The sequence below is a fragment of the Nocardioides sp. NPDC101246 genome (genome assembly GCF_044767415.1).
In the GTDB taxonomy this organism is placed as follows: domain Bacteria; phylum Actinomycetota; class Actinomycetes; order Propionibacteriales; family Nocardioidaceae; genus Nocardioides.
In genome coordinates, this window is the sequence record NZ_JBIWNX010000002.1 from 206,667 (window position 1) to 263,587 (window position 56,921).

A 56,921-nucleotide genomic window follows, 5' to 3' on the forward strand; every position below is an offset into this window, starting at 1 on the left:
CGCCGGCCCCCCCCCGCCCCCCCCCCCCCCCCCCCCCCCCCCCCCCCCCGCCCCCCCCCCCCCCCCCCCCGGCGGCGGGGGCCCCCCCCCCCCCCCCCCCCCCCCGACCGGGCTGACGTCTCGGCCGACCGGGCTGACGTCTCGGCGTCAGAGGCTCTCGGCGGGCATCTGAAAGATGACGGTCGCCGACGGTTCGTCGGAGCCGCCCATGGGTTCCATGGTGACCATGAGATCCCCGTCCTCGACGGGTACGGCGACGGACATCTCCTCCTCGAGGACGCCGGCGGACGCCATGCCGGCCTCGGTGTGCCACCAGACCTGGTAGGTCATCCCGGCGGGGCGGTCGAGGTCGGCGGTGTCGACGGCGACCATGCGCATCTCGTGGGACATCGCGACCATCAGCTCGCCGTCGGAGGTCTCCTCCTTGTGCATCCGCGCGTCGGGGGCCGACATCACCTCCGCGGCGGTCATCGCCGGCGGGTCGTCCTCCCCAACGACCACGCCGACCGTCACGCCGACACCGATGACCAGGGCCGCGACCGCGGCGATCACCCCCGCGATCCGGCGACGACGGGGGCGGCCCGCGGCGACGGTCGGCGGGAGCTGCGGCGTCTCCGAGGCCGTACGCATCACCCGGGCGCGCAGCGATGCCGGCGGCGTCTCGGCCACCTGACCGGCGAGCGAGGCGGTCGCCGACCGCAGCGAGTCGACCTCCTCCCGGCAGTCGGGGCAGGCGGCCAGGTGCGCCTCGACCTCCGCGCGCTCCTCGTCCTCCAACGAGTTGAGCAGGTAGGCCCCGACCAGGCCGTGCACGTCAGGCGCCATCGCGCACCTCCAGGCAGTCTCGAAGACGGATCAGCCCGTCCCGCATCCGCGACTTGACCGTCGGCAGCGGCCGGCCGAGCATCTCGGCGACCTGCGGATAGGTGAAGCCCTGGTAGTACGCCAGCCGCACGGCCTGGGACTGCAGGGGCGTGAGGGAGTCCAGGCAGCGCCGTACGCCCTCGTGCTCCGAGGCCGTGACGACGGCGTCCTCCGGGCCGGCGACGTCGGTCGGCTCACGCCGGGCGACGTGCTCCTCCCGAGCCCGCGAGGCCTGCGTGGAACGCACGGTGTCGACCGCGCGACGGTGCGCGATCGTCAGCACCCAGGTCCGCACGGACCCGCGCGAGGGGTCGAAGCGGGCCGCCTGGCGCCACATCTCGGTGAACACCTCCTGGGTGACCTCCTCCGCCCGCGAGGGGTCGCGAACGACCCGGCGAGCGACGCCGAAGACGAGCGGAGCCAGGTCGTCGTAGAGCCGGCCGAAGGCATCGAGGTCGCCACCGGCGACCGCGGCGAGCACCGCCGCCGGGTCCAGGTCGTCATCGGGGCCCGGCGACGACTCCTCGCCCACGACCCGCAGCGCTCTGCGCATACGCACCCCTTTTCGACAGATGACCGATCTCATCCCGGGTTCGCAGCCGAAGAGTGGGAGGATTGGTCCCATCCGACCATCGATCGGCCACGAACCCACAGCATGACATCCCGCAATGTCCTCGGACGCCTTCCCTACGGCCCCCTCGCGGGGATCGCCGCCGGCGTGCTCGGCCTCGGCGTCGCAGAGCTCATCGCAGCCCTCGCCGGTGGCGCCTCGCCCCTGCTCGCGCTCGGGGACCGGGTCATCGATATCACCCCGCGCTGGCTCAAGGAGGCGGCGGTCGCCACCTTCGGCACCGCCGACAAGCCGATCCTGCTCGCCTGCGTCGGACTGGTCACGCTGGTCCTGCTCGGGGTCGCCGGCGCCCTGGCCGTACGCCGCCCGGCTCTCGGCGTGGGCATGCTGCTGCTCCTCGGGGCCATCGACATCGCCGCCCTCCTGGCCGATCGGGCCGACAACGGGAGGACCGGGATCATCGCGCTGGTGATCGGCCTCGCGGTCGGCATCACCGCACTTATCCTCCTCACCCGGCCGCTGCGCGAGACCGACAGCCCGGCCACCGAGGCTGAGGCACCCGACGGCTTCGACCGTCGCAGGTTCCTGGTCGCCGCGGCTGCCGTGACCGCGGTGGGTGCGGCCGGCGGTGTCGGCGCCAAGGTGGTCACCGGACGCCGGCTCCCGGTGACGAACGTGGCCATCCCGGCAGCCGTCTCCCCCGCCGCGCCCCTCCCGGCGGGCGCGGAGCTCCGGATCGACGGGCTGACGCCCCACCTGACCCCCGTCGATGACTTCTACCGCATCGACATCGCCCTGCTCACCCCACGCGTCGACGTCACCGACTACCGCCTCAAGATCCACGGCCTGGTCGACAGACCGGTCGAGCTCACCTACGAGGACCTGCTCGCGATGCCGCTCTACGAGCGCCGTGTGACGATCTGCTGCGTCTCCAACGAGGTCGGTGGCGACCTGATCGGCAACGCGACGTGGACCGGCGTACGCATCCGCGACGTCCTCAAGCGCGCCGGCCTCTCCCCCGACGCCGACGCGGTGAAGTCCACCGGTGCCGACGGCATCACCATCGGCACCCCGCTCGAGGCGCTCACCGACGGCCGCGACGCCCTGCTCGCGATCGCCCAGGACGGCGAGCCGCTGACCCCGGACCACGGCTTCCCCGTCCGCATGGTCGTCCCCGGCCTCTACGGCTACGTCTCGGCGACCAAGTGGCTCACCGATCTCGAGGTCACCCGCTTCGACGACTTCCGCGCCTACTGGACCGACCGCGGCTGGTCCGCCGAGGGTCCGATCAAGACCGAGTCCCGCATCGACCTGCCCGGCGAGGACACGATGCCCGGCGAGGTGACCGTCGCCGGCGTCGCGTGGGCGCAGCACCGCGGCGTGAGCAAGGTGGAGGTACGCATCGACGACGGCCCCTGGCAGCCCGCCACGCTCGCCGCCGAGGACAGCATCGACACCTGGCGCCAGTGGACCTACCGCTGGGACGCGACCGAGGGCGAGCACCGGATCCAGGCGAGGGCGTACGACCGCACCGGCACGCCGCAGACCGCCGACGAGGCGCCGCCCGCTCCCGACGGAGCCTCCGGCTACCCCACCCGCACGGTCAACGTCGGGTGATCAGCCCAGGTCGGTCAGGTCGGTGTCCGGACCGTCCCCGCGCAGCAGCACGGTGAACGCCGGCCGGCTCTCGGAGATCTCCGCCGACCGGTCCTGGAGCACCCGGACGATCTTGTCGAAGCCGGCACGATCCGCGTACGCAGCGCACCCCCACGTCTCCCACAGCAGCACCGTGGGCGCGGCGAGGTCGCGCAGTGAGTCCCAGAGCGCGTCGAGGTTGCGACCGAAGTGGGCCGGGAACCCCAGCGCGGCGCCGATGGCGCCGAGCACCTCGTCCTTGGTCTCAACCACGTCGGCGATCTGCGCCAGCGACCAGCCGGCGCCGGTCACCGACTCGGAGAGGTCGGCCGCGGCCAGCTCGGTGTGCCAGCGATACACGCCGGGATCGACCTTGCCGGCCAGAAGCCCTGCCAGTCCGCTCATGTCTCCATCACCCCCGGTCGATCCGTGAGAACGACTCGTAGTGGTCCTCGGTGAAGTAGAACTCCCCACCCTCGCCTGTGACGATACGCCGCGCGCCCCGGTCATCGGAGCCGGGCGTCGGCACGGTGTACTCCGCGTAGTAGCCCGAAGCCTCCTGCGGCAGGATCCCTTCGCGGTTGCCGAAGGTGCTGCCGTCCTTGCCCGGGTAGGGGAACGGACCGCCGGCGTCGATCAGCTCGAGCGTCTCCACGCCCTCGGGCGGCAGGTCGGACTCCGCGATCCAGGCGAGCCCGCTCTCGGGATCGGTGCCGGTCTTCCCGCCCTCACCCGAACCGGAGTCGCCTGCCGAGGCACCTCCGCATCCGGCGACCAGCGCCATCAGGACGGCGAGCAGCAGACCAACCAGGGCAGACTTCGACCTCACGAGGTTCCTCCGAGACGTACGGAACGAGCGGCCTTCAGAGTGCCATGGCCTGGGCCCGGCGCTTGACCTCCGACCCGCGGTTCTCCCGAAGCGCGTCGATCGGGCGGCCGGGAAGGTCGTCGTCGAGGAAGAGCCAGGCGATGATCTCGCGGTCGTCGTAGCGTCCGTCGTGGAGCACGTGCAGCAGCCCGCTCAGGCCCTTGACAGGCAGACCGTCCTGGATGAACAGGGCCGGGATGTGCTGGCCCTTCACCCCCGGAGGCACCGCCGCGGCGAGCTCGTGCTCGCGGATCATGGTGCGCACCTTCCCCACCGTCACACCGAGCTGCGACGCGGCCGTGGCCCAGTCGATCCACTCCTCCACCAGAACCCCGAGATCCTGCTCAGCCAGCCGCACATCGCTCATAACGATCACATTACCGGCCCGGGTAGCCGGTCCGGAAAGTAGTGAGTGGGACCCGCTGGTCCGTACCATTGCCCGGTCCGGAATACTTCTCCAACCGGAGACAGGAGGATCGCGTGGCTAGTGAGGCGGACCCCCGTGACGACGTCATCGGGCGCCACGGCGGAGGCTCGGCTACCGCATCCGACCCCCTTCTGGGCAAGGTCTTGGGGATGCGTTACCGGATCGTCGAGAAGGTCGCGAAGGGCGGCATGGCGACGGTCTACGTCGCCCACGACATGCGGCTGGACCGCATCGTCGCGGTCAAGGTCATGCACCAGGACCTCGACGAGGAGGGCAACTTCGCCGAGCGGTTCGTACGCGAGGGCAGGTCGGCCGCGAAGCTGTCCCACCCCAACGTGGTCGCCGTCTACGACCAGGACGAGGACGACGGCGTCGCCTTCCTCGCGATGGAGTACATCGAGGGCCACACCCTGCGCGACACCATCGCCTCGCAGGCTCCGCTGGGCGCGGCGAAGGCGCTGGCCTACATCGAGCCGATCCTGAGCGCGATGACCGCGGCCCATGCGATCGGGATCGTGCACCGCGACATCAAGCCCGAGAACGTGCTCATCACCACCGGTGCCGCCTCGATCTCGCAGCGGGTCAAGGTCGCCGACTTCGGCCTGGCCCGGGTGATGAACAACAACTCCAACGACGCCACCACCGGCAACCTGGTCGGCACCGTCTCCTATCTCGCGCCCGAGCTGGTCACCGAGTCCAGGTCCGGGCCGCGCACCGACGTCTACGCCGCCGGTGTCGTCCTCTACGAGCTGCTCACCGGCCGCAAGCCGCACAGCGGCCCCTCGCCCGTCGAGGTCGCCTACAAGCACGTCCACGAGGACGTCCCGCCGCCGTCGAAGGCCGCCCCCGGCATCCCGCGCTACGTCGACGCCCTGGTCGCCCGCGCGACCGCCCGTGACCCCGAGCTGCGCCCGGCCGACGCGGGCGTGCTGCTGCGCATGGTCAACCGCGTCATGGCCACTCTGTCCGCGGGCATCTTCGACGACCCCGACCTCACCGCCGACCTGGCCCTCCCCCGGGCCGGCGCACCCGACCAGGGCGCCCAAGCCGCCGGCACCGACTCCCCCGCACGCTCCCACGACGAGTCCGGCTCGGAGACGACCGCGGTTCTGCCCGCGCTCGGCCTCGGCCCGTCGGGACCCTCAGGGCCCGCCGGACCGTCCGGTCCGCCGCCCGGTCGTCCCCCGGGCCCGCAGGGACCGCCCCCGGGCGTCGGACTCCCCGCGGGCGCTCGGCTCTCGCTGAGCGAGCCCGAGGAGAACGTACGCATCGCCCCGACCCCCACGCAGCCGAAGCAGCGCTGGAGCATGCCGGCGACGTGGAAGGGCCCGATCGCGATCGGCGCCGCCGTGGTGGCCGTGGCGCTGGTCGCGGGCGGGCTGTGGTGGTTCATCGACGGCCGTTACGAGCGGGTGCCATCGGTGGCGGGCCTGAGCAAGGCCGCCGCGACCACACAGCTGCAGGACGCCGGCTTCGAGGTCTCGGCCAACACCGAGTTCTCCGACACCGTCGAGAAGGGCGTGGTGATCGACTCCGACCCCGGCCGCGACGACAAGGCGCTGCCCGGATCGACGGTCGAGATCAGCGTGAGCAGGGGCGTGGAGGAATACTCGGTGCCCAAGGTCAAGGGCATGCTCGCCGACGACGCCCAAGACGAGATCCGCGACATGGGCCTCAGCATCGGCGACCCGATCGAGAAGTTCAACGACAACGTCCCCGAGGGCCACGTCATCAACTCCCAGCCGCGCCCCGGCACCCTGGTGCGGCCCGGCAAGGCGATCGTGCTCGTGATCAGCAAGGGCCCGGCCCCGGTCGCCATCGTCGACTGGACCGGCCGCAGCGCCGATCGCGCCAAGAAGTCGCTGGAGGCCGACGGTCTCAAGGTCGAGATCGAGGAGGAGGAGAGCCCGGAGATCCAGCCGGGCACCGTGCTCAGCCAGAGCCCCAACTCCGGCACCCTCCCCCGCGGCGAGACCGTGACCCTCGTGGTCGCCAAGGGCCCCGACTCCGTCCCGGTTCCCAACGTCGTCGGCAGCCACAAGGACGCCGCGAAGCAGGCCCTCGAGGCCGCCGGGTTCAAGGTCAAGGAGGAGCAGGAGGATCTCTCGCTCGGCCTCGGCTACGTGACCCGTCAGGAGCCCGCCGAGGGCGAGGCGCCGTACGGCTCCGAGATCACGATCTGGCTGAACTGACCTTGACCCCTGCCACACGCAATCCGATCGGCACCCACGTACAGGTCGGCAAGGGCCTGGTCGCCGGTGCCCTCGCCAACACCGACGCGGTCGGCGGCGAGACCCTGCAGATCTTCGTCGGCAACCCACGCGGCTGGGCGCTCTCGGCCGGGAAGCCAGCCGAGGACAAGGCGTTCAGGGCGGAGATCGAGCGACGCGGCATGCGTGCCTTCGTCCACGCTCCCTACCTGGTCAACCTCGGCTCGCCGACCCCGGCGACCTACGAGAAGTCGGCTGCCCTGGTCGCGCACAACCTCCGCCGCGCCGCCGACATCGGCGCCGAGGGGGTCGTCGTCCACACCGGCTCGTTCGTCTCGCCCGACGGCGATGCGAGCGAGAAGTACGCCACCGCGATGAAGCAGGTGCGCGAGGCGCTGCTGCCCGTGCTCGACGACATCGAGGCCGAGACAGCGCCGTGGCTGCTGCTGGAGCCGACCGCCGGCCAGGGGCGCTCGCTGTGTGCGGGCGTCGAGGACCTGCCGGCCTACCTGGCGGCCGTCGACTTCCACCCCAAGGCCGGGATCTGCCTGGACACCTGCCATGTCTTCGCCGCCGGGGCCCCGCTGGACGAGCCCGGTGGCGCCACCGCGTGCGTCGACCGGATCGTCGAGATCGGCGGCCCCGGCCGGCTCCGGCTGATCCACGCCAACGACTCCAAGGACGTACGCGGCAAGCACCTCGACCGCCATGAGCAGATCGGCCGCGGCCACATCGGCACGGCGGCTTTCGAGGAGCTCTTCGCGCATCCGGCGACCGACGGAGTCCCCTTCATCCTGGAGACTCCCGGCTCTCGCGACGCCGACAACCCCGATATCCCCCTCCTCCGTGATCTGCGGGCATCAGCCCAAGGTCAAGGGCGGGTGACCTAGGCTTGGGAACGCACGGGAGTGATCTTCGACGCCATGGGGGTGGCATGAGCAGCTGCGCACAGTGTGGACACCGACTGTCCGATGAGGCGGCGTGCCCGATGTGTGGTCTCGAGGTTGTTGCCACGGAGCCGAACCAAACAGCCGAGGCTGACTCCGCCGATGTAGAGGAAAGGACGCCACCCGTGTCCGCTGCTGAAGACGAGCCCAACGAGGCCACCGTGATCCGCAAGCCCGTCGAGTCGATCGCCCCGGAGGCCGTCGAGGACGTGCCTGACGCGGAGCAGACCTCTCTGAGCCTGCCTCGGATCAGCGCCTACGGCGACGACGACTTGCCGGGCCCGGCATCGTCGGCGGCCTCTACGGCTCCGAACGACGAGCCCACCGAGCGCACCTCGCGGCGCCAGGCGCCCTCCGTCGAGGAGAAGCTCGACACCGATGACGAGCCCGACGGGACCACCGCGGTCCGCCCGGCGTACGCACCGCCGAGCACCCCGCCGCCGACCACTCCCCCGCCGGCGCACGAGCCGGCCGCCGCGGAGCAGGCCGTGATCCCCGACCCCGAGCCCTCGCCCGTCCCGGACCCCTCGCCCTTCCCGGAGCCGACCCCGGTCCCGGAGCCGACCCCGGTCCCGGAGCCCGAGCCGGTCCCCGACCCGACCCCGGAGCCGGGTCCCCTTCCCGGGCCCGAGCCCGTCCCCGAGCCCGAGCCGGTCTCCGACGCCACGGCCGAGGCGGCGGCGTACCAGCCCTTCGTCCAGCCCTCCGGGATGCTCGTCCAGGAGTCGCCCAACGGGCAGGCCCGCCACTGGGCCCCGCCCCAGGAGCAGGAGACCGTGGGTGGCCAGGTCCGCGAGACCGAGCCCGCCTACGCGACCGGCTATGCGGAGGAGGCCTACGCAGGCGAGGACGCCGGCGACTGGCAGACCGGTTACGGCTACGTCGGCGAGCAGGAGCCGATCGAGCAGGACTTCGGCGACTACGGCGCGCAGCAGGAGTACGTCTCCTCGCTGATGGCCAACGAGGCCGAGGACAACCCCTCGACCTGGATCGTGCTGCTGTGGGTGGGCGCGATCTTCATGATCGTGATGCTCGTGCTCGGCATCTGGCTGATGACGCTGTAGCCGCCTAGATGCCGAGAATCATCGTCGCCGAGATCAACAGCGACGAGCAGCGCGCTCTTGCGCTCGACGTGTGGCAGGCAGCCAACGCCGCCCGCCGACGCACCGCCACCGAGGCCCGGATCCGCCGGGTCCGCGAGAAGCTGGACGCCGCCGAGCTGGCGCTGCTCGCCCACTACGGCACCCGTCCGGCGGGGATGCTGGTGGCCGAGACCTACCTCGTCGAGGGCGTACCTCTGCCGGGCTACGGTCACATCTCGATGGTCTTCGTCGACCCCGCCGTCTGGGGCTCCCACGTCGGCACCGAGATGATCCGCGACCTCCAGTCACGCGGCTGGGAGGGCCTCAGCGTCTGGACCCGCACCGACAACCGGCGCGCCCGACGACTCTACGAGCGCACCGGCTTCACCGACACCAGCAACCGCAGCACCCTCCACGACGGCGACGAGATCATGCAGCTCGCCTGGGCACGGGGCTGAGCGCCGGGCAAGAATTAATTTGTTGAGCGAATTTACGAAAACCCTGTCGAGGGGTCGGCGCGTCACTACGCTCGCCTGGAGCAGCACAACTTCTTGATACTCGCCGCGTCGCCGCGGCAGAGAGGAATGTTGAATGTCTCGCTCGATACTCGCCGCAGCTGCCGCTCTGAGCCTCGCCGGCTGTCTGGTCGCCATGGCCCCGGTGGCCACCGCATCCACCCCCACCTCCGCCCCCGACTCCCCCGTCCCCGGCCTGGTCCCGCTCCCGGTGCAGGTCGACGAGCAGTCCGGCCCCGACTTCGTCCTCACCCCCGGCACGCGCATCGTCGCCCGCGGGGAGGCCGCAGCGGTCGGGCGCCTGCTCGCCACCACCCTCCGTACCTCGACCGGCTATGCCCTGCCGGTCGTCTCCACGCGCCCGAAGCCCACCGATCTGCAGCTGGTCATCGACCCCGGCGCCGACTACGGCCAGGTGGAGGGCAACCCCGAGGCGTACGCCCTCTCCTCCGGCCGCTCGGGCCTGCGGATCAGCGGGGCGACCCGGCACGGGCTCTTCAACGGCACCCAGACGCTGCGCCAGCTGCTCCCGGCCTTCGCGAGCTCGCCCGTACGCGTGCACCAGACGTGGAGCGTGCCGGCCGTGAAGATCCTCGACGCGCCCCGGTTCGGCTACCGCGGGATCATGATCGACGTCGCCCGGTCGTTCCAGACCGTCGACGAGGTCAAGCAGATCATCGACGCCGCCGCCTCCGCGAAGCTGTCGGTGCTGCACATCCACCTGGCCGATGACCAGGGTTGGCGCATCCAGATCACCAACGACGGGCGCGCGGCCGGCGACGACATCGACTACACGGCGCTGACACGGGAGTCGGGCGGCACGGCGGTCACCTCCAACCCCTACCAGGCCCTGGACGGCCACACCGGCTACTACACCCAGTCCCAGTACCGCGACCTGGTCGCCTACGCCGCCGAGCGCGAGATCGAGATGGTCCCCGAGGTCGACATCCCGGGCCACACCAACGCGGCGCTGCACGCGATCCCGCAGCTCAACACCGCGGGCTCGAGCCACACCGGCACGGCCGCGGAGCCGGTGGCGCCGGTCAACAGCACGATCGACGTCGGCTACTCCTACCTCGACCCGTACGCCGAGGTCAGCTACACCTTCGTCCAGCACGTCTTCGCGCAACTGGCCGAGATGACTCCCGGCGACTACCTGCACATCGGTGGCGACGAGTCGCATGCCATGACCGCCCGCTACGGCCACCAGGGCTATGTCGACTTCGAGAAGCGGGCCGTGGAGATCGTGCACGACCTCGGGAAGAAGACGCTGGGCTGGAACGAGTACTCGGAGACGACCCTCACGCCCGGCGACGGGGTGCAGTACTGGGCCGGCTCGACCGACTTCGCCAAGCGCGCCATCACCGAGGACGGCGCCAAGCTGCTGGTCTCACCGGGCAACAAGTCGTACCTCGACATGAAGTACAACCCCAAGACGCCGATCGGGCTGTCCTGGGCGTGCTCGGGCTCGTGCGACTTCCCGGACTACTACGCCTGGAGCCCCGAGAACGTCATCCCGGGGGTCGGCGACGACGACATCCTGGGCACCGAGGCGCCGCTGTGGTCGGAGACCGTCCGGGGCGTGAGCAACGCGGAGTTCATGATGTTCCCGCGCGCCCTCGCGCACGGGGAGGTCGGCTGGACCCAGGAGTCGCTGCGCGACGGGGCCGACTTCGCCCGCCGAGTCGCCGACGTCGGCACCCGGCTCAACACCGCCGGCACCAACTTCTACGACGGCCCCCACGCCGCCTGGTCCACCGCCGTGACCGGCACCGATGCGGTCGTACGCCACGGCTCCCCGGCCACGATCGCGGCAGGTCTGCTCGCCGCACCGGGCACGAAGACGGACGGATCCACGGTCGCCGTCGACGCGGTCGACGACGCCGACGGCCTGGGCGGCTCCGCGCTCACGGGCGCGCTCGACGCGACGGTCCGCTTCGGTGACGGCACCGCCGGCGTACCCGCGGCCTTCACCACGACCGCCCCGCGCGACGGGCTCCATGCCGCGGGCGTCTACCGGATCAGCGCGTCGCACCGCTACGCGCGACCGGGCACCTATCGCGGCACGGTGACGACCTCGGACGGTCGCACGGCCACCTTCACGGTCAGGGTCCGCTGACCGATCCCCGCAGCCGGCGCGTCCTGTCTCGCAGGACGCGCCGGCTCGGCGTGCGACGGGGCTACTTGTTGCGGAGCATCTCCGCGACCTGGAACGCCATCTCGAGCGACTGGACGCGGTTGAGGCGCGGGTCGACGACGGACTCGTAGCGGTGCACGAGGCCGGCCTCGTCGAGCTCCTCGCCGCCGCCGATGATCTCGGTGACGTCGTCGCCGGTGTTCTCGACCAGGATGCCGCCGGGGACGGTGCCGAGGGCGTGGTGGACGTCGAAGAAGCCCTGGACCTCGTCGAGGACGTCCTCGAAGCGGCGGGTCTTGTAGCCGTTGGAGGTGGAGAAGGTGTTGCCGTGCATCGGGTCGGAGATCCAGGTGACGTTGACGCCTTCGGCGGTGATCTTCTCGACCAGCCCGGGCAGCCCGTCGCGCACCTTCCCCGCACCGAAGCGGGTGATGAAGGTGAGCCGGCCCTCCTCGTTCTTCGGGTTGAGCTTGGCGGCCAGCGCGAGCGCGTCGTCGGGGGTCGCGGTGGGGCCGAGCTTGCAGCCGATCGGGTTGTTGAGGTGGCGGAAGTACTCCACGTGGGCACCGTCGAGCTGACGGGTGCGCTCACCGATCCAGACGAAGTGGCCCGAGACGTTGTAGGGCGTCTCGGTGCGGGAGTCGATGCGGGTCATGGCGTGCTCATACTCGAGCAGCAGCGCCTCGTGGGAGGAGTAGAAGTCGACCCGGTGGAACTCCTCCGGGTCGGCGCCGATGGCCTCCATGAACGCGATCGCGCGCTCGATCTCGGAGCCCATCGCCTCGTACTTCGCGCCGACGGGCGAGTTGCGCACGAACTCGGAGTTCCAGGTGTGCACCTGGCGCAGGTCGGCGTAGCCACCGGTGGTGAAGGCGCGCACGAGGTTCAGCGTCGAGGAGGAGGCGTGGTAGACGTCCAGCAGCCGCTGGGGGTCGGGGATGCGGGACTCCTCGGTGAACTCGAAGCCGTTGACGGCATCCCCGCGGTAGGCCGGCAGGGTCACGCCGTCGCGGGTCTCCATGTCGGAGGAGCGCGGCTTGGCGTACTGCCCCGCGAGCCGGCCGATCTTCACGACCGGGACCGAGGCGGCGTACGTCAGGACGACGGCCATCTGCAGCAGCACGCGCAGCTTGTTGCGGGTGTTGTCGGCGGTCGCCTCGGCGAAGACCTCGGCGCAGTCGCCGCCCTGCAGGATGAACGCCTCACCACGGCCGGCGGCGGCGATCGAGCTCTTGAGCTGGTCGCACTCCCCCGCAAAGACGAGCGGCGGCTGGTTCCTCAGCTTCTCGACCGCCGCGGCCAGCGCGGCCGGGTCGGAATAGGTCGGCTGCTGAAGGGCTCCGATGGCGTGCAGCTGCTCGAGGGAGGGGAAGGCGTCGTTCACGAGCCTCAGAGTACGCGGCTCACCCGGTTGTTACGAAGTCATCTCAGACATGACAGGGCCGGCGTACGTCCTCAGCAGAACGTAGGCCGGCCCTGATCGAAGTCACCCGGTTACTTGTCGTCCTCCGGGTTGACGTCCATGTGCTCGATGTCGCTGAAGTGCGGCGGCTCGTCGTCCTTGTTGGCGAACTTGTTGACGAGCCACGTGATCGCCCACAGGATCACGCCGATGACCATCAGGCCGCCGGCGATCTCGTAGACGATCCCGTCGCGGTCGACCCACGGGCCGGCCAGGTAGATGCACAGGATCGCCGCGATGGGCGGCAAGTACCTCGGCGCGGTGAAGAACACCTTGTCGGTGTCGGCCCGCTGGTTGCGCAGGACCACGCAGGCGATGTTGACGATCGCGAAGACGCACAGCAGGAGCAGCGCGGTCGTCGAGCCGAGGTTGGAGACGATGTTGCTGTCCGGGTCGCTGGAGACGTACCAGATCAGGCCGAGTGCCAGCAGCGTGGTGAAGATGATGGCGATGTAGGGCGTGCGGCGGCCGGGCAGGACCGCGCCCAGCTGCTTGGGCAGCACCCGCTGCTTGGCCATGCCGTAGACCAGGCGGCTGGCCATCAGCATGTTGATCAGCGCCGTGTTGGCGACGGCGAAGACCGCCAGGAACGGGAACACCTTGTCGATCGGGAAGTCGGGAGCACCCTTGGCGACCACCTCGAGCAGCGCCCGGCCCTCGGACTCCCGGATCGTCTCGAGCTCGCCCGGCGTCAGCACGCTGACGACCGAGACCGCGACCAGGATGTAGAGGATCGCTGCGGCACCCAGACCCATGAACATGGTGCGCGGGAAGATCCGCTCGGGCTCCTTGGTCTCCTCGACCATGTTGACGGCGTCCTCGAAGCCGACCATCGCGAAGAAGGCGACCGAGGTGGCGGCGGTGACCGCGAAGACGACGCCCATGTTGTTGTAGTCGTCGAAGGAGATCAGCTCGGCCATGTCGGCCTCGCCCTGGGCGATCACGTAGAAGCCGACGCCGATGACGATGCACAGGGCGACCATCTCGACGAGGGTGAGGACGATGTTGAACTTCACGCTCTCGCCCACGCCACGCAGGTTGATCAGCGCGAGCAGGACCATGAAGCCCAACGCGACCAGAGTGACGACGCCCTCGCTGGGCGCGTCCATCCAGCCGTTGATCTCCAGACCACCGAAGAAGTTCTGGGCCAGCGTGTTCGCCGAGGTGGACGCGCTGGTGATGCCCGAGCAGGCGACCGCGAAGGTCACCATGAAGGTGAGGAAGTGGAAGCCGAACGCCTTGTGCGTGTAGAGCGCGGCGCCTGCCGCGCTGGGGTACTTGGTCACCAGCTCCAGGTAGGAGTACGCCGTCATGGTGGCCACCACGAAGGCGAGCAGGAACGGCAGCCACAGGATGCCGCCCACGTAGCCGGCCATGGTCCCGGTGACGGCGTAGACGCCGGCTCCCAGGATGTCACCGACGATGAAGAGCAGAAGGAGCCAGGGCCCCATCACTCTCTTCAGCTCGGGTGCTTCTTCTTTCGCCAGGGTTGTCATGACGTCCTTCCTGGTCACGTTCGAAACTCAGTTCCGAAATTGGGATGAAGAGATCCCTCAATCAAAGCCCAACGTCGCCGTTAGGTGTACGACAATTCGTAAACACGCCGTAACCAGCCGAAATTTCGTGGATAGGGTCGCTGCCATGACCTTCTCCATCGTCGCCAGAGCAGTTGATCCAGGCACCGGGGAGCCCACCTGGGGTGTGGCCGTCGCTTCGAAGTTCCTCGCCGTCGGATCGGCCGTCCCGGCCGCTGTCGCGGGGGTCGGAGCCATCGCCACCCAGGCCGAGGCCAACGTCGCCTACAAGGGTCTCGCGCTCGCCCACCTCGACGAGGGTGCGACCGCTTCGGTCGCCCTCGAGAGGCTGCTGGAGGAGGACGAGCGACGGGACCACCGTCAGGTCGGCATCGTCGACGTCGACGGCAACGCCGCGTCCCACACCGGATCGTCCTGCTTCGACTGGGCGGGCGGTCGGACCGGCTCCACCGAGGACGGGGCGTACGCGATCCAGGGCAACATCCTCACCGGCCCCGAGGTGGTCGAGGCGATGGAGGCCGCCTGGCTGGCCTCCTCCCCCGAGGAGCCGCTGCAGCACCGGCTGCTGGCGGCCCTGGCCGCGGGCGACGAGGCGGGCGGCGACAGCCGCGGGCGGCAGAGCGCGGCTCTCCTGGTGGTGCGCGAGGAGGCCGGCTACGGCGGCAACGACGACATCGCGGCCGACCTCCGGGTCGACGACCACGCGGCGCCGATCACCGAGCTGAAGCGGCTCCTGGACCTCAGCGACTTCTACCTGACCGCGTCGACCGAGGCCGAGAAGGTGCAGGTCACCCCCGAGATCGAGGCCGAGGTGGAGACGTACGCCGCGGCGAACGGCGCCTCGGGCTTCCTCGCCTGGGTCGCCACCGAGAACTACGAGATGCGGGTGGCGGAGGACCTGTCCTGGATCGACCGGCGCATCCTCGACATCGTCAGGACGCCGAAGTGAGCGCGATCCTCGCCATCGACGCCGGCACCACCGGTGTCACCGCCCTGATCGTGACCGAGAAGGGCGAGGTCGCGGCCCGGGGCTATGAGGAGTTCGACCAGCTCTTCCCCAGCCCGGGCCGGGTCGAGCACGTGCCCGAGGGGATCTGGCAGGCGACCCTGGAGGCGTGCCGTACGGTCCTCGCGGCCCACGGCAAGGACGACCTCGTCGGCATCGGGATCACCAACCAGCGCGAGACGGTCGTGCTGTGGGACCGGGAGACGCTCGGCTCGCCGCGGCGGGCGATCGTGTGGCAGGACCGGCGCACCACCGCGATGTGCTCCTCGATGGCGGACCACGACGCCCGTGTCCGGGAGCTGACCGGGCTCCGCCTGGACCCCTACTTCAGCGCGACGAAGCTGGCCTGGATCCGTGAGAACGAGCCGCACACCTGGACGCACGTGGAGTCGGGGCGCTACGCGATCGGCACCGTCGACTCCTACCTGATCGCCCGGATGACCCGCGGCCTGCACCGCGTCACCGACGTCTCGAACGCGTCGCGGACGCTGCTGTTCGACATCGGCGCCAACGACTGGTCCGACGAGCTGTGCGACCTGTTCGGGGTGCCGCGCGACGCGCTGCCCGAGATCGGCCCCAACTGGGGCGAGGGCGTGGTCACCGACCCACGCTCCTTCCTGGATATCTCGCTGCCGATCGCCGGGGTCGCCGGGGACCAGCAGGCGGCGCTGTTCGGGCAGGCAGCGTTCGAGGTGGGCGACTCCAAGTGCACCTACGGCACCGGCTCGTTCGTGCTGACCAACACCGGCACCACGCCGCAGCGATCGGACTCCGGCCTGCTCACCTCGCCGGGTTGGATGTCGCCGTCCGGTGAGGTGACCTACGTCCTGGAAGGCTCGATCTTCGTGACCGGCGCCGCGGTGCAGTGGCTGCGCGACGGCCTGCAGATCATCGGGTCGGCCGCGGAGACCGAGGCCCTGGCGCGCACCGTCACCTCGTCCGAGGGCGTCGTGTTCGTGCCCGCGCTGACCGGTCTGGGCGCTCCGCACTGGGACCCCGACGCCCGCGGCACGATCATCGGCATCACCCGCGGCACCACCCGGGCCCACGTCGTGCGGGCGACCCTGGAGGCGATCACCTTCGAGGTACGCGACGTGATGGCCACCATGCCGACTCCCGTCGCCTCGCTCAACGTCGACGGGGGTGCGGCCGCCAACGACCTGCTGTGCCAGCTGCAGGCCGACCAGCTCGGCGTCGACGTCTCCCGGCCCCGCTACGTCGAGACCACCGGTCTGGGCGCAGCCTTCCTCGCCGGCCTCGGGGTCGGCGTGTGGTCCTCCTTCGACGAGATCCGCGAGACCTGGGCCCTGGACCGCACCTTCTCTCCCGACGCCTCGCGTCGCGAGGCGGCCGATGAGGCGTACGCCTCCTGGACCAGGGCCGTCGAGCGCTCCAAGCAGTGGGCATGAGCACCTCACGGCGCACGCTCCCGTGGTGGGGGTGGGCGCTCGTGGCGGTCGCCGTGTTCGTGGTGATCACGGTGATCGGACTCATCGGACTCGTCGGGCTGCTCGCCACGTTCGACTCGGACGTCCGCTCCTCGGCCGAGCCGACGAAGGCCGACTGCGCCGATCTCGCCCAGTCGGTCGGTCAGTCCGGCCTGCCGACCGGCGCATCGGCCGCGACCTGCACCTACCTCGGCTTCCAGGACTGGCGGATCGAGGGCACGATGACCGTCTCCCGCGCCGATCTCGACGCCTGGCTCTCGCAGCTTCCCGGCGCCCCGGTCCTGGGCGAGACCGGCTGCACCGACGCGGTCGCCTGCGTCCAGGTCGACCTCACCCAGGTCGGGGACGAGGTGGACGCCCACTACCTCGATGTCGCCGTCGTGAGCGAGACCGACGGCGTCGCCGAGGTCCGCATAGCAGCCTTCACCACGTGACCCGGATCCTTCATCTCTCCGACACCCATGTCTCCGCGAGCGGCGTCGACATGGACGGTGTCGACGCCGTCGCCGCTCTCGAGGCCATCCTGCGCGACGCCCGCCACGTGCCCGGCCTGGACGCCGTCGTCGTCAGCGGCGACATCGCCGACGACGGCTCGGCAGCCGGATGCGGCGCGGTGCTCGAGCGGGTGGGCGCGTTCGCGGCCGAGCGCGGCATCCCGCACCTCTACTCGACGGGCAACCACGATGCCCGCGGCCCGTTCCGCGAGGTGCTCGGCAGCGGACACCGGGACCCGGACGGGAGCGACCGCGGTCGCCTGCTGGATCCGGACTCGGACCTGTGCGCGGCGGTCAGCTTCCTGGGTGAGCTGCGGGTCATCACCATCGACAGCCTGGTCCCCGGCAAGACCCACGGCTTCCTGGACGAGCACCAGCTGACCTGCCTCGCGAACGAGCTGGCGACGCCGACTCGCGACGGAACCGTCCTCGTCCTCCACCATCCGCCCCTCCATCTCGCCTCGCTCCCCTACGTCGCCGACGTAGTGCTCCAGAACATCTCCGCCCTCGGCCGCGTGGTGCGCAGCAGCGACGTACGCGCCATCCTCACCGGACACCTGCACTTCCAGGTCAGCGGATTCCTCGCCGGCGTACCCGTCTGGGTGACCCCCGGCATCGTCACCCGCATCGACACCACCGCTCCCCCACACCTCGTACGCGGCGTGCTCGGCGCCGGCGCGACCGTCGTCGACCTCGCCGACCCGGCCTCCCCCACCTTCCACGTGCTCTCCGCGCGCGACCCCCGTGCGGGTGAGCAGGTCTACCTCTACGACCCCGCCTCCGGAGAGGACGTCGTCGAGGAGGTCTGAGCGCTCGCTCAGGCCGCGTCCATGTAGTCGAGCAGCACATCGCGCAGCCCGAACTCGGCTCGTGACCAGGTCGGTGGGGATTGTGCCCAGGTGTCGGGTGGTGGGCTCGTGTAGGTGTGGCCCGTGGGTGTGATGGTGGTGATGCTGCCGTCGGGTCCTGGTCGGGCTTGCCAGCCGATGGCTTCCTTGGCCTGGTTGCACCTTTCGCACAACCCCTGGAGATTCTGAGCGCTGGTTTCGCCGCCGTCGGCATGCCGTTCGACGTGGTCGATGTTGCGGATCGGGGCATCACAGCCGTTGGTGCGACAAACCCCGCCGTCGCGGGTGGTGATGAACTCGGCCAGCCCGTCGGGTGCCCTGCGCGAGCGGGACTCCATCGCGACCAGTTGCCCGGCCGGGTCGGTGAACAGCCGCCGGACGAAGACCTCCGCATCGGTGAGTGCGTCGCGGGCCCAGGCTGCGGGGACGGGTCCGTAGCCCTCGACCATCGCGGGCTGGTCGGCGTCGTTGGTGAGGGAGTCGGCGGTCATCACGATCTTGACCTCGATCCGGGGCTTGGCACCAGCGGTGCTGCGGCCGGTGACCCGGTCGACCAGGGTGTCGGCCATGACCTGACCCCGCGTCCGCTCATCACCCGCCGCATGGGCAGCCTTCGCTGCCTGATCGAGGGCGGCGAAGACGGCGACGCCGTCCTTGACCGGCAACAGCGCACCGAGCCAGGTCATGGTGTCGGGTGCGGGCCGCAGACTGACCCGACGGTCCTTGACGGCGTTCGCGGCCCGGGCCACGACGGAGGCCTGGTCGAGGGTGATGGCGAGCTTCTTGGCGGCGTTCTCGAGCTGCCGCAGCCCCATCACCACCACCTGCGGCGCCTCACCGTCGGGCCCGAGGGCGCAGAGCCGATGGTCGATGACCCGACGGTCCTCGACCGACAGGCACGCGGTCTCACGCGCCAGGATGGTGGCCTGCCATTGCGAGAACAACCCCGCCTTCATGAGCGCGAAGGTGTGCGGCATCTCGGCGATCAGGATCTTCGCCAGGCCGAGCAGCTTGGCGCCCTTCTCGGGTGAGACCCGTCGCGCCAACGCGACCTGGGAGGCGACCCCTTCGCCGAGCTTCCGGGCGGGAACTCCCGCCTCGGCCTGGCGCGCCCGGACGGCTTCCTCGAGACGTACCGCCGCCTGTACCTGCACAGCCTCAGCGGTGCACTTCACCGCTTCGAGACGACTGATCCAGTCGACCAACTCACCCTCGGACGCACCCGGAGGTGGCCCGTCGAGGAGGTGGTCGATGGCCTCGTACATGGGCGTTATTATATGCGATCGTCCAGTATCGCGCGACTTATTTGTGCTGGTCAGATGACAGTTACGCAGTCCGCGAACAAGTCACGTGAACTCCGCGCCACTCTCTCGCCGCCGCCCCGATAATGGCGAAATCTTTCTCGATCGGGTGTCGAGTCAAGGACCGCGAAGCGGCCGGCGAAGCCGGCGCCCGCAGGGCGTCCTTGACGCGGCGCCCGATCGAGAAACACTCAAAGACCGGGTCGGCGGCGAACCCTGAAACGAAGAACAGTCGCTAAGCGAGCCTTCCCTGGCAAGCGAACCGTGTTGGTCTCGACACGCCTCCGCCTAGCGGCTCCGGCGGCTCGACCAGCGAGGAGACGGCCCGACCACCGAGATGGCAGGCTCACCCCGTGCCCTTCACCCACCGCGTAGCCACCGTAGAAGACATCCCAACCTTGACAGAGATCATGGACAAGTCGATCGCAGACCTCCAGAAGGGCTTCCTGACACAAGCCCAGATCACCTCGAGCAGAACAGTGATGGGCATCGACACCCAGCTGATCGAAGACAAGACCTATTTTGTGGTCGAAGAGGCCGACGAGATCGCCGGCTGCGGCGGCTGGAGCAGGCGCGCGACGCTCTACGGCGGCGACCACACCCCCGGGCGAGAACCGGCTCTCCTGAACCCGACGCACGACGCAGCCCGGGTGCGGGCGATGTACACCAACCCGGCGTTCGCCAGACGCGGCGTAGGCAGGCTGATCCTGGAGCTGTGCGAACGAGCAGCGGCAGCGGAGGGCTTCACGACCCTGGAACTGATGGGCACGCTGTCCGGCGAGCCGCTCTACCGGGCGTACGGCTTCGAACCGGTCGAGCGGATCACCGACGACCGCGGCGGCGCCCCGGTCCCACTGGTCCGGATGCGGAAGGTCATCTGAGTCAGCGGCCGGCGAACCCGAGCCGCTCGAGCTGCGCCCGGAGCCGGTGTCGGCCGGCCATGCTGGCGGGACCGACGAGCCGGGCGAGGACGCGCTCGGACCAGCCGCCGCCGAGACCGTAGGTGGCGTTGTAGCTGCCGAGACGGGCGTCGTACGCGGCGAGGTCGTCGGCGGCCGGGGGCGAGTAGGTCTCGTGGTGCAGCACCACGGACTGAGGCAGCCGGGGCTTGACCGCGGCCGGCTCCGCCGGGTCCGGCACCCCGACGGCGAGCCCGAAGACCACGAACGCGCCGGACGGCAGGCCGAGCTCGGCGGCGATCTCCTCGGGGTGGTTGCGGGCGCCGCCGACGCAGACGGTGCCGAGGCCGAGCGAGGAGGCGGCGACGATGGCGTTCTGAGCAGCGAGGGTGGCGTCGATGACGCCGAGCAGGGTCGACTCCAGGTAGTCGGTCGCCTCGACCCGCGTCCCGGCAGCGACCGCGAGCCCCCGCGCTCGGCTGAGGTCGGCGATCCAGAGCAGGAAGAGCGGCGCGGCCGCGATGAAGGCCTGGTCACCGGCCAGCTCGGCCAGCCGCGCCTTGCGGGCCGGCTCGCGTACGGCGACCACGCTCCAGGTCTGCAGGTTGGACGAGGTCGGCGCCGAGGAGGCAGCCGCCACGATCGCAGTGAGCTGCTCGTCGGCGACCGGATCAGCCAGGAAGGATCGCACCGAGCGGTGCCGGAGCTGGTGCTCGATCACCGCACTGGTCGTGGCCAGAGTGGTGAGCGCGGGATCGCGGTAGCGATCGGCGAGGGCGGAGTCGGCGGCAGTCTCGGTCACCCCACCAGAATAGTCGACCAAAACGCTCGACATTCACCCCGTCCACGAAGAGCCAAGCGGCCTATCCGCCGAGGCGCTCCACCTCGGCGGCCGCGGAGTCCCTGGCAGCAGCCGCCTCCGAGACCGCGGTCTCAGCCGCTTCGCGGGCGTCCTCCGCCTCGGTGAGCTCGTCGTCGACATCGGCGGCACTCGACTCCAGGTCCGCCAGCCGGCGGCGGAGCTCCTCGATCTCCGACTTCACCTGGAGCGATCTCGCCTCGACATCCTTGAAGGCCGACCTGGCCTTCTCACGCTTCTCCTCCGCACCGGAGAGCGCGGACTCGGCCTCCGTGAGCGCCTCCCGGGCATCGTCGAGCGCCGCCGTGTCGGGCAGGTCCGGGACCGCCCGCAGCGGCTCCGGGGGCGGCGGGACGACCTCGGGGACCTCGAAGCCCAGGGCCTCGGCCAGGGCGACCGAACCAGCCGCGTCCACGGCGTCGACCCCGGTGGCGGCCAACGCGGAGACCAGCAGCCCGCTGCGTACGGCCTGGGCGGCGGACTCGTCGATCATGGCCGCGGTCAGCGTGGCCTCGGCCTGGGTCGCCACCGCCTCCGTCACCCGGAGACCGTGCTCGCGCGCGAGGCCGCGCGCCCGGGTCGTCACCGCCGCGGTCAACTGGCGCCGCTGCTTGGTGAGCTCCCGCAGCTGAGCCGCGTCCATGCCCGTCTGCGCCTCGCGCAGCAGGGCGCCGACCGAGATCACCTGCTCGACCTGCTCGGTCTCGTAGCGCACGAGCAGGTTCACCACCCACGCCGCGGTCGAGGGCTTCTTCAGCGCCTTGACCGGACCCGCCAGGGGCGTCCCCTTCAGGCTCTTGACCCGCGCGTCGCGCTCCGGAGTGAAGTCGGCCAGCGGCAGCCCGTAGAGCTCGGCGGCGATGTCGAGGAGCTCGCTCATCGGGTCAGCAACCACTCGTCGTAGTCGGCAGCCTGTCGCTTGTGGAGCTCGCGCAGCGCGTCCTCCTCGATCCCGGCGAACGAGAGCCCGAGGCCCTCCAGGGCTGCCAACCACTCCGCGAAGTCGCGCAGCTCGCGGGTGGTCGCGCCCTCGCCGATCCGGGTGTGGCGGATCGATCGGACCGTGTCGGCCCCGGTCGCGTCGCGCCGCTGCACCACGAGCTTGCTGGTGTAGGGACCTGGCGGGGTCGAGAGCACTGGATGCCTCGCCGCGACCTCGTCCAGCTCGACCACACCGCGGATCAGGTTGCCGTGGAACGAGCCTGCCGGATCGTGGTGGAACGTCCAGCCGTCCTCGCCCACCCGCACCAGCCGGTAGATGAAGCCGTTCTGCCGGAAGTGTCCGTCGACCAGCGGCAACGGGTCCCGGAAGGCGTCGCCGAAACCCAGGTCTGGCCACCAGCGACCGCCCGGGTTCTCCGCCGTCGGCAGCCCTCGGACCTCGAAGGCGAGATGGTCGAGCTCACCGCTCGGACCGGTCGTCTCGATCAGCTGGCCGGGACGGCGTACGACATCGAAGCCCAGCTCCTCCGCAACAAGCGCGACCAGGCCGTTGTGGTGGAAGCAGTAGCCCGCGTTGCCGCCGGCGGCGACCCGGTCGAGCGTCTCCACCGGGTCCACCGGGTCAGGCGTGCTCACCGCGCCGATGGCCGCGAGCATGATCGAGAGATTGTCGTAGGGAAGCGTGTCGAGATGGCGATGATGGAGCTCGACCAGCGTCTCGTACGTCGCCTCCGGCCGCTGCTCGAAGCCGAGCCGCCGCAGATAGCCCTCGATCATCGCTCATACCTCCCGTGCCGGTGGACCAGCGGGTCGGTGTCGTCACCGACCTCCAGCGCCACGATCTCGCACGTCGCCAGCGCCGACCAGCCGATTTCGGTCATCGACACCAGGCGTACGCCGGCCCAGGTCGGCGCATCGGCGAGCCGAGCGCCGAACTCGGTCGTCTCCCACTCCCCGGAGCGGAACGCGCCGCCGGGAGCGGGGGCGGTGCCCCCGAACGCCTCGGCGAGGTCGCGGTGGCGCCAGTGGAGCAGCGACACGACCCCCACGCCGGTCTCCTCGAGCTCGTCGCGCAGGTCCGAGTCGGGATCGAGCAGGCCGAGGACGGCTCCGGGTGAGCCGTTGGCCACCATCAGCGAGGAGACCGTGAGCCCGGCCCCGGAACCGGCAGAGCCGGAGGTCCACAGCGACACCCGCCCACCCAGACGACCACGCAACCGGCGTACCGGATCCTCCGGCGTCGGGAACGGGTGGGACGAGTGGATCGTCAGGCGACGTCCTTGGTAGGTCCAGCCTTGGTGGGACCGGAGGACTTCTTCGCGGGCTTCTTGCCGTCGGCCAGCTTCTTGGCCTCGGTGGCGTACATGTCGACGTACTCCTGGCCGGAGAGCTTCAGGATCTCGTAGACGATCTCGTCGGTGATCGCGCGCAGGATGTAGCGGTCGTTGGTCATGCCCTCGTAGCGCGAGAAGTCCAGCGGCTTGCCGTAGATGATCCGCGGCTTGACGATCTTGCCGAGCTTCTTGCCCGGGGGCGCGATCACGTCGGTGCCGATCACGGCGACCGGGATCACCGGCGCACCGGTGTCCAGAGCCAGCCTGGCGATGCCGGTCCGTCCCCGGTAGAGCTTGCCGTCGTGGGAGCGGGTGCCCTCGGGGTAGATCCCGAAGAGCTCGCCCTCCCCCAGGACCCGCTTGGCGGCGATCAGGGCGCCCTCGGCGGCGGTGGCGCCGGAGCGGTCGATCGGGACGTTGCCGGTGCCGCTGAAGAACGCACGCTGCAGGAAGCCCTTCACACCCGTGCCCGTGAAGTACTCCGCCTTCGCCACGAACCGCACCATTCGCGGCGAGCCGAGCGGCATGAAGAGCCAGTCGGCGTAGGAGAGGTGGTTGCTGGCCAGGATGGCCGGCCCCTTGCGCGGGAGGTTCTCGACACCCTCCCAGGACGGGCGGAAAACGGTTCGCAGCAGCGGGCCGATCGCGACCCACTTCAAGAACGAGTAGAAGAGCTTCGTCGACACCCCATCGCCTTCCCTAATTGCCTTCGACCGGTCAGCCTATAACGAGACAGGTACTTCTACTCCCGCACCCTGTCATGAGATCCGGCTAGGCTGGAGGAGTGAGCGACCGAGACGACCTGCCTGAGGACACGACCGGGGCCTCCGACGACGCCTCCGTGCCCTCGGAGGACCACTCGTCGGACGACGAGGCATGGCGCGAGATCGTCGAGAACTACGGCGAACGCCCCGCTCTCGAGGAGGAGCCCGTCGCCCGCGATCTCTTCGAGAAGAAGATCGACATCGTCGAGACGGTCGACGAGCCGGACTCCTATGACGACATGTGGCGCGACGACGAGGAGGGCTACGTCCCACCGCCCCCGCCGCCGCTGCCGAGGCCGACCCCGGCGCGCCTGCTCGCGTGGATCGGTGTGCTCGGTGCGCCGGTCGCCGTGCTGGTCCTGATCGTGGTCACCCAGATCACCGACCGGAACTTCAGCAGCTGGGTCATCGGTGGCCTGGTCGCCGCCTTCCTGGCCGGCTTCGTCTACCTGCTGGTGACCATGCCGTCCGAGCCCCGCGACCCCTGGGACGACGGAGCTCGCGTCTAGCTCTCGCCGGTCGCGCGGCGGGCCAGGATGCTCGCGCCCACGACCCCGGCCTCGGCACCGAAGGCGGTCGCCACGATCGGCGGCACCTCGCGATGGAGGCGGCCGACGAGCGAGGCCTCCAGAGCGGTGCGCGCAGGCGCCAGCAGCAGGTCGCCCGCGGTCGAGACCCCACCACCGACGACCAACAGCTCGGGGTCGAAGGCGGCCACCAGACCGGCCATCCCGACGCCCAGCCACGACCCCACCGACTCGTACGCAGCCAGTGCGAGCGCATCACCGCGGGCCGCGGCGGCGGTGACCGCCGGGCCGGTGATCTTGAGCGGGTCGCCCGCGGCGAGCTCGTCGAGCGCGCAGCCGGCGTACTCCTCGGTCTCCACGCGGGCACGCACGAAGGCGACCAGCGCGTTGCCGGAGGAGTACTGCTCCCAGCAGCCGGTGAGACCGCACTCGCACGGGAGACCCCCGGGTACGACCTGCATGTGGCCGAACTCGCCGGCCATGCCGTTGCGACCCCGGACGACCCGGCCGTCCAGGACCACGGCGCCGCCGATGCCGGTGCCGAGGGTGATGAGCAGGGCGGAGTCGACGCCGCGGGCCGCGCCGAGCTCGACCTCGGCCAGCGCGGCGCAGTTGGCGTCGTTGTCGAGCGCCACCTGGGTGCCCCATCGCGAGGAGAGCCGGGTCAGAGTCGGCTCGCCGCGCCAGGGCAGGTGGGGGGCGAACATGACCCGCTCCCCGGCCGCATCGACGAACCCGGCGGCGGCCAGGCCGACGCCGGCGACGGGCCGGCCGGCGGCCACCTCGGTGACCGCCTCGGTCAGCGCGTCCTCCACCAGCTCGAGCTCGACCCGGCGACCGGGCGTGCTCCGCTGAGCGGTGCGGAGCACCTCACCGGCCGGCGAGACCTCCGCCGCGAGCACCTTGGTGCCGCCGATGTCGACCCCGATGTGCAGGCTCACTCGAGGTCGCTCACTTGCGGGCCAGGTCAGCCGCGCCGATCAGGCCGGCCTCGTTGCCGAGCGTCGCCTTGCGGACGTCGAGCATCGGCCGGTGTCCGCGGCCGGTCAGCTGAGCCTGGAAGGCACGCCGGGCGGGCCCGAGCAGCAGGTCGTCGGCCTCGGCCACTCCCCCGCCGATGGCCACGACGGCCGGGTCCAGCACGGCCGCGATCGAGGCGATCCCCTCACCGAGCCAGATGCCGAGGTCGGTCAGCGCCTCGATCGCGAAGGCGTCCCCGTCGCGGGCCGCCTCGGTGATCAGGGGGCCCTTGATCTTCTCGAGGTCACCCTCGGCCCGGTCCAGGACGTCACGGGCCAGCAGGGAGCCACCACGCGCGGCGGAGCGGACGTTGCGCACCAGGGCCGACCCCGAGGCGTACTGCTCCCAGCAGCCGCGGTTGCCGCAGCCGCACAGGTGGCCGTTGGGCACGACCCGCATGTGGCCGATCTCGGCGCCGACGCCGAAGGCGCCGCGGTAGAGCTCGCCCTCGAGCACCAGGCCACCGCCGACACCGGTGCCGACGGTCACCAGCATCATGTTGTCGACCTCGGCACCTGCGCCGTACTCGAACTCGCCCCACGCGGCCGCGTTGGCGTCGTTCTCGATCACGACCGGCAGCTCGAGGACCTTCTCCAGGCGCTCCTTGAGCGGTACGTCACGCCAGGCGATGTTGGGCGCGAACATGACCGTCGAGCGGCCCTTGTCGATGTAGCCCGCGGCGCCGATGCCGACGCACTCGATCGGGTGGCGGGCCTTGAGCTCCTGGACCACCTCGATGATCGCGGCCTCGATGGCCTCCGGGCTCTTCGCCGGCGACTCGACGCGGTGGTCCTCGATGATGTTGCCGTCGTGGTCGACGACGCCGCCGAGGATCTTGGTGCCACCGACGTCGACACCACAGGCGAGCTTCTTCGTCGTCATGCCTCAGCTCCAGCCGTCGAGATCGATCCGGTCGACCCGCGTAGAGCGCTGCGCCCAATCCCGGGTCTCATCTTCATCAGCCCGCACGCCATCACTGTGAGCATCCTCGCCTTCACTAGGGCCAGCACCCGGACCCGTGGCCGCTGCGTTGAGCACCGTGACCGCGGCCTGCATCAACGATGCGGCAGCGCTGGCCAGGTGCACCTTGACCTCCGGACTCGACTCCCGGAGGACATGTACGGTACGGCACAGCGGGCAGTAGGCACACTCCGGTGCCCCGGTATCGAGATGCTCCCCGACCGCCTCGGTGAAGTGGCCGAACCGGGAGTCCTTGGCCCACTCGCCGATGGCCTCCATCAGCCGGCCGAGCTCCTCGGCGGTCGAGCCCAACGGCTCGTCCGCCCACTCGTGGCGCTGCTCGCTCACGACTTCTCGCTCTCGGTGTTCGTCGTCGGACGAGAAAACGTTACCCGCAGCTCCCCGCCCTCGACCCGCGCCCCGCTGACGCGCATCCGGGCGAGTGCGGCGGGAAGGGTCAGCAGGCGCCGGTAGGCCCCCACGGTGATCGCCAGCTCGTCGCCGTTGCGGCCCAGCTGCACCTGGTCGCGCTCGACCCACTGGGCCAGCCCGGGCAGGGCCAGATGGACCACGGTCGCCTCGCCGTCGCTCGAGGTGCGGAACGGCGCCGGGGTGTCGGGGACGGCCAGCGGATCGATGCTGCCGGACCAGGCGTACGCGGCCTCGGCGACCTCGCGCAGGTCCTCGACCCCCACCGGCTCGGTCGGTCGGTAGAACGAGCGCCAGACGGGCAGACCCTCGAAGGAGGCGCCGACGTCGCCGAGCACGTCGTCCTGGGCCTTCACCCAGCCGGCGCGCCAGTCGTCGGAGCCGCCGGCCGGGAAGATCCGGTTGGCGACGACACCGTCGACGCGGTAGCCGTAGAGGGAGAGCGTCGTCCAGGACCGTCGTGCCTCGGCGAGCACGACCCGCTCGGGAGTCAGCACGATGCGTACGGACGCCTCGGGGCCGGACAGCAGGGCACGGACCTCCGCGAGCTCGTCGTGAAGCCGGACCAGGGCGTCGAAGACGGAGTCGCCGGGCATCGGCACCCCGGCGGCCTTGGTCAGGACCGGCTTGAGCGCCTTCACCATCTTGCGCTGCACCGGGAGGATGCGCTCCAGATACCAGCCCAGTGCCTCGGGAAGGGCGAGCAGCCGCAGCGTCTCGGCGGTCGGGGCGCAGTCGACCACGATCGTGTCCCACTCCCCCGAGACCGCCATCCGGCGGAGCTCCAGGAGCGCGAAGACCTCCTCGGCACCGGGGATGATGGTCAGCTCCTCGGCCGCGATCCGGTCCACCCCGATCGTGTCCAGGACGCTCAGCAGATAGCCCTGCACCTCCGCCCACGACTCCTCGAAGCGGCGCTGGGCGTCGACGTGCTGGACGTAGAGGTGCTCGGTGACCGCGACCGGTTCCGAGCCGAGGGCGTGCCCCACGCCGAAGGCGTCACCCAGGGAGTGGGCGGCATCGGTCGAGAGGACCAGCGTGCGCAGCCCCCGGGCCGCGGACATCGCCGCGGTGCCGGCCGAGACGGTCGACTTGCCGACGCCGCCCTTGCCGGTGAAGAGGAGGATCCTCAAGCTTCGACCCTCTGCTTCAGGCCTCGCAGCGCGGTGTCGATCAGGACCTTCTCGCCCTTGCGCTTGAGCATGCCGATCAGCGGGATGCTCAGGTCGAGCGCGAGCCGGTAGGTGACCTCGGTGCGACCACCGAGGTCGCGCAGCACGTAGGCACCGTCCATCGAGCGCAGCAGGTTGCCCTTGACCAGCGACCAGGTCACCTGACGGTCCCCGTCCCAGTCGTAGGCCAGGGTGTACTCGTCCTTGATCGGCGCGACGTCGAGCACGAAACGGACCTGCTCGGCCCGCCCGTCGACGCCGGTCTCGAGGACGCTGACCTCCTGCATGCCCTTCGCCCATGCCGGATAGGACTTGAAGTCCGCGATCACCGCCATCACTGCCGAGGGCGCGGCCTCGATCACGATCGTCGAGGTGGTCTGATCGGCCATCGGTGGTGTCCTCACTCCCTGACTTGCTAGGTGCCATGGAGCGTACCGGATAGCATCCCGGTGAAATGGACGGGCTGTGACCGGGGTAACCTCCGGTTCGTACCCACCTACCATCAGTATGCGGAGGCCCCTGTGCGTGAGTTCTCCACGCCCGCGACGTACGTTGTTCCCCCCACCGGCAGCCTGAGCGACGACGTCGTACGCAACGCCGCCGAGGCACCCGATGTCGCCGTTCTCAGCCGACCGGGCGCCGACGGCACCTGGGTCGACGTGACGTCGTCCGAGTTCCTCGCCGAGGTCTCGGCGGTCGCCAAGGGACTGATCGCGGCGGGTGTGGGCGCCGGGGACCGGGTCGCACTGCTCTCGAAGACGCGCTACGAGTGGACGCTGATCGACTACGCGATCTGGTTCGCCGGCGCGACGACGGTGCCGATCTACGAGACTTCCTCGGCCGAGCAGATCGAGTGGATCCTCCAGGACTCCGCGACCGTCGCGGTCATCGCCGAGGACGCCGGCCACATCAGCCGGATCAGCGAGGTCCGCGCGGGCTGCACCGCGCTCAACAACGTCTGGTCGATCAACGACAACGCCGTCGACCTGCTGGTCAAGCTCGGCACCGACATCACCGACGAGCAGCTCGAGGCCCGCCGCAGCGCGGTCACCCCCGAGGACACCGCGACGCTGATCTACACCTCAGGCACCACCGGCCGCCCCAAGGGCTGCGTGCTCACCCATGGCAACTTCATGTTCGAGCTCGGTGTCGTCGTCGACTCGCTCGACGCCCTGTTCAGCATCCAGGGCCGCTCGACCCTGCTGTTCCTGCCCCTGGCGCACGTCTTCGCGCGGATCATCCAGATCGGCTGCATCAAGTCCCGCACCCGGCTGGGTCACACCCCCGACATCAAGAACCTCGTCGCCGACCTCGGCACCTTCCAGCCGACCTTCGTGCTGGCCGTGCCGCGGGTCTTCGAGAAGGTCTACAACACCGCCTCCCAGAAGGCCGTCGCCGACGGCAAGGGCCGCATCTTCGACATGGCCACCGAGGTCGCCATCGAATACTCCCGGGCAACCGAGACCGGCAAGGCGCCGTTCCTGCTCGCCGCCAAGCACAAGCTGTTCTCCAAGCTCGTCTACGGCAAGCTCCTCGCCGCGCTCGGCGGCAACTGCTCCTACGCGGTCTCCGGCGGCGCCCCGCTCGGCGAGCGTCTGGGCCACTTCTACCGCGGCATCGGCGTCACCGTCCTGGAGGGCTACGGCCTCACCGAGACCACGGCCGCACTCACCGTCAACCTGCCCGAGGCGTTCAAGATCGGCACCGTCGGTCGGCCGCTTCCCGGCACCTCGGTGCGCGTCGCCGACGACGGCGAGCTGCTCTTCAAGGGTGGCCAGGTGCTGAAGGAGTACTGGCAGAACCCCGCCGCCACCACGGAGGCGAAGACCGAGGACGGCTGGTTCCACTCCGGCGACCTCGGCGAGGTCGACGACGAGGGCTTCGTCAAGATCACCGGCCGCAAGAAGGAGATCCTGGTCACCGCCGGCGGCAAGAACGTCGCCCCGGCCGTCCTCGAGGACCGCCTGCGCGCCCACGTGCTCGTCGACCAGTGCGTCGTCGTCGGCGACGGTCAGCCGTTCATCGGCGCGATCGTCACCATCGACCCCGAGGCCCTGCCCACCTGGGCCGAGGCCAACGGCAAGTCCGGCAACATCGAGGACCTCGTCGAGGACGACGACCTGCGCGCCGTGATCCAGGGCGCCGTCGACGACGCCAACAAGGCGGTCTCGAAGGCCGAGTCGATCCGCAAGTTCGTCATCATCCCCGAGTCCTGGACCGAGGAGGGTGGCCAGCTCACCCCCAGCCTCAAGCTCAAGCGCAACGTGGTCATGCGCGAGTTCAGCCACGAGGTAGACGCGCTGTACGCGAAGTAAAGCTGTTCCCGTGGCGCCGAGTCGGCGCATCTGACCCCGTGTCTGGCGAAGCGAAGCGAGCCAGAGGGGTCGGATGCGCCGACTCGGCCGTTATTGGCCAAGCACCCGATGAGCGATAGCGATCCGCTGCAACGTCGTCGGGTGAGAGCCGAACCACCACTGCGACCAGGCCTGCGGGGAGGGATCGGAGAGCGAGCGGGCACCGAGGTCGTGCTGCAGCCGGATGAAGGACTCGAGGTCGCCGGTGGCATGGAGCGCGTCGACGTCCGCGCGGGCCTCGACGTGCCGGCTGAGGCCGTTCTGGATCGGCATCGCCAGCACGCTCGCCAGCGCGAAGACCGCCATCAGCATCGGGACGGCTTCGGGGGTGGCGTACTGGTCCTGGCGCCGGTAGGACAGCAGCAGGCCCAGGAGTCCGACGCCGGCGACAGCGCCGGCGGCGCCGATGACCGTGCCGACCAGGACGTCGTCGTGCTTGGCATGGGCGAGCTCGTGGGCGACGACGGAGAGGACCGCCCCGCGAGCGGCGGCGCCCCGCTGCGAGTCGACGAGGTTGTCGTAGAGGACGACGCGGCGGGTGGAGCCGAAGCCGGTGACGTACGCATTGAGCGAGGTCGTACGTCGGGAGGCGTCGACCACCAAGACATCGTCGAGCTCGACGCCCTCACGCTCGGCGATGTCCATCACCTCGGTGCGGAACTGGCCGCGCGGCAGCGGCTCGAAGTCGTTGAACAGCGGCTCGATGACGACCGGGTAGACGAACGAGCCGACCACGACCAGGGCCGCGACCAGGGCGGCAGCGACAGCCGGCCACCAACGCCGGGCGAAGCGGATACACGCGAAGAGGGCGAGCAGCGCCAGCGAGGTCGTCACGATGCCGACGACCAGGTTCAGCAGCGAGTCGCCCAGCCACGGCCCCCACTCCTGCCGCGACAGCCCGTAGCGCATCTGCAGACGGTGGATCGCCACGCCGAACGGCAGCGTCGCGATCCAGCCGAGGAACGTCACCACGGCGACCGCGAGCACCACCCGCAGCAGCCACGGTCCACGCAGCCGCGCCACCAGACGCCGGCCCAGCGAGGTGAACCCGAGCACGCAGGCGACCACCAGCGAGACGAGGAGCGAGGCCCGGCTGATCCAGCGAGCGGCGCCGGAGTAGGCCAGCATCCGCTCCAGCTCGTCGGCCGTGAACACATCACGCTCGTCGGGCAGGTCGAGCGGACCGCCCGGGTAGGGGTGCCGCGGGATCAACGCCCAGGCGAGCACCACGAACGCGACCGCCCCGAGGACGAGAACCACCCAGGACACACGTCGTGTTGTGATCACTTCGCAGATTCTGACAGATGGGTCCGCCAGCGGGCGGTCAGCTCGTCCTCCCCGAAGCCGAAGCCGGCCTGCAGCGCCTTCTCCAGGCCGATGCCGCGCCCGGTCTCCTCGTAGAGATCGACCAGAGCCTGCTCACCACCCGCCTCGGCGAGCACCTCGCAGGCGAGCCAGGCGGCTTCGTACTCGGCGCCGAAGTGCTCCGAGCGGGTGTTGAACTCGGCCTTGCCCGGCAGGTGGTCGGGAGCGCCGTTCTCGCGGACCTGGGCGAGGATCTGGCCGGCGGTCTTGGACAACGGCAGCTTGGTGTCGCGGAGCGCGACGTAGTCGGCGAAGCCCTCGACCAGCCACATCGGCCGGCTGGTGTTGGTCGCGGCGTCGGTGGCCGCGTGGGTGGCCTCGTGGGTGATGACGATCTGGGCGCCCGGGGCGTCGAGATCGCCGATGACGCCCTGGTTGACCCACACGTGCAGCGGGGTACCGGCCTTCGTGGACCCGTCGACGGTCGCGGTCACCGCCGCGACGGCGGTGTAGGTGCCCGGCTGCGCGCCGAGCGCCGAGTCGAGGCCGTTCGCGGGCACCTCGAGGACCAGGCGCGGGTCCTTCCAGGCGATCACCTTGCGGACCCCGGCGACCGCGGTGGTGGCCAGCTCGGCGTAGCGGTCGGCGACCTCCGCGGAGGCCTGGGCCACCACGAGGGTGGAGCCGGTGCGGCGCACCTCGACCGGGCCGCTGAGCCATAACGGCAGCCGGGTGCCCTGGGCCGCCGAGAACCCGGTGATCGCGCCGTCGGCGTCGAAGCCGACCCGGAGCTCCTCGGTCAGCGTCGGGTCGCCGGGGGTGCGCCACGACATCTCGACGTCGGCCGTCCAGGAGCCGTCCGGGTCCACGCTGCCCGACTCCGCGAGGTAGCGCGCGGTGACATCCCCGATGCCGATGGCCCGGGCGTTGCGCACCGCCACCGCGGCGGCATCCTCGCCCTCGGGCTCCGCCCCGTCTCGTACGCCTTCGACCAGCTCGTCCAGCGAGGCCCGGGCTCCTTCGGTGTCGGCGCGCACGACCGGCGCGGTGGTCGGCGTCGGCGCGACGTACTCGCCCCCGCCGGTCAGCCGCCAGCCGACGAACCCGGCGAGCAGCATCACCAGCACGAGCCCGGTCCCGATCAGGGCCGGACGGGAAAGAAGAGAGCCGACCGTTCGCACCTGCGAACGATCGGCCTCTTCGGGGTCCTGGGTCAAACTCACCCCGGGCGGACGGCGCCCGTGTAGGGCATCTCGTCCATCGGGGAGACCTTCACACCGGTGCTCGGGTTGGACGCGTGCACGATCATGCCGTTGCCGATGTACATGCCGACGTGGCTGATCGGGCTGTAGTAGAAGACCAGGTCGCCGGGGGCGAGCTGGTCGCGCGGGACCGAGGGGCCGCTGCTGTACTGCGCCGAGGAGGAGTGCGGGAGCCCGACACCGGCCTGGCCCCAGGCACCCATGGTGAGGCCGGAGCAGTCCCAGGTCGAGGTGCCGGTGGCGCCGTAGACGTAGCCGTCGCCGACCTGGGCGAGCGCGTAGTCGACGGCGATCTTGGCACGACCCGACGGCGAGGGCAGGTTGCCCGGGATGCTGGTGTCGGTCGACTGGAACTCTTCGAGCTCGTCGGCCTCCAGCTCGTCGAGCTCGGCCTGAGCCGCCTCGTACTTCTTGTCGATCTCGCTCTTCTTCTGCTGCATGGTCGTCTTGACCTTGCTCACCTGGGCCTTGGCGTCCTCGGTGGCCTCGCGGCGCACCTGGAGGGCCTCCGCCTCGGTGTTGTACCGAGCCAGCAGGTCGGCCTGCAGAGCGTTGTAGGACGAGACGGTGGACAGACCGGCGAGGAACTCCTGCGGGTCGTCGGAGGTGATCACCTGGCCGACGGCAGAGACGTCTGAGCCCTCGAACTGCCGCAGCACGGAGTCACGGAGCTCGGCGCGGATCTTGTCGAGCTCCTTGCTCTGACGCTTCTCGTCGGAGCTGAGGTCCTCGAGCTGGTCCTTGAGGTCCTGAAGCCGCAGCTTGGCGTTGCTGTAGTCCTCGTTGGCCGCCTCGGCCTGGGTGTAGAGCTTGTCGACCTTCTTGCGAACGTCGTCGATGTCAGGGTCTGCCTGGGCGGGGGTCGCTGCGGGAATGATCCCGGCGACACCGATGGCGGCGATGCCGGCTGCTCCGGCAATGAGTCGCTTCCGGTCGCGTGTCACGAGCGGACGGTCTCCTTGTGTGTAGTCGTTGACGCCTACCGGGTGAGCTGACGGGTTCAGGCACGACCTGCCCTACCACCGCTCCTCGATCCGGTCTCCCGGATCGCTCTTGCGGCGGATACACCCCAGATGATCGGTGTGGTTCCCCGGCTCCTGGCCCGCCCCGAAGCGGGCCTGGACTAAGCGCGACACCCGCGTGGGCCGGTTGACCCACTCCCACGAGCGCCAAGTTCCTGCGCACACTAGCCGACGCCATCCCCCACCTGCCAACCACCCACGCCCAAAAGTTCGGCTACATCCCTTCCACCATGCGCAGCGGCGGGACCAGTCCACCCTCGGCCAGCACGTCGAGCGCCCGGCGCTCGTCGTCCTCGATGGTCAGCTCCGGAGGCGGCCCCAGAAGCACGGTGACCACGCAGTCGTGGCACGCCAGTCCCCGCACGAGGCAGGTGTCACAGTCGATTCTCGTCGTCATGTTGTGACGGTCTCACCGAGCACCGACATTTTTGCTTTCGTCCGGTTGCCTCCGGCGTGTCACCACCATCGCAGCGCGGTATTCAAGGCGGCGATCGCGGCCCGGGTCCCTACACTTGGAACATGGAGGTCTCCGCGTACGCGACGCTCCCCGACACGGTCCGGGGGCGCATCGTCGCGCTCACGGCCGGGGTGCTTCCCGACGTGGTGCGCCTGCCGCCCGCGCTCAAGCGGATCGCCGACTTCGCGCCGGCCCGGCGCGCCAAGGCGGGCGGCGCGATGATCGCCTCGGTGCTCGAGAGCGACGAGGAGGTCCGGGAGAAGGTCGGGAGCCAGCTGCGCCCGGCGTACGTCCCCGAGGGCTCCGCCGACGACGTCGTCCTCCCCGAGGACCCGGCCGAGGCGGCCGCGGTCGCCTGGCTCATCCGCCCCGACGGCTGGGAGGTCTCCCTCAAGGAGGCCCTGGACCGGCTCGACGCCGCCGCGGTGCCGGTGGTCGACGCCGAGGTGGCCCGCCTGCGCGGCAAGCTCAGCGCGGCCGAGGACGAGCTCCGCGAGGTGCGTGCCGACCGCAAGGCCCGCCTCGACGACCTCAAGGCCGACAACACCACCCTGCGACGCAAGCTCGGCGAGGCCCGGGCCGCGGCCCGCGAGGCCGGCACCGGGCTGGACGAGGCCCTCAGCGAGGCCCGCACGGCGCTCGCCCGCGCCGAGGACGAGCTCGCCGCACGCGATCGCCAGCTGCGGCAGCTCCGCAGCCAGATCGACAAGCTGGAGCGCGAGGCCGCCGCCGAGCGGCGTACGTCCAAGACGGACCGGGAGGACGCCTCGCTGCGCGCCCGGTTCCTGCTCGACACGCTGCTCGACGCGGCCGGAGGCCTGCGTCGCGAGCTGGCGCTGCCGCCGGTCACCGGCACCCCGGGCGAGCGGGTGGAGGCCGAGCTGGCCTCCGCGGACGCCGCTGCCGGTGCCGGGGTCACCAGCAGCGCCCACCTCGAGCAGTTCCTGGCGATGCCGCGGGTCCGGCTGATCGTCGACGGCTACAACGTCTCCAAGGCGCTGTGGCCCGACTCGGCGCTCGATGCCCAGCGGCTGCGGCTGCTGCGGGGGATCGCGCCGATCGCCGCCCGCACCGGCGCCGAGACGACCGTCGTCTTCGACGCCCACTCCGCATCCGTTCGTCCCACCGCGGTGCCTCCCCGCGGCGTCAAGGTCCTCTTCTCCCCCGAGGGCGTCATCGCCGACGACGTCATCCGCGACCTCGTCGACGCCGAGCCCGCCGGCCGCGTCATCCTGGTCGCCACCGACGACGCCGAGGTCGTCAAGGACGTACGCCGCGCCGGCGCCCGCACCGTGCCGCTCTCCTCGCTCTCGCCGCTGCTGGGTTGATCACGCAGGGTTCCTGCGCCGAACCCACCTGATTCGATAGGTTCTGCGGACATTCGAATCATCGGCAGTGGGAGACCAGCGCGTGCGGCACACCCTCAACGCGATCGTCAGGATGTCCCTGTGCGCCGCGGGATTCGTGATGTCCATCTACGGCAGCGTCCAGCTCAATGCCCTCAAGTCGCCGAGCTTTCGAGAGCTGCTGCACGAGTCGGCCTTCTGGGTCGCCGCCATCGGCGGCCTGATGACCGCGATCGCGTTCGAGGCGATGCGGCGGGCACAGGTTCCGGCTCCTGCCGCCCAGCCCGGTGAGAGCACGGCGCCCATCGTCTCGACCAAGCCCGTCGAGCCCGCCCCGAGCGAGCCGGAGAAGGATGAGAGGCCCGTCGAGAACGGCGACAAGCTGAGCCTCGTCGAGGTCGTCGGTCTCGCCGCGGGCGGTGTCATCGGGTCCGGCTGGCTCCTGGCGGTGCCCACCCTCCACGAGAGCCTGGGCGAGGCCGCGCTCCTCGGCTGGGCCGCCGGCGGCGTACTCATGCTCACCATCGCTGTCGTGATGGTCGAGTTCGGGCTCATCTCGCAGCGTACGGGCGGGCTCCTGTTCCACCCGCACGACGCCTTCGGCCCGTTGGTGGTGATCATCCTCGCGGCGTCGCTGTGGATCTCGTACGCCATCAACCCGGCCGCCCAGGCGGCGGCAGCGGTCAACGGGCTGGCCGAGGTCGTCCCCGCGCTGGCCGGCGAGGGCGGACTCACCCGGGTCGGCTCCACGCTGGCGGTGCTGGTGACCGCGGCGATCATCGCCTTCGTCCTGCTGCCCCGGCGGCTCGTCCTCCGTACGAACGCCGCCCTGACCCTGCTCAAGATCGCCATCCCGGTGATCTTCGTGGTGTGCCTGGCGCTCGCCGTCCCCGCTCCCCTCGCCGGCCCGGGGCCGGCTGCCGGGCCGACGTCGACCGGCGTGCTCAGCGCGCTGATCACCAGTGGCGTGATCTACGCCTACATCGGCTTCCAGGCACCCCTGGACGTGACCGGCGAGGTCCGGGGCGGCCGTCGTGAGGTGGCCAAGCGGGTGCGCTGGGCGGTGTACGGCACGGTCGTCGGCTCGTTCCTGCTCTACTCCGCCCTCCAGCTGGTCTACGCCGAGCACATGGCCGGCTCCGGGGCCGAGCACGGCACCTCGTACGCACGCCTGACCGACACCGCGACGCTGGCCGGGGCGCCGCTGGACTGGCTGGTCGTGCTGGTCCGCCTCGCCGCGATCATCGCCCCGATCGGGTCCGGCATCGTGTTCACCTACGCGCTGAGCCGCGAGGTCTACGCGCTCAGCGCGGAGAGGTACGTCCCCAGCGGCCTCCACGAGCCGCGGGCCTCCCGGCTCCCGGGCCGCACCAGCGACTCCTTCTGGCTGATCCTGCTCGTGAACCTGGTCCTCGCGCTGGTGGTCCTGGTGGCGGTGGGCGGCGACTGGCAGACCCTGGCCGTGCTCAACACGATCCCGATCCTGATCCTCTACGCGGTCACCTGCGTCGTCCTGGCGGTGCGCTCGGAGCTGCTCGGGACCGGTCTCCAGCAGCTGCTCCCGTTCGCGGCGTACGCCGCCTTCGTCGTCATCGCGCTGGTCGTCAACGAGTCGGCATGGGACCGGGTGTGGAAGGGCGTGGCGGTGATCGCCTGGGGATCGCTCGTCCTGCTCGTGCTCCCCTGGCTCCATCATCTCCGGATCCCCGGCCTGGGCTGGTACGACGCGAAGAACCACGGCGCGCGCCTGTTCTCCCGCGACCCGGCGAACCGTCCGTTCCTCGTGCTCGCGCTGTATCTGGTCGCGCTGACGCTGCTGAGCGCGGTCCGCCACCGGATCGACGACGACTCCGTGTGGAGCGTGTGGAGCCTGCGGGCCCTGGTGATGATCGTCGCCTCGGGCGCGTTCGTGCTCCTCGTCGGTGCCGGCCGCCGCTACCTGCGGCTGACCCGGCTCACGTCGACCCGGCCCTGACCCACTCGGCCTCTTCCTCCTGGCCGGCGGCGATGAGGGTCTCGACGACGGCGTCGACCCGGGCCCGGTCCTGCCACCGCCCCACCGAACGACGCAGCACCGCGGCGCGGCTCGCCTCCGGGTAGCGGTGCAGGCGCAGCCGCGTGGTGATGCCGACGATGTCGGTGGGGGTGACGCTCTGCGCCTGGTCGAGATAGCGGATCAGCAGCCGGTCGGCCGTGTCGGTGAGCTCCTTGCGCAGGAGCTGGTGGGCGGTCTCGGCGATCGTCGGACCGGCGCCACGGCGGTTGATCGCCTCGTCCGCGAGGTGATGCCACGACGTCCGCACCGCGTCGGTGAACCCGGCCGACTCGAGGGCGGCGAGGCACTCGGCATACCAGGCGACGTACGTCTCCTCGGTCGGCGCCGGGTAGACGAGCAGGTCCTCGGCCAGCCGCCAGCCGACGTCGGCGGCGACGGCTGACCGGCCGCGCCTGCCGACCCGGGCGGGTACGTGCCCGAGCAGACCCACGATCTCCTCGGCGGGGCGGAGCCGGACCAGGGTCGCGGCCTGCCGCCGAAGGTCCTCGCCCAGCGTCCGGCCGTGGCCGTCGGCGAGGTAGGCGGCGATGCCCTCCACGACGGCGGACGCCGTCGGCTCGCGGTCCTCGCCCGCCGGGGTGAGCACCCAGTGGAGCAGCCTGCGCGCGGTGTCGGCGGACGGCTGCGCCCACGACCACCGGTCGAGGAAGTCGCCGATCCGCTCGATGTGGCCGCTGTGCGCGAGCGCGCGGACGAGCATCGCCGCCTGGGCCTCGTCGCCCTCCTCCATGAGGGTCTCGCAGATGCGTTTGAGGTTCGTCGGTGTCGCATCGCCGGCCAGGGCTGCCAGGAGGCTGTCGCGGCCGGGTCCCCGGCTGCCGCGCAGCAGCAGGACCACGTGCTCGCGCGCCTCCTCGGCGTTCTCGCTGCCGTCGAGGCGCAGCCTGAACCAGTCCTCGAGCACGCGGCCGCCCGGGCACAGCTCCCAGAACGCCGCGACGAGGTCCTGCTGCTGAGCGGGGCCGGGCGCCCGGCCGAGGTCACCGACCGAGCCGAGGGTGCGCCAGAGCAGGTCCAGCGCGATCTCACGCAGTCTCGGGCTGGCGTCCAGCGCGACGTACAGCAGGGCCTTGTCGAGGTTCGAGCGACCGCTGGACGGGGCCGCGAACTGCTTCACGGTGTCGTTGACCAGGTCTGGTGCCCCGAGCAGGTGCAGCGCCCGCAGGAACCGGGCGATGTCGGGGACGGTCCTCTGCCGAAGTACGTCGTGGATGACGGCGTAGGCGATGGAGGCGTCGTGCTCGGTCTCGATCGCGAGCCGGGCCGCGTCCTCGGGCGGGCGGTGCAGCGCGGCGGCCGCGATCAGGATCACCCGGTCCGCGGCGGACTCCAGCGAGGTCGCCACGGCGGCCAGGTCACCGTCGGCGTGCCTGCCATAGGCGTGCAGCGCCTGGACCGCGATCGCCGGATGGCCCTGCGTACGCAGCTCCGCGAGCCAGGCGACGAACCGGTCGACACCCTGGCCGGAGACCCGGGCGAAGGCGTTGTCGATCAGCTTCTGGGTGTTGAGGACCTCCTCGGCCTTGGCGCCGTCGAGCACGGTGACGTACTCGACCAGGCCCGCCAGATCGCCCGTCAGGGTGTCGAGCACCCGCTCGTTGAACCGCAGCGCCGCCGCGTGCCCGTCCTCGCTCAGCAGCGTCCTGGCCTGCTCGCCGGCCTCGGCCGGCTCGACCTGCAACGAGCCCGAGCGGGCGAACCAGCGCGCCCAGGGACGATCCTCGTTGCCTCCCGAGGACCCGTCGTTGCCGCCGTTTCTCGCCGCGATGACCCACACCTCCCATGTCAGGTGGCCACTCCCTCGTGCGCACCCTAGTGGCGACGGACTGTCGGTGGCACTCGCTAATGTGTTCGCATGGGCAGTAGTACGGCGGTGAAGGAAGCGCGCAAGGAGATGCGAGCCCGGGCCGTCGCGCGCCGCCAGCGTGAGCAGGCCGGCGGCTGGGAGGCCCAGCGGGGCTTCGACGAGCTGGGCAGGCCGCTACGCGACCTGACCTTCTGCGTGGTCGACCTGGAGACCACCGGCAACAGCCCGGACAACGGCGGCATGATCACCGAGATCGGCGCGGTGAAGGTGCGTGGCGGCGAGGTGCTGGGCGAGTTCCAGACGCTGGTCAACCCCCACACCGGCATCCCGCCCTCGATCGCCGTGATGACCGGGATCACCAACTCCATGGTCGCCTCCTCCCCCACCATCGAGTCGGTGCTCCCGGCGTTCCTCGAGTTCGCCGAGGGCTGTGTGCTGGTCGCTCACAACGCCCCCTTCGACGTCGGCTTCCTCAAGCACTTCGCGGCGAAGCAGGAGCGGCCCTGGCCGCGCTTCGAGGTGCTCGACACGGTGAAGATCGCCCGCCGGGTGGTCACCCGCGACGAGGCGCCCAACCACAAGCTCGGCTCGCTGGCCCGGGTCTTCGGTTCCCCCACGACCCCCAACCACCGCGCCCTGTCCGACGCCCGCGCGACCGTCGACGTCCTCCACGGGGTGATGGAGCGGCTCGGCAACATCGGCGTGCAGACCCTCGAGGACCTCTCGGTCTTCTCGGCCAAGGTCACCACCGCCCAGCGCAAGAAGCGCCACCTGGCCGAGGACCTGCCGCACGCGCCGGGCGTCTACCTGTTCAAGGACGACAAGGGCCGGGCGCTCTACATCGGCACCTCCAAGGACCTCCGCACTCGCGTACGCACCTACTTCACCGCCTCCGAGACCCGCTCCCGGATGGGTGAGATGGTCGGGCTGGCCGCGACCGTGCAGGGCATCGAGTGCGCGACGGCGCTGGAGGCGGGGGTGCGCGAGCTGCGGCTCATCGCCGAGCACAAGCCGCCCTACAACCGCCGTTCGCGACGCCCGGAGAAGATGCACTTCGTCAAGCTCACCCAGGAGCCGTGGCCCAGGCTGTCGCTGGTCAAGCAGGTGCTCGACGACGAGGCCGACTATCTCGGCCCGTTCGGCTCCAAGAAGGTCGCCGAGAAGGCCCTCCAGGCGCTGCACGACACCTTCCCGATCCGGCAGTGCGCCGACCGGCTCCCGCTGCTGCCGCGCAAGACCCCCTGCGTCCTCGCCGAGCTCCACCGCTGCCTGAGCCCGTGCGACCAGAGCGTCCCCACAGAGACGTACGCGACCCTGGTCTCGCGGGTCCGCGAGTCGCTGCTCCACCGGCCCGACGAGGTGGTCGAGACGGTCACCGAGCGGCTCACCGGCCTGGCCGAGCAGGAGCGGTTCGAGGAGGCGGCCGTCCACCGCGACCGGCTGACCTCCTACCTGCGCGCCGCCGCGCGCACCCAGCGGCTCACCGGCCTGACCCGGCTGCCCGACCTCACCGCGATCCGGCGTGAGGACGACGGCCGCTGGGCGGTCCACGTGGTCCGTCACGGGCGCCTCGCCGGCGCCGGGGTGATCCCGCGAGAGGCCAACGCTCACGCCTACGTCGCCGACCTCCAGCTCAGCGCCGAGACCGTCCTGGCCGCCCCCGGGCCGGTGCCGGCCGCGAGCGCCGAGGAGACCGAGCTGGTGCTGCGCTGGCTCGAGTCCCCAGGCGTACGCCTCGCCCACGTCGAGGGCGATTGGACCTGCCCGATCGGCGGTGCGGGCCGGCGGGCAGCGGCGCTCTAGACGGATCGGCTAACGTGACCTGCGTGATCACAGCGATCGTCTTCATCAATGCCGAGGTCTCCCAGATCCCCGAGGTGGCAGAGGCCGTGGCCGCCATCGACGGAGTCAGCGAGGTCTACTCCGTCACCGGCCAGATCGACCTGATCGCCCTGGTGCGCGTCCGTGCCCACGACGAGGTGGCCAACGTCGTCGCTGACAAGGTCAACAAGGTCCCCGGTGTGCTCGAGACCGAGACCCACATCGCCTTCCGCACCTACTCCCAGGTCGACCTGGAAGCCGCCTTCTCCATCGGCCTGGACTAACGGGCGCAGCCCGTCGGATGTAGCCGAGTCGGCGCAACTGCACGCCTTGGAGCGAAGCGAAGCGAGCGAGGCGTGCGGTTGCGCCGACTCGGCGCGTAATCATCTACGGCCCACCGCGAAGCAAAGCGAGCGAGGCGCCGACCCGGCGCGTGATCACCTACCTCAACGCGAGGTAGCAGCGACCCACCGGTCGAGCACGCCCTGAGCAGCCCCGGAGTCGATGGCGTCGGCCGCGCGGGCGATGCCCCCGGCGAGCCGCTCGTCGACACTGCCGGAGCCGGCGTCGTGGACGGCGAGGGCAGCGCCGGCGTTGAGCACCACCGCGTCGCGTACGGCCCCCTTCTCCCCGGCGAGCAGACGGCGGACGACAGAGGCGTTGTAGGCCGCGTCGTCGCCGCGCAGGTCTTCGGCGGTGGAGCGGCCGATGCCGTGGTCGAGGGGCTCGACGCTCGCCTCGGTCACGACTCCCTGCGAGACCATCCACACGTGCGAGGTCGTGGTGGTGGTGAGCTCGTCGAGGCCGTCGTCGCCGCGGAAGACCCAGGCATCGACGCCACGGCGGGCGAAGACACCGGCCATCACGGGGGCGGCGGCAGGATCCGCGCAGCCGATCGCGGAGGAAGCGGGGCGTGCCGGGTTGGTCAGCGGACCGAGCAGGTTGAAGACGGTGGCGATGCCGATCTCGCGCCGCGCGGCGGCGGCGTGACGCATCGCGGGGTGGAAGGCGGCGGCGAACAGGAAGGTGATCCCGGCCTCCTCGGCGACCTCACCGACGCGGGAGACGTCGAGGTCGAGCCGGATGCCGAGCGCCTCGAGCACGTCGGCCGATCCCGACTTGGAGGAGGCGGAGCGGTTGCCGTGCTTGACGATCTTGGCCCCGGCACCGGCCGCGACGATCGCCGACATCGTGGAGATGTTGACCGAGAAGGACCGGTCACCACCGGTGCCGACGATGTCGAGCACTCGCCCGGGCACGAAGATCGGGTTGGCCTTGGCCAGCATCCCGTCGGCGACCCCGGCGAGCTCGTCGACGGTCTCACCCTTGGCGCGCAGCGCGACCGCGAAGGCGGCGATCTGCGCGGGCGTCGCTTCTCCCGAGAGGATCTCCTCCATCGCCCATGCCGCCTGATGCGCGGACAGTGACTGTCCCGCGACCAGCGTGGTGAGGACCTCGGGCCAGGAGTTGGGCGCGGACGTCATGCGCCAACGTTAACGGGCCGCAACAGCCCCACGACCGTCCGGGCCAGCTCGAACGGGTCGAGCGGGTGCGGCACGGTGGCTTCCGCACGCGACCAGGTGCCGAGCCACGCGTCCTGAGGACGACCGATGAGCACCACGATCGGCGGAGCGTCGCGCACCTCGTCCTTGACCGCCTTCGCGATCCCCAGCCCGCCGGCCGGAGCCGCCTCGCCGTCGAGCACTGCGAGCGCCAGGCCGCCGGCATCGAGCTGCGCGCGCACGGCCGGCTCGGTGGCCACCTCGACGTACTCCACCTCCGGGAGGGAGGGATGGGGACGGCGCCCCAGAGCGAGGATCACCTGCTTGCGTACGTCGACGTCGTCGCTGTAGACGAGGATCTTCAGTGAATTCGAGGTGGTGTCGGTCACACCCCGATGCTAGCGCCAACACCATGCCCTGCGGCCACATGTCACACCCAGAACCTGAGCGGTGTCTCAAGGTGTAGCAGCACCCTGAAACACGACACACAGGGTCCCAAGAAGACTCTGGGAAAGGGGCAGGACATAATGGCGGGCGTGGCGACAGTATCGACTCTTCCAACAGCCCGCCTGCACGGGCATCACGACCGTCCGAGCATGGTCAGCGTGGGGACGATCATCTGGCTCTCCAGCGAGCTGATGTTCTTCGCGGCGCTGTTCGCGGCCTACTTCACGATCCGCGCGGTCAGCCCCGAGCAGTGGCAAGCCAACACCGACGGGCTCAACATCCCGTTCGCGGCGGTCAACACGACCATCCTCGTGCTGTCGTCGTTCACCTGCCAGTTCGGCGTCTTCGCCGCCGAGCGCGGCCAGGTCGGACGTAAGGGCTCCCTGTTCGCGGTCCGTCTGTGGGGCCTGCGTGAGTGGTTCATCCTCACCTACCTCATGGGCGCGGTCTTCATCGCCGGTCAGGCGACCGAGTACGCAGCCCTGGTGCAGGAGGGCATCGCCCTCAACAGCGGCATCACCGGCCCCGACGACCCCTACGGCTCGGTCTTCTACCTGACGACGGGCTTCCACGGTCTGCACGTCACCGGCGGTCTGATCGCCTTCCTCTTCGTGCTCGGCCGGACCTACGTCGCCAAGCGCTTCACCCACGAGCAGGCCGTCTCCGCGATCGTCGTGTCCTACTACTGGCACTTCGTCGACGTGGTGTGGATCGGCCTGTTCGCGACCATCTACCTCCTCAAGTGACCAAGGACTGAATGTGCGTCTACTGAACCGCTCCGTCGGTCGACTGTCGCGGCACCGTCGCCGCCCGTTGGCCGGTGCCGCCGTGCTCCTGGTCGCCCTGTTGAGCACCGGCGGCGCGTACGCCGCGCTCGCCCCGGCCTCCCAGGCCGAGCAGGAGAAGGACAACGCTGCTCTCGTCGCCGAGGGCAAAGAGCTCTTCATGATCAACTGCTCCACCTGCCACGGATCCAACGGTGAGGGCATCACCACCCAGAACGGGAAGCTCTACGGCCCCTCCCTGATCGGTGTCGGTGCCGCCTCCGTCGACTTCCAGGTCGGCACCGGCCGGATGCCGATGGCCCAGCCCGGCGCCCAGGTCGAGGTCAAGGACCCCAGCTTCAACCAGGACGAGATCGACGCCCTGGCCGCGTACGTCGCCAGCCTCGGCCCCGGCCCGGCCGTCCCTGACCGGGAGCAGTACGACCCGGACACCTTCGCCTCTGATGAGGAGCGGGAGGAGGCGGTCGCCCTCGGTGGCCAGATCTTCCTGACCAACTGCACCGCCTGCCACAACTTCACCGGCGCCGGCGGCGCGATGCCGCGCGGCGGCGAGGCTCCGAGCATCCTCGACACCGACCCGAGGCACATCTACCAGGCGATGCTGACCGGTCCGCAGTCGATGGACACCTTCTCCGACGGCAACATCAGCCCGGAGGAGAAGAAGGCCGTCATCGCCTATGTCGAGTCGATGAGGGAGCAGCCCGACTACGGCGGCTTCAACAACGGCGCGCTCGGCCCGGTGACCGAAGGTATCGTCGCTTGGGTGGTCGGGCTCGGCGTCCTGGTGGCCTTCGCCATCTGGATCGCCGCGCACACCACGCGCACCAACCAGACCAAGAAGGGATCTGCCAAGTGAGCAGCGACCTCAGCGAGATCGAGAAGCACGACGACTCGCACCCAGAGCTCAACGCGCACACCGACGCGCTGCTGCCCGACCCGGGTATGCACGAGCATCACTGGCGTCCTACCGACGTCGACCCCAAGGCTGAGAAGCGCGCCGAGCGTCAGGTGAGCCTCTTCTTCGCCCTCTCAGCGATCTGCTCGGTGCTCTTCGTCGTCGCCTACTTCGCCATCGAGCCCGGCTACGACGGTGACGTCTGGGCCGGCTTCGGCGCCTCCAACCTGGCGCTGGGATCGAGCCTCGGCTTCGCCCTGCTCTTCCTCGGCATCGGCGTCATCCAGTGGGCCCGCAAGCTCGTCATCGACATCGAGCACTCCGAGGACCGCCACCCGGCAGCCTCCTCCCCCGCGACCCGCGAGGCCGCTGTCGCCGAGCTCAAGGCCGCGCTCCACGAGTCCGGCATGGCCCGCCGTCCCTTCATCCGCAACGCGATGATCGGCTCGGCCGCCCTGCTCGGTCTGCCGGCGGTCGTCATCCTCAGGGACCTGGGTCAGACCAACGCCCAGATCACCGAGGAGCAGCCCTACCCGGGCGCCGGTCTCGAGCACACCGTCTGGGATGCCGGCGTGCGGGTCGTACGCGACGTGGTCGGCACCCCGATCCGCCCGGGCGACCTGGAGGTCGGTGACCTGGTCAACGCCGAGCCGGCGACGATCTTCGACGGCAGCCTGCACGGCGCGCCGCTGCAGATCGCCAAGTCGAAGGCGGCCACCATCCTGCTGCGGATGGACCCCGCCGACATCGACAACGACGTGACCCGCAACTGGTCGGTCAACGGCATCGTGGCCTACTCCAAGATCTGCACCCACGTCGGTTGCCCGATCTCGCTGAACGAGCGCACCACGCACCACCTGCTGTGCCCGTGCCACCAGTCGACCTTCGACCTGGCCGACCACGGCAAGGTCATCTTCGGCCCGGCCGGCCGGCACCTGCCCCAGCTGCCCCTGGGCGTCGACGCGGACGGCTTCCTCGTTGCCCTCTCGGACTACCCTGAGCCTGTGGGCGTCAGCTTCTGGGAGCGCAACACCTACGACATCGACGAGATCTTCGACGACTGGTCCAAGGACCACGCCGCCGATGCTGAGCAGTACGGCTACAAGGAGGGCGGCCAGTGAGCACCGACACGTCCAAGGTTGCCGCCAGCAACGGCACCGAAGCCGCTGCCCCGGCGGGTAAGCCGACCAAGGCGGGGGCGGCCGCGAACTGGGCCGACGAGCGCCTCGGCATCGGCGGTCTGAGCAAGTTCCTCTCCCGCAAGATCTTCCCCGACCACTGGTCGTTCATGCTGGGTGAGATCGCGCTGTGGAGCTTCGTGGTCCTGCTGGTCACCGGCACCTTCTTGACCCTGTGGTTCAAGCCTTCGATGGCCGAGATCACCTACCAGGGCTCGTACGCACCGCTGCGCGGCATCGACATGTCCGAGGCGATGGCCTCGACGCTGGACATCTCCTTCGACGTGCGTGGTGGCCTGCTGCTGCGCCAGGTCCACCACTGGGCGGCGATGCTCTTCATCGCCTCGATGATGATCCACATGATGCGCGTCTTCTTCACGGGTGCGCACCGCAAGCCGCGTGAGATCAACTGGGTCATCGGCGCGACGCTGCTGCTGCTCGGCACGCTCGAGGGCTTCACCGGCTACTCGCTCCCCGACGACCTGCTCTCCGGCACCGGCATCCGGGCCGCGGACGGGTTCATGATGGCGATCCCGATCGTGGGGACGTACCTCTCGTTCTTCCTGTTCGGAGGCGAGTTCCCAGGCGACGACATCATCCCGCGCCTGTTCACGATCCACGTGCTGCTGATCCCGGCGATCCTGCTGGCCCTGATCGGTGCTCACCTGATCCTGCTGATCTACCACAAGCACACCCAGTGGCCTGGACCCGGACGCACCGAGAAGAACGTCGTCGGCTACCCGATGGTGCCGAACTACATCTCCAAGATGACCGGCTTCTTCTTCATCACCTTCGGTGTGACCGCCCTGCTCGGCGCCTTCTTCTCGCTCAACCCGGTGTGGAAGTTCGGCCCCTACGACCCGACCAAGGTCACCGCGGGCTCGCAGCCTGACTGGTACATGGGCTGGCCCGACGGCGCGCTGCGCATCATGCCGGGCTGGGAGTCGCACTTCTGGGGCTCGACCTGGTCGTGGAACATCTTCTTCCCGGTCATCGTGCTGCCGATGGCGGCCTGGATGGTCGTGCTGATGCTTCCCTTCATCGAGGCCTGGATCACCGGCGACAAGCGCGAGCACCACCTGCTCCAGCGCCCGCGCAACGCTCCTACCCGCACCGCCACGTTCGTCGCGCTGATGACGTTCTACGCGGGCTTCTGGGCCGCGGGCGGCAACGACATCATCGCGATCAAGTTCGACCTCTCGATCAACCAGATCACCTACTTCCTGCGGGCGTTCGTGTTCCTGGGTCCGATCGCGGCGTTCATCATCACGCGTCGTTGGTGCATCTCGCTCCAGCGTCACGACAACGAGAAGCTGCTGCACGGCTACGAGACCGGCACGGTCATCCGTACGCCGGAGGGCGCCTACCACGAGAAGCACCTGCCGCTTCCCGAGGACGAGGCCTTCGCCATGACCGTCCGCGACCGCGGCCGGGCCGGCGAGGAGCCGGAGCTGAAGAAGAACGGCAAGCCGTCGTTCCGCGCGAAGCTCCGGGCCTTCTACTACGACCACGACGTGGACAAGCCGACCCCCGAGGAGCTCAGCGAGGCGCACCACCACGCCGAGCACGAGGCCCACGCGCTGGCTGCCCACGAGGGTCACCAGGTCGATGGTCACGACTTCGACGATCACCGTCACTCGGCGATCGAGGAGCCCCTCAGCCACTGAGCTGAAGCCGTACGCCACGTGGCGCCGTTCCCTCCGGGGGCGGCGCCACGTCGCATTTGCCGGTGGAAACCCGATTGCCCACGGCCGCACAGGGACCCTAGGGTCCCGGACATGACCGGTCTCCAGGCTCGCCTCCGAGCCGACCTCCTCACCGCCCGCAAGGCCCGCGACACCACGGCGACAGCCGTGCTCCGCTCCACGCTGGCCGCCATCGCCAACGCCGAGGCGCTGCCGGTCGAGGAGACTGCCCTCTCGGCCGAAGGACCGATCGCCGGCGCCGCGGTCGGCGTAGGCGCCACCGAGGCCGCGCGACGCGACCTGAGCGACGAGGACATCCGCGGCATCATCGCCGGCGAGCAGACCGAGCGCCTGGACGCCGCGACCGACCTGGACTCCCACGGAGCGGGCGAAAAAGCAGAGCAGCTCCGCGCCGAGGCAGCGCTGCTGACTGCGTACCTCTGAACCAGAGATCCGCCGAGTCGGCGCGTTCTAACGCGCCGACTCGGCGGATCTCTGTGTACGAACGAGCCGACTCGGCTCGCAGGCTCAGCCCTGCGGGTCGAGCTCGCCGCCGACGACCTCGAGCACCCGGGCACGTACGTTGGCCGCGGCCTCGGGGTCGCGGGCCGCCACGGCGGCGACGAGCGCGTTGCCGAGGATGAGCTGCGGGATCCGGATGATCGAGTCGAGCTCCTGGCGGAACCCGGCGCGACCGCCCTGCGGGGTGACCAGCTCGACCTCGGCGAGCTTGGTCAGCTGGGTGCCGGTGAAGGAGGTCAGCGCGATGACGGCCGCTCCCCCGGCGACGGCCGCCTGGGCGACCTGGATGGTGGGCGCGGTGGCACCGGTGCCGCTGACCACGACGCAGACGTCGCCCGGCTGGAGCAGACGGGCCCGGATGAGCTGGTCGAGGTGATCGCTGGGCGCGACGGTGCTCAGTCCCTGGGAGCCCAGTCTCATCGCGATGTCCTGGGCGACCGGCGAGGAGACGCCCGTGCCGGCGACCAGGATCGAGCGGGCCTCGGCGAGCAGCTCCACGGCCCGGGTGACCTGCTCCTCGGAGAGGAGCCCGACCATGTCGGAGGCGGAGTCGGCGATGTCGGCGAAGAAGGAGCGCACCACCGTCAGCGGGCTGCCTCCTTCGGTCGTCTCGGTCTTGGCCGTACCCAGGTCGCGCGCCAGCAGCACCTTGAGGTGCGGGAAGCCGCGGAACCCGAGTCTCTGCGCGGCTCTGACCACGGTCGCGGTCGAGACGGAGGCCTCGGCGGCGATCTCGGCGGTGGTCGCCTCGATGGCCCACTCCGAACGGGTCAGCACGACCTCGGCGACCGCGCGCTCGGAAGGGTTGAGCCGCGGCATCGCGGCCCTGATGGCTGGGAGAACCGGCGCACTCGTCATGCCGCCACCACGGTGGCTTCGGCGCCGTGCAGGATCCGGTGACGCAGCGCTGCGGACAGCTGGTCTACCAGGATCGTCACGATGATGATCACAACTAGCATGATTCCACCCCACTCCCACTCTCGGCCCCGAAGGACACGGTTTAGTAACGCACCAATTCCACCGGCGCTCACGACGCCGAGGATCGCGCTTGCCCTGATGTTCACTTCGAAGCGGTAGAGCCAGAACGCCACGGTCTCCGGCATCATCTGCGGGATGACTGCCGTGCGGATCCGCTGCCACCACGTCGCGCCGGCCGCGGTGACGGCTTCGACGGGGCGTGGGTCGACCGCCTCGATGTTCTCCAGCGTCAGCTTGCCGAGCGAGCCGATCGAGTGGATGCCGATCGCCATCGCCCCGGCCATCGGGTTGAGCCCGAACAGCGGCAGCATCACGATCACCGCGAGCAGGATCTCCGGGACGGCGCGGATGGCGTTGAAGAAGAGCCGCACCGGCACGCGTAGGATCAGCGGCGCGGTGGTGGAGGCGGCCAGGAACGCCAGCGGGAACGAGAACAGCGCCCCCACGCAGGTGCCGATCCAGGCGAGCGCCACCGACTCCCCCATCAGCTTCAGCGCCTGCAGCCACCAGTCACCGTAGGTGAGGTCCGGATCGGACTGGCCCTCGGGATGCGCTCCCGGCCAGGTGAGCACGCCGTCGAGCATCTGGCCGGCGTACTGCAGGATCTCCCCGGGGAACTGCGGCAGCCGCTCCCACTTGGCATCGTCCAGCGACCATCCGGCCACCAGCACGATGCCGATCAGCGCCAGCCCGGCCACGGTGTAGGGCCACTTCGGCGGCGGCTTCGGCCGCGTGGTCGCGGTCGCCGAGGTCATACCAGCCTCCGGCGCAGGAACTGGGAGAGCAGGTCGATCGCGATGACCACCACGAAGATGACGATCACTACCGCCGCCAGCCGGGCATAGTCGGCCCGGTTGAAGTAGAGCATGATCAGCTGCCCGACCCCGCCGGCCCCGACCGCCCCCAGCACCACGGAGGCGCGGATGTTGAGCTCGAAGACATAGAGGACGTACGAGGCGTAGTTGGGCAGCACGGCGGGCACGATCGCCACCCGGGCCCGCTGCCAGCGGGTCGCCCCGGCCGCGTCGAGCGCCTCCAGGGGGCCGGGGTCGACGGCGTCGATGCTCTCCGCGGTCAACTTGGCGACGATGCCGATGTTGAAGATGGTCAGCGCCAGGATCCCCGGGAGCGGACCGGTGACGACGGCGACGAAGACCAGCGCGTAGGCCATGTCTGGCAGCGACCGGATCATCGACATCACCGACTTGGTGACCCGGAAGACTGCGGGCGGCGCACTGACCTTGGAGCCCAGCAGAGCGACGCCGAGGGCGATCGATGAGCCGACGAAGGTCGCGATGACCGCGATGGCCGCGGTCTCCTTCATCGCGATCCACAGCCGCGAGGACGGGTCGGTGATCTCCGCCCACTCGGGGTGCACGACCTCCTCGAGGATCATCGTCAGCATCGGCCACTGCTCGATGACGGGCGCGAGCGAGAAGTCGATCGCCCAACCGGCCACGACGGTGGCGGCCACGGCGCCGAGGACGCCACCGATGAGCAGCGGGCTCGGCGGCGGCTTCGCCGGACGTACCTGCTTCGGCGCGCCGTCCGCACGCTCGAGGGTGGCCTGGCTCATGTGGTCGCTCGCTGGCGCTCGCTCATGCAGAGACGTCCTCGGCGGTCAGCGAGCGGCCGTAGATCCTCTCGAAGACATCGTCGTCGGCATCGGCCGCCGGGCCGTCGAAGACCACCTGGCCCGCGCGCATGCCGATGATCCGGTCAGCGTAGCGCCGAGCCAGATCGAGGAAGTGCAGGTTGACCACAGTGGTGATACCGAGATCGCGGTTGATCCGTTGCAGGTCACGCATCACCAGGTTGGCCGTCGGCGGATCCAGGGAGGCGACCGGCTCGTCGGCGAGCACGACGGACGGCTGCTGCGCCAGCGCCCGGGCGATCGCGACCCGCTGCTGCTGCCCGCCGGAGAGCTGGGAGGCGCGTACCCACGCCTTCTCGACGATCCCGACGCGCTCCAGGGCCTCGAAGGCGATCTCCTTGTCGGCCTTGGTGTGCATGCCGAAGGCCGACCTCAGCATCGTCTGCGCGTGCAGCCGGCCGGTGAGCACGTTGCCCATCACCGAGCGCCGGGAGACCAGGTTGAACCCCTGGAAGATCATCCCGATCTCGGCGCGCAGCCGCCGCAGTCGTCGCCCGCGCGCCGTGGCCACCTCGGTCCCGCCCACCGACAGCGAACCCGAGGTGACCGGCACCAGGCCGTTGATCGTGCGGATGAGCGTCGACTTGCCCGCCCCCGAGAGCCCGACGACCACGACGAACTCCCCTGCCGCGATGGTCAAGGAGACCTTGTCCAGGCCACGGGTTCCGTTGGGGTAGACCACCGAGACGTCGTCGAAGACGATGCTCATTCGCCGAAGTTCTCCTCCACGGACTTCGCCTTCTTCAGCGCGGCGGTGTCGACCTTCTCCAGACCCTCGATCTCGTAGACCGCCTCCAGCGTCTTGAGCCCCTTGGGGTCCTTCGCCATCGCGGTGAACGCGTCGGTCACCTTCGTACGCAGCTCCTTGGAGAGGCCGGCGGCGACGACGATGCCGTCGTTGGGGATCTCGGTGGAGTAGGCGAAGACCACGACGTCGGAGGCGACCTTCGGCTCGTCGGCCGCGACCTCCTCGCGGGCGTCGTCGAAGCTCACCCCGATCGGGTAGTCGCCGCGCGCCACGGCCAGGACCGCGGCGTCGTGGTCGCCGGCGAACTGGGCGTCGAGGTCGACCAGGGCGTCGCCACCGGTGACCTGACCCCACTGGGTGGCCGGGTAGTAGTAGCCCGAGGCGGAGCCCTGGTCGACGAAGGCGATGGAGGTGCCGGGCTCGATCTTGGCGATCGCCTCCTCGCCGACGGGACCGGTCTCGGCGGCGTCGGTGCCGTTGCAGTACTTGAAGCCCTCGACCACCTTCACCTCGTCGGCGCAGTAGGTCTCGGGGTCGTTGGTGAACCACTGGGTGTGATAGGTCCCCGACCCGAAGCGCACCGACTGCAGGACCGGCACCGCACCGGCCTGGTCCTCGGCCTGGACCATGCCGATCGGGCCGAGCATCGCGACCTGAGCCTGGTCGGCCTTCATCGCCACGATCGCGGCGGCATAGCTCTCGGTCACCTCGGCGCGTACGGGGATCCCGATCTTGTCGCTGAGGAACGACTCCAGGCCCTTCGCGCTCTCCGTGATCGAGTCGACGTCGCCGGAGGGCACCAGCGACAGCACGATCTCCTCGGGGTCCTCCGCGGGCGCAGTGCTGTCCTCGCCGCAGGCGGCGAGCGAGAGGGCGAGCGATGCGGCGGCACCGACCGCCAGCAACCGGGGGGTTCTCAACATCGGACAGACTCCTTGAGGGGGTGAGCTGCTATGAAGGATGACGGGTCATTCGACCAGTCCGAGACTGCGGGGTACAGGTCCACGAACGATCCTGCACGAACATGGGCCGGTCCCTGCCGGCGGTCGAAGGCGTCAACGTATGCAGCAACACAACCACGCTCGACGGCGGGGGCAAGGTCATTGCGCCAGATGTCGCCCACCGACATCAACCACTCCGGCGTGTCGGCGGCGCCGACGTGCTCGAGGAAGGCGTCCAGGTGGCCCTTCATCCGGGTCGGCTTGAGGGCGTCGGTGCGCACCTCGTCGACCACGTCGCGTACGCCGAGGTGCTCCAGGATCGCGTCCAGCCCGCTGCCGCCGGGCGAGTTGGTCAGGATCACCCGGTGCGCGTCGATCCCGCCGAGCAGTTCGACCAGCCCCTCGGGCGTGCGGATGTCACCAGGATGCTCGCTGATCGCCGCCCGGCTCGAGACGTACGCGGCACTGAGCTGCTCCTCGGAGACCCCGGCCGCCAGGCCGAGGATCTTGACCGCCTCATAGCCGTCCTGAGCGCCCGTCAGCGTCCTCGGAGCAGTCTCCGGCAGTCTCTGCCCGAGGAAGGCCTCCGCAGTCGTCAGAAGCGCCTCAGGGGCGTCGGTGAGGTCCGCCACCCGGGTGGCGTAGAGAAGTGCCGGTGTGTCTCCGAGACACACCGTGCCGTCCAGGTCGAGAAGCAGCACCGGCCGAGGCAAAACGAGCCCACCTTCCAGAGCGCGGGGCCGTCGGGGGTCGGCGTCGCGCAACGCGATTACGTGTTCTTCGGAACGTAGGTAATGCGGCTTCTGAGGGCAAGCGCGAACCGCTCGATGTCACACGTTATTTACTGCAGTGCAGAATATCGACTCACATCGGGCGATCGGGCTCACGCCGGTGAGACGGCGTGCCGCGATCAGGCGAGCGCAGACCCCGCCCGGTATTCGTCGTAGGAGGTGTTCCAGTCGCCCCAGCCGTTGCTGAAGGTCATCTCCCGGTTGGTGCCGACGGTCTCGACGACGTCACCGCGGCGGGTCATGTCGTAGAGGAACTTGGCGTTCTCGTCGCTCATCCCGGTGCAGCCGTGGGAGACGTTGGCGTTGCCCTGCTGCGCGACCGACCACGGCGCGCCGTGGATGAACTCTCCGGAGAACGTCAGCCGCATGGCCCACTTCACGCCCTCCATGTTGTAGTACTCCCGGTCGCCCTGGTTGATCCCGATGGTCTCGGAGTTCATGGTCTTGCGCTTGAACTTCTCGATGATCACCTTCACGCCGCTGCGGGTGATGAACCCTTCCTTGCCGGTCGTGATCGGGATGGTCTTGATCTTCTGCCCGTTCTTGAAGACTTCCATCTGGTGGGTCTGCGCGTTGGCCCGGTAGATGTGCGCGTCACCGGTCTTGAAGGTGATCTCACGGTCCTTCTGGCCGAAGATCCCGCCACCGGCAGGAACCGAGTTGATGTTGAGCTTCACGTTGATCGTGGAGTTGGCCTGCCAGTAGGTGCGCGGGCGGTAGTGCACCTCCTTGTCGCTGACCCAGTACCACGACCCGTCCTGCTTCGGGGTCGACTCGACGATCATCTTCTTCTCGAAGGCCGCCTTGTTCTTCACCGGCAGGTCGTACGTCACGATGATCGGCATCCCCACACCGACCGTCTCGCCGTCGAGCGGCGCGATCGACGGGAAGGTCTGGCGGTCCAGGCCGAGATCCTCGGTCGAGAACTTGATCTCGCTCGTCTGCTCCAGCCCGTCGTCACCGGTGGCGGTGACCGCCAGGATGTAGGAGGCGGTCGGCTCGAGCACCTCCCCCGCGCTCCAGCTGAGCCCGTCCTCGGTCATCGTGCCGCGCACCTTGGTGCCCTTGGCACCGGTCAGCATGACCTCGTCGAGACGCCCCTTGGCCACATCGACCTTGACGACCTTGTCGACCGCGACGCCGGTGGCGTCGTTCTCGATGTTGGGGGTGATCTGCACCGTCGGCTCGGCGGGCTTCTTGGGCTCCTTCGAGGCCGAGTCCGCCCCGCACGCGGCGAGCACCGGCGCGAGAGCCGCCGCTGCCGTGGTCAACAGCACCCGGCGGCGGGCGAGCAGGGACGAACGGTGAAACGGTGACTGCGTTGACACGGTGAGGCTGCTCCAGACCTGATTCATTTACCCCCGCGCCCCGAACCGGGGCGTGGGCGCGATAACCCTACCGGGCATCACCAAGAGCTGCCCAAGAATGGAAACGGGGCCCGATCCATGGTGGATCGGGCCCCGTTGGCGTTCATCTGCTCAGTGCTTGAACTCGCCTCGGTAGTACTCAAAGTTCCAGCCGGCGAGGGCCAGCAGACCGAGCACGGCGGCGATGATGAGGAGCCACCAGGCTGCCATCGCGACCGAGAGGACGACCAGACCGAAGGTGAGAGCCGCCCACAGCGGCCACCACGAGAACGGGGGGAAGAAGCCGTACTCCCCGGCGCCCTCGGCGATCTCACCGTCCTCGCGGTCCTCGGGCCGCGGGTCCATCTTGATGGCGTGGAAGCCGAGGTAGATGGTGATCATCGCGAACAGCAGCGTGCACATCACCAGCGCCGAGGTGCCGGTCCAGTCGCCGCCCTCCTCGGAGGCCGCGGTGACGAACCAGTAGGCCGGCGTGACCAGCACCATGAAGGCGGTGCAGACCACGAAGATCCAGGCTTCAGACTTCATCGGGGTCAGCCTTCCTTGTTGGAGCTGGTGGAGGCGAGGTCGTCCTCGTTCTCCAGCGCGGCGATCTCCGGGTGGTGGAGGTCGAAGGCCGGGGACTCCGAACGGATCCTCGGGATGGAGACGAAGTTGTGGCGCGGCGCCGGGCAGGCGGTGGCCCACTCCAGCGAGCGGCCCCAACCCCAGGGGTCATCCACCTCGACCTTGGGGGCGTTGCGGGAGACGTAGAGGTTGTAGAAGAAGGGCAGCATCGACAGGCTCAGCAGGAACGCGCCGACCGTCGAGAACTGGTTCAGGAAGGTGAACCCGTCGCTGGGCAGGTAGTCGGAGATGCGTCGCTGCATGCCCTCGACACCGAGCCAGTGCTGGACCAGGAAGGTCGCGTGGAAGCCGACGAACAGCAGCCAGAAGTGGACCTTGCCGAGGCGCTCGTCGAGCATCCGGCCGGTCATCTTCGGCCACCAGAAGTAGAAGCCGGCGAACATCGCGAACACGACGGTTCCGAAGACCACGTAGTGGAAGTGCGCGACCACGAAGTAGGAGTCGGAGACCTGGAAGTCGAGCGGCGGGCTCGCCAGGATGATGCCGGTCAGACCACCGAAGAGGAAGGTCGTCAAGAAGCCGATCGACCAGAGCATCGGGGTGTCGAAACTGACCGATCCGCCCCACATCGTGCCGATCCAGTTGAAGAACTTCACACCTGTCGGCACCGCGATCAGGAATGTCATGCCGGAGAAGAACGGCAGGTTGACCGCGCCGGTGACGAACATGTGGTGCGCCCACACCGCCACCGAGAGGATCGCGATACCGAGAGTCGCGGCGACGAGGCCGATGTAGCCGAAGATCGGCTTGCGGCTGAAGACCGGGAGGATCTCGGTGATGATCCCGAAGAACGGCAGCGCGATGATGTAGACCTCGGGGTGACCGAAGAACCAGAACAGGTGCTGCCACAGGATCGGGCCACCATGGGCGGCGTCGAAGACGTGGGAGCCGAACTGCCGGTCGGACTCGAGCATCAGCAGCGCCGCGGCGAGGATCGGGAACGCGATCAGCGCGAGGAGCGACGTGACCAGGGTGTTCCAGGTGAAGATCGGCATCCGGAACATGGTCATGCCCGGCGCCCGCATGCAGATGATCGTGGTGATGAAGTTGACCGAGCCGAGGATCGTGCCCAGACCGGCCATGTAGAGGCCCATGATCCACAGGTCGCCACCGAC

At 70.0% G+C, this 56,921-nt stretch carries 56 protein-coding genes and 1 riboswitch (1 of these 57 only partly in view); of the genes, 22 read left to right on the forward strand and 34 right to left on the reverse strand.

Features of this window, described 5'->3' with window-relative positions:
- Positions 1-147: 147 nt before the first annotated feature.
- A complete protein-coding gene (locus tag ACIRON_RS04110) occupies positions 148-825 on the reverse strand; it encodes an anti-sigma factor domain-containing protein (RefSeq protein WP_402989308.1) in 678 nt (225 codons plus the stop codon).
- Positions 815-1,417 carry an ECF RNA polymerase sigma factor SigK gene (sigK, locus tag ACIRON_RS04115; RefSeq protein ID WP_402989311.1) on the reverse strand — a complete coding sequence of 201 codons (603 nt, stop codon included), beginning with the start codon at positions 1,415-1,417 and terminating at the stop codon, positions 815-817. Before sigK ends, ACIRON_RS04110 begins: the two co-directional genes overlap by 11 nt.
- A gap of 102 nt (positions 1,418-1,519) precedes the next feature.
- Here sigK and ACIRON_RS04120 point away from each other — a divergent pair, with 102 nt between their 5' ends.
- A complete protein-coding gene (locus ACIRON_RS04120; RefSeq protein ID WP_402989314.1) occupies positions 1,520-3,052 on the forward strand; it encodes a molybdopterin-dependent oxidoreductase in 1,533 nt (510 codons plus the stop codon).
- On the opposite strand, the gene ACIRON_RS04125 is transcribed toward ACIRON_RS04120, so the two are convergent.
- Genes ACIRON_RS04125 through ACIRON_RS04135 form a run of 3 tightly spaced genes read right to left on the reverse strand, consistent with a single transcriptional unit; the run spans position 3,053 to position 4,305 of the window.
- Positions 3,053-3,475, reverse strand: coding sequence for a barstar family protein (locus ACIRON_RS04125; protein WP_402989317.1), 423 nt, complete (start codon positions 3,473-3,475; stop codon positions 3,053-3,055). It abuts the gene before it with no gap.
- A 7-nt stretch (positions 3,476-3,482) separates the two neighbouring features.
- The gene (locus ACIRON_RS04130; RefSeq protein WP_402989320.1) at positions 3,483-3,899 is read right to left on the reverse strand and encodes a ribonuclease domain-containing protein; all 417 of its coding nucleotides are present in this window, start codon (positions 3,897-3,899) and stop codon (positions 3,483-3,485) included.
- 34 nt (positions 3,900-3,933) lie between these two features.
- Complete coding sequence (locus tag ACIRON_RS04135; protein ID WP_402989323.1) at positions 3,934-4,305, reverse strand: Rv2175c family DNA-binding protein; 372 nt, start codon at positions 4,303-4,305, stop codon at positions 3,934-3,936.
- 113 nt (positions 4,306-4,418) lie between these two features.
- Here ACIRON_RS04135 and pknB point away from each other — a divergent pair, with 113 nt between their 5' ends.
- The 5 genes from pknB (at position 4,419) to ACIRON_RS04160 (ending at position 11,238) form a co-directional block, all read left to right on the forward strand.
- Entirely contained in the window at positions 4,419-6,557 is a 2,139-nt protein-coding gene (gene pknB, locus ACIRON_RS04140) for a Stk1 family PASTA domain-containing Ser/Thr kinase (RefSeq protein WP_402989326.1), read from the forward strand.
- A 2-nt stretch (positions 6,558-6,559) separates the two neighbouring features.
- Positions 6,560-7,465 (forward strand): deoxyribonuclease IV, encoded by a 906-nt coding sequence (locus ACIRON_RS04145; protein WP_402989329.1) that lies wholly within the window; start codon positions 6,560-6,562, stop codon positions 7,463-7,465.
- Between the two features lie 182 nt (positions 7,466-7,647).
- Positions 7,648-8,586 (forward strand): hypothetical protein, encoded by a 939-nt coding sequence (locus ACIRON_RS04150; RefSeq protein ID WP_402989332.1) that lies wholly within the window; start codon positions 7,648-7,650, stop codon positions 8,584-8,586.
- A gap of 8 nt (positions 8,587-8,594) precedes the next feature.
- Positions 8,595-9,062, forward strand: a complete 468-nt coding sequence (locus ACIRON_RS04155) for a GNAT family N-acetyltransferase (protein WP_402989334.1) — start codon at positions 8,595-8,597, stop codon at positions 9,060-9,062.
- 133 nt (positions 9,063-9,195) lie between these two features.
- Positions 9,196-11,238 (forward strand): beta-N-acetylhexosaminidase, encoded by a 2,043-nt coding sequence (locus ACIRON_RS04160; protein ID WP_402989337.1) that lies wholly within the window; start codon positions 9,196-9,198, stop codon positions 11,236-11,238.
- Between the two features lie 61 nt (positions 11,239-11,299).
- On the opposite strand, the gene ACIRON_RS04165 is transcribed toward ACIRON_RS04160, so the two are convergent.
- Together ACIRON_RS04165 and ACIRON_RS04170 are read right to left on the reverse strand one after the other, a co-directional pair.
- The gene (locus ACIRON_RS04165; protein ID WP_091046351.1) at positions 11,300-12,640 is read right to left on the reverse strand and encodes a class II 3-deoxy-7-phosphoheptulonate synthase; all 1,341 of its coding nucleotides are present in this window, start codon (positions 12,638-12,640) and stop codon (positions 11,300-11,302) included.
- A gap of 110 nt (positions 12,641-12,750) precedes the next feature.
- Entirely contained in the window at positions 12,751-14,214 is a 1,464-nt protein-coding gene (locus ACIRON_RS04170) for an APC family permease (protein ID WP_402989341.1), read from the reverse strand.
- A 145-nt stretch (positions 14,215-14,359) separates the two neighbouring features.
- Between ACIRON_RS04170 and ACIRON_RS04175 the strand changes: the two genes are divergently transcribed.
- Genes ACIRON_RS04175 through ACIRON_RS04190 form a run of 4 tightly spaced genes read left to right on the forward strand, consistent with a single transcriptional unit; the run spans position 14,360 to position 18,010 of the window.
- Positions 14,360-15,202 carry a DUF1028 domain-containing protein gene (locus ACIRON_RS04175; protein ID WP_091046346.1) on the forward strand — a complete coding sequence of 281 codons (843 nt, stop codon included), beginning with the start codon at positions 14,360-14,362 and terminating at the stop codon, positions 15,200-15,202.
- Positions 15,199-16,668, forward strand: a complete 1,470-nt coding sequence (locus ACIRON_RS04180; protein WP_402989344.1) for an FGGY family carbohydrate kinase — start codon at positions 15,199-15,201, stop codon at positions 16,666-16,668. Before ACIRON_RS04175 ends, ACIRON_RS04180 begins: the two co-directional genes overlap by 4 nt.
- Positions 16,665-17,141, forward strand: a complete 477-nt coding sequence (locus tag ACIRON_RS04185; protein ID WP_402989347.1) for a hypothetical protein — start codon at positions 16,665-16,667, stop codon at positions 17,139-17,141. Before ACIRON_RS04180 ends, ACIRON_RS04185 begins: the two co-directional genes overlap by 4 nt.
- Positions 17,138-18,010, forward strand: coding sequence for a metallophosphoesterase (locus tag ACIRON_RS04190; RefSeq protein ID WP_402989350.1), 873 nt, complete (start codon positions 17,138-17,140; stop codon positions 18,008-18,010). The genes ACIRON_RS04185 and ACIRON_RS04190 overlap by 4 nt, the downstream gene beginning before the upstream one ends.
- Positions 18,011-18,018: 8 nt before the next feature.
- Here ACIRON_RS04190 and ACIRON_RS04195 read toward each other — a convergent pair whose 3' ends face one another.
- A complete protein-coding gene (locus ACIRON_RS04195; RefSeq protein ID WP_402989353.1) occupies positions 18,019-19,314 on the reverse strand; it encodes a DUF222 domain-containing protein in 1,296 nt (431 codons plus the stop codon).
- A 446-nt stretch (positions 19,315-19,760) separates the two neighbouring features.
- On the opposite strand from ACIRON_RS04195, the gene ACIRON_RS04200 reads away from it, so the two are divergent.
- Complete coding sequence (locus tag ACIRON_RS04200; RefSeq protein WP_402989355.1) at positions 19,761-20,231, forward strand: GNAT family N-acetyltransferase; 471 nt, start codon at positions 19,761-19,763, stop codon at positions 20,229-20,231.
- Between the two features lies 1 nt (position 20,232).
- Here the strand turns inward: ACIRON_RS04200 and ACIRON_RS04205 are convergent, their stop codons facing one another.
- From ACIRON_RS04205 to ACIRON_RS04225, 5 genes are all read right to left on the reverse strand, one after another.
- The gene (locus ACIRON_RS04205) at positions 20,233-21,051 is read right to left on the reverse strand and encodes an NADPH-dependent oxidoreductase (protein ID WP_402989358.1); all 819 of its coding nucleotides are present in this window, start codon (positions 21,049-21,051) and stop codon (positions 20,233-20,235) included.
- A 61-nt stretch (positions 21,052-21,112) separates the two neighbouring features.
- Positions 21,113-21,988, reverse strand: a complete 876-nt coding sequence (locus ACIRON_RS04210) for a hypothetical protein (RefSeq protein ID WP_402989361.1) — start codon at positions 21,986-21,988, stop codon at positions 21,113-21,115.
- A complete protein-coding gene (locus ACIRON_RS04215; protein ID WP_402989364.1) occupies positions 21,985-22,827 on the reverse strand; it encodes an arylamine N-acetyltransferase in 843 nt (280 codons plus the stop codon). The genes ACIRON_RS04210 and ACIRON_RS04215 overlap by 4 nt, the downstream gene beginning before the upstream one ends.
- On the reverse strand, positions 22,824-23,267 hold the full coding sequence (locus tag ACIRON_RS04220) for a flavin reductase family protein (RefSeq protein ID WP_256328710.1): 444 nt from the start codon (positions 23,265-23,267) through the stop codon (positions 22,824-22,826). Before ACIRON_RS04220 ends, ACIRON_RS04215 begins: the two co-directional genes overlap by 4 nt.
- 50 nt (positions 23,268-23,317) lie before the next feature.
- The gene (locus ACIRON_RS04225) at positions 23,318-24,070 is read right to left on the reverse strand and encodes a 1-acyl-sn-glycerol-3-phosphate acyltransferase (RefSeq protein WP_091050004.1); all 753 of its coding nucleotides are present in this window, start codon (positions 24,068-24,070) and stop codon (positions 23,318-23,320) included.
- Positions 24,071-24,168: 98 nt separating this feature from the next.
- Here ACIRON_RS04225 and ACIRON_RS04230 point away from each other — a divergent pair, with 98 nt between their 5' ends.
- On the forward strand, positions 24,169-24,657 hold the full coding sequence (locus ACIRON_RS04230) for a hypothetical protein (protein ID WP_091050002.1): 489 nt from the start codon (positions 24,169-24,171) through the stop codon (positions 24,655-24,657).
- Here ACIRON_RS04230 and ACIRON_RS04235 read toward each other — a convergent pair.
- The 5 genes from ACIRON_RS04235 to ACIRON_RS04255 are packed head-to-tail and all read right to left on the reverse strand — an operon-like array spanning position 24,654 to position 28,645.
- Positions 24,654-25,616: an ROK family protein gene (locus ACIRON_RS04235; protein WP_402989369.1), complete on the reverse strand. Its 963-nt coding sequence runs from the start codon at positions 25,614-25,616 to the stop codon at positions 24,654-24,656. The genes ACIRON_RS04230 and ACIRON_RS04235 overlap by 4 nt on opposite strands.
- A gap of 10 nt (positions 25,617-25,626) precedes the next feature.
- Complete coding sequence (locus ACIRON_RS04240; protein WP_402989372.1) at positions 25,627-26,577, reverse strand: ROK family glucokinase; 951 nt, start codon at positions 26,575-26,577, stop codon at positions 25,627-25,629.
- 3 nt (positions 26,578-26,580) lie between these two features.
- A complete protein-coding gene (locus tag ACIRON_RS04245) occupies positions 26,581-27,003 on the reverse strand; it encodes a hypothetical protein (RefSeq protein ID WP_402989375.1) in 423 nt (140 codons plus the stop codon).
- On the reverse strand, positions 27,000-28,217 hold the full coding sequence (locus tag ACIRON_RS04250; RefSeq protein ID WP_402989378.1) for an ArsA family ATPase: 1,218 nt from the start codon (positions 28,215-28,217) through the stop codon (positions 27,000-27,002). Before ACIRON_RS04250 ends, ACIRON_RS04245 begins: the two co-directional genes overlap by 4 nt.
- Positions 28,214-28,645, reverse strand: coding sequence for an SRPBCC family protein (locus tag ACIRON_RS04255; protein WP_091049990.1), 432 nt, complete (start codon positions 28,643-28,645; stop codon positions 28,214-28,216). Before ACIRON_RS04255 ends, ACIRON_RS04250 begins: the two co-directional genes overlap by 4 nt.
- A gap of 132 nt (positions 28,646-28,777) precedes the next feature.
- Between ACIRON_RS04255 and ACIRON_RS04260 the strand changes: the two genes are divergently transcribed.
- Positions 28,778-30,571: an AMP-dependent synthetase/ligase gene (locus tag ACIRON_RS04260; RefSeq protein ID WP_402989382.1), complete on the forward strand. Its 1,794-nt coding sequence runs from the start codon at positions 28,778-28,780 to the stop codon at positions 30,569-30,571.
- A 90-nt stretch (positions 30,572-30,661) separates the two neighbouring features.
- Here the strand turns inward: ACIRON_RS04260 and ACIRON_RS04265 are convergent, their stop codons facing one another.
- The 4 genes from ACIRON_RS04265 to ACIRON_RS04280 all read right to left on the reverse strand — a co-directional run bounded on the left by ACIRON_RS04265 (position 30,662) and on the right by ACIRON_RS04280 (position 34,596).
- Entirely contained in the window at positions 30,662-31,897 is a 1,236-nt protein-coding gene (locus ACIRON_RS04265) for a M48 family metallopeptidase (protein ID WP_402989385.1), read from the reverse strand.
- Entirely contained in the window at positions 31,894-33,096 is a 1,203-nt protein-coding gene (locus ACIRON_RS04270; protein ID WP_402989388.1) for a hypothetical protein, read from the reverse strand. The genes ACIRON_RS04265 and ACIRON_RS04270 overlap by 4 nt, the downstream gene beginning before the upstream one ends.
- A gap of 38 nt (positions 33,097-33,134) precedes the next feature.
- The gene (locus tag ACIRON_RS04275) at positions 33,135-34,121 is read right to left on the reverse strand and encodes an NlpC/P60 family protein (protein ID WP_402989391.1); all 987 of its coding nucleotides are present in this window, start codon (positions 34,119-34,121) and stop codon (positions 33,135-33,137) included.
- Positions 34,122-34,138: 17 nt separating this feature from the next.
- Positions 34,139-34,317: riboswitch (cyclic di-AMP (ydaO/yuaA leader) on the reverse strand.
- A gap of 96 nt (positions 34,318-34,413) precedes the next feature.
- On the reverse strand, positions 34,414-34,596 hold the full coding sequence (locus tag ACIRON_RS04280) for a hypothetical protein (RefSeq protein WP_091049976.1): 183 nt from the start codon (positions 34,594-34,596) through the stop codon (positions 34,414-34,416).
- A gap of 122 nt (positions 34,597-34,718) precedes the next feature.
- Here ACIRON_RS04280 and ACIRON_RS04285 point away from each other — a divergent pair, with 122 nt between their 5' ends.
- Complete coding sequence (locus tag ACIRON_RS04285) at positions 34,719-35,984, forward strand: NYN domain-containing protein (RefSeq protein WP_402989394.1); 1,266 nt, start codon at positions 34,719-34,721, stop codon at positions 35,982-35,984.
- Positions 35,985-36,051: 67 nt separating this feature from the next.
- Positions 36,052-37,977, forward strand: a complete 1,926-nt coding sequence (locus tag ACIRON_RS04290; protein ID WP_402989397.1) for an APC family permease — start codon at positions 36,052-36,054, stop codon at positions 37,975-37,977.
- On the opposite strand, the gene ACIRON_RS04295 is transcribed toward ACIRON_RS04290, so the two are convergent.
- On the reverse strand, positions 37,958-39,835 hold the full coding sequence (locus ACIRON_RS04295) for a hypothetical protein (protein WP_402989400.1): 1,878 nt from the start codon (positions 39,833-39,835) through the stop codon (positions 37,958-37,960). The two genes, ACIRON_RS04290 and ACIRON_RS04295, sit on opposite strands and share 20 nt — an antisense overlap.
- A gap of 117 nt (positions 39,836-39,952) precedes the next feature.
- On the opposite strand from ACIRON_RS04295, the gene ACIRON_RS04300 reads away from it, so the two are divergent.
- Entirely contained in the window at positions 39,953-41,668 is a 1,716-nt protein-coding gene (locus ACIRON_RS04300; protein WP_402989948.1) for a DEDD exonuclease domain-containing protein, read from the forward strand.
- Between the two features lie 23 nt (positions 41,669-41,691).
- Entirely contained in the window at positions 41,692-41,970 is a 279-nt protein-coding gene (locus ACIRON_RS04305; protein WP_402989403.1) for an Lrp/AsnC family transcriptional regulator, read from the forward strand.
- Positions 41,971-42,132: 162 nt separating this feature from the next.
- Here the strand turns inward: ACIRON_RS04305 and trpD are convergent, their stop codons facing one another.
- Entirely contained in the window at positions 42,133-43,170 is a 1,038-nt protein-coding gene (gene trpD / locus ACIRON_RS04310) for an anthranilate phosphoribosyltransferase (RefSeq protein WP_402989406.1), read from the reverse strand.
- Positions 43,167-43,577 (reverse strand): hypothetical protein, encoded by a 411-nt coding sequence (locus tag ACIRON_RS04315; RefSeq protein ID WP_091049965.1) that lies wholly within the window; start codon positions 43,575-43,577, stop codon positions 43,167-43,169. Before ACIRON_RS04315 ends, trpD begins: the two co-directional genes overlap by 4 nt.
- A 138-nt stretch (positions 43,578-43,715) precedes the next feature.
- Between ACIRON_RS04315 and ACIRON_RS04320 the strand changes: the two genes are divergently transcribed.
- From ACIRON_RS04320 to ACIRON_RS04340, 5 genes are all read left to right on the forward strand, one after another.
- Complete coding sequence (locus ACIRON_RS04320; RefSeq protein WP_091049962.1) at positions 43,716-44,381, forward strand: heme-copper oxidase subunit III; 666 nt, start codon at positions 43,716-43,718, stop codon at positions 44,379-44,381.
- Positions 44,382-44,394: 13 nt separating this feature from the next.
- Entirely contained in the window at positions 44,395-45,276 is an 882-nt protein-coding gene (locus ACIRON_RS04325) for a c-type cytochrome (protein ID WP_378729141.1), read from the forward strand.
- A complete protein-coding gene (locus ACIRON_RS04330) occupies positions 45,273-46,436 on the forward strand; it encodes a ubiquinol-cytochrome c reductase iron-sulfur subunit (RefSeq protein WP_091049956.1) in 1,164 nt (387 codons plus the stop codon). The genes ACIRON_RS04325 and ACIRON_RS04330 overlap by 4 nt, the downstream gene beginning before the upstream one ends.
- Positions 46,433-48,160 (forward strand): cytochrome bc complex cytochrome b subunit, encoded by a 1,728-nt coding sequence (locus ACIRON_RS04335; RefSeq protein ID WP_402989411.1) that lies wholly within the window; start codon positions 46,433-46,435, stop codon positions 48,158-48,160. Before ACIRON_RS04330 ends, ACIRON_RS04335 begins: the two co-directional genes overlap by 4 nt.
- Before the next feature lie 111 nt (positions 48,161-48,271).
- Positions 48,272-48,622, forward strand: coding sequence for a hypothetical protein (locus ACIRON_RS04340; RefSeq protein ID WP_402989414.1), 351 nt, complete (start codon positions 48,272-48,274; stop codon positions 48,620-48,622).
- A gap of 84 nt (positions 48,623-48,706) precedes the next feature.
- Here ACIRON_RS04340 and ACIRON_RS04345 read toward each other — a convergent pair whose 3' ends face one another.
- From ACIRON_RS04345 to ctaD, 9 genes are all read right to left on the reverse strand, one after another.
- Positions 48,707-49,558 carry a MurR/RpiR family transcriptional regulator gene (locus tag ACIRON_RS04345; protein WP_091049949.1) on the reverse strand — a complete coding sequence of 284 codons (852 nt, stop codon included), beginning with the start codon at positions 49,556-49,558 and terminating at the stop codon, positions 48,707-48,709.
- A complete protein-coding gene (gene phnE, locus ACIRON_RS04350; RefSeq protein WP_402989416.1) occupies positions 49,555-50,433 on the reverse strand; it encodes a phosphonate ABC transporter, permease protein PhnE in 879 nt (292 codons plus the stop codon). The genes ACIRON_RS04345 and phnE (ACIRON_RS04350) overlap by 4 nt, the downstream gene beginning before the upstream one ends.
- A complete protein-coding gene (gene phnE, locus ACIRON_RS04355; protein WP_402989418.1) occupies positions 50,430-51,254 on the reverse strand; it encodes a phosphonate ABC transporter, permease protein PhnE in 825 nt (274 codons plus the stop codon). The genes phnE (ACIRON_RS04350) and phnE (ACIRON_RS04355) overlap by 4 nt, the downstream gene beginning before the upstream one ends.
- Before the next feature lie 22 nt (positions 51,255-51,276).
- On the reverse strand, positions 51,277-52,041 hold the full coding sequence (phnC, locus tag ACIRON_RS04360) for a phosphonate ABC transporter ATP-binding protein (RefSeq protein ID WP_091049931.1): 765 nt from the start codon (positions 52,039-52,041) through the stop codon (positions 51,277-51,279).
- The gene (gene phnD, locus ACIRON_RS04365) at positions 52,038-53,003 is read right to left on the reverse strand and encodes a phosphate/phosphite/phosphonate ABC transporter substrate-binding protein (protein ID WP_402989421.1); all 966 of its coding nucleotides are present in this window, start codon (positions 53,001-53,003) and stop codon (positions 52,038-52,040) included. The genes phnC and phnD overlap by 4 nt, the downstream gene beginning before the upstream one ends.
- Complete coding sequence (locus tag ACIRON_RS04370) at positions 52,997-53,722, reverse strand: HAD family hydrolase (protein WP_402989423.1); 726 nt, start codon at positions 53,720-53,722, stop codon at positions 52,997-52,999. Before ACIRON_RS04370 ends, phnD begins: the two co-directional genes overlap by 7 nt.
- Positions 53,723-53,931: 209 nt before the next feature.
- On the reverse strand, positions 53,932-55,140 hold the full coding sequence (locus ACIRON_RS04375) for an Ig-like domain-containing protein (protein ID WP_402989425.1): 1,209 nt from the start codon (positions 55,138-55,140) through the stop codon (positions 53,932-53,934).
- Positions 55,141-55,290: 150 nt separating this feature from the next.
- A complete protein-coding gene (locus tag ACIRON_RS04380) occupies positions 55,291-55,707 on the reverse strand; it encodes a cytochrome c oxidase subunit 4 (RefSeq protein WP_402989428.1) in 417 nt (138 codons plus the stop codon).
- Between the two features lie 5 nt (positions 55,708-55,712).
- Positions 55,713-56,921, reverse strand: partial view of a cytochrome c oxidase subunit I gene (gene ctaD / locus ACIRON_RS04385; protein WP_402989430.1) — the 3' portion only. It continues 471 nt past the right edge of the window; the window shows 1,209 of its 1,680 coding nt (coding positions 472-1,680); its start codon lies beyond the right edge, outside the window; the stop codon is at positions 55,713-55,715.

Coding starts and splice junctions, on each gene's coding strand:
- ACIRON_RS04300 (WP_402989948.1), top strand. CDS start 39,953: ATGCGAGCCCGGGCCGTCGCGCGCCGCCAGCGTGAGCAGGCCGGCGGC.
- ACIRON_RS04110 (WP_402989308.1), bottom strand. CDS start 825: ATGGCGCCTGACGTGCACGGCCTGGTCGGGGCCTACCTGCTCAACTCG.
- ACIRON_RS04155 (WP_402989334.1), top strand. CDS start 8,595: ATGCCGAGAATCATCGTCGCCGAGATCAACAGCGACGAGCAGCGCGCT.
- ACIRON_RS04210 (WP_402989361.1), bottom strand. CDS start 21,988: ATGAGCGAGCTCCTCGACATCGCCGCCGAGCTCTACGGGCTGCCGCTG.
- trpD (WP_402989406.1), bottom strand. CDS start 43,170: ATGACGTCCGCGCCCAACTCCTGGCCCGAGGTCCTCACCACGCTGGTC.
- phnC (WP_091049931.1), bottom strand. CDS start 52,041: ATGAGCATCGTCTTCGACGACGTCTCGGTGGTCTACCCCAACGGAACC.
- sigK (WP_402989311.1), bottom strand. CDS start 1,417: ATGCGCAGAGCGCTGCGGGTCGTGGGCGAGGAGTCGTCGCCGGGCCCC.
- ACIRON_RS04125 (WP_402989317.1), bottom strand. CDS start 3,475: ATGAGCGGACTGGCAGGGCTTCTGGCCGGCAAGGTCGATCCCGGCGTG.
- ACIRON_RS04280 (WP_091049976.1), bottom strand. CDS start 34,596: ATGACGACGAGAATCGACTGTGACACCTGCCTCGTGCGGGGACTGGCG.
- ACIRON_RS04340 (WP_402989414.1), top strand. CDS start 48,272: ATGACCGGTCTCCAGGCTCGCCTCCGAGCCGACCTCCTCACCGCCCGC.
- ACIRON_RS04380 (WP_402989428.1), bottom strand. CDS start 55,707: ATGAAGTCTGAAGCCTGGATCTTCGTGGTCTGCACCGCCTTCATGGTG.
- phnD (WP_402989421.1), bottom strand. CDS start 53,003: ATGTTGAGAACCCCCCGGTTGCTGGCGGTCGGTGCCGCCGCATCGCTC.
- ACIRON_RS04195 (WP_402989353.1), bottom strand. CDS start 19,314: ATGTACGAGGCCATCGACCACCTCCTCGACGGGCCACCTCCGGGTGCG.
- ACIRON_RS04185 (WP_402989347.1), top strand. CDS start 16,665: ATGAGCACCTCACGGCGCACGCTCCCGTGGTGGGGGTGGGCGCTCGTG.
- ACIRON_RS04120 (WP_402989314.1), top strand. CDS start 1,520: ATGACATCCCGCAATGTCCTCGGACGCCTTCCCTACGGCCCCCTCGCG.
- ACIRON_RS04255 (WP_091049990.1), bottom strand. CDS start 28,645: ATGGCCGATCAGACCACCTCGACGATCGTGATCGAGGCCGCGCCCTCG.
- phnE (WP_402989418.1), bottom strand. CDS start 51,254: ATGAGCCAGGCCACCCTCGAGCGTGCGGACGGCGCGCCGAAGCAGGTA.
- ACIRON_RS04285 (WP_402989394.1), top strand. CDS start 34,719: ATGGAGGTCTCCGCGTACGCGACGCTCCCCGACACGGTCCGGGGGCGC.
- ACIRON_RS04240 (WP_402989372.1), bottom strand. CDS start 26,577: ATGACGACGAAGAAGCTCGCCTGTGGTGTCGACGTCGGTGGCACCAAG.
- ACIRON_RS04135 (WP_402989323.1), bottom strand. CDS start 4,305: ATGAGCGATGTGCGGCTGGCTGAGCAGGATCTCGGGGTTCTGGTGGAG.
- ACIRON_RS04320 (WP_091049962.1), top strand. CDS start 43,716: ATGGCGGGCGTGGCGACAGTATCGACTCTTCCAACAGCCCGCCTGCAC.
- ACIRON_RS04215 (WP_402989364.1), bottom strand. CDS start 22,827: ATGATCGAGGGCTATCTGCGGCGGCTCGGCTTCGAGCAGCGGCCGGAG.
- ACIRON_RS04345 (WP_091049949.1), bottom strand. CDS start 49,558: ATGACGAGTGCGCCGGTTCTCCCAGCCATCAGGGCCGCGATGCCGCGG.
- ACIRON_RS04175 (WP_091046346.1), top strand. CDS start 14,360: ATGACCTTCTCCATCGTCGCCAGAGCAGTTGATCCAGGCACCGGGGAG.
- phnE (WP_402989416.1), bottom strand. CDS start 50,433: ATGACCTCGGCGACCGCGACCACGCGGCCGAAGCCGCCGCCGAAGTGG.
- ACIRON_RS04160 (WP_402989337.1), top strand. CDS start 9,196: ATGTCTCGCTCGATACTCGCCGCAGCTGCCGCTCTGAGCCTCGCCGGC.
- ACIRON_RS04200 (WP_402989355.1), top strand. CDS start 19,761: ATGGACAAGTCGATCGCAGACCTCCAGAAGGGCTTCCTGACACAAGCC.
- ACIRON_RS04170 (WP_402989341.1), bottom strand. CDS start 14,214: ATGACAACCCTGGCGAAAGAAGAAGCACCCGAGCTGAAGAGAGTGATG.